We start from the raw sequence: 55,309 nt of genomic DNA, 5'->3' as shown, positions 1-55,309 counted from the left end.
AGAAGACGAAGGTCGTCCTCTTCGTCTCCCCGTCCAACCCGACCGGCGCGGTCTACAGCGAGCAGGAGACCGAGGCCATCGGCCGCTGGGCCGTCGAGCACGGCCTGTGGGTGATGACCGACGAGATCTACGAGCACCTCGTCTACGGCGGCGCCTCCGCCGTGTCGCTGCCGGCGGTGCTGCCCGAGCTGCGCGACAAGTGCGTCGTGGTCAACGGTGTCGCGAAGACGTACGCGATGACCGGCTGGCGTGTCGGGTGGATCATCGGCCCGAAGGACGTCGTCAAGGCCGCGACCAACCTGCAGTCGCACGCGACGTCGAACGTGTCCAACGTCGCCCAGGCCGCCGCGCTGGCCGCCGTCTCCGGCGAGCTGGACGCCGTCGCGAAGATGCGTGAGGCGTTCGACCGGCGCCGCAAGACCATCGTGCGGATGCTGAACGAGATCGACGGCGTGGTGTGCCCGGAGCCGGAGGGCGCGTTCTACGCGTACCCGTCCGTGAAGGCGCTGGTCGGCAAGGAGATCCGGGGACGGCGGCCCAAGGACACGGTCGAGCTGGCCGCGCTGATCCTGGAGGAGTCCGAGGTCGCGGTCGTGCCCGGTGAGGCGTTCGGCACGCCCGGGTACCTGCGGCTGTCGTACGCGCTGGGTGACGAGGACCTGGTCGAGGGCGTGAGCCGGATCCAGAAGCTGCTGGCGGAGGCGCGGGACTGACGTCCGCTGCGCCGGTCCTGGGGCCCGGGGGCACCTGCCGAGTTCGGTGGGTGCCCCCTCTGCTTGCGCCAGTTTGTTTGTGCGAGCAAGACCACGAAAGGGGAAACAGCTACCGGGACGGCTGGGACGTGCGGCAGGATCTTTGGATGGAGCGTGTACGTGATGTCTCTGAGCTGCCGAAAGCCCATCTGCACCTGCACTTCACCGGGTCGATGCGGCCCTCGACCGTGCTGGAACTGGCCGACAAGCACGGGGTGCGGCTGCCCGATGCGCTGACCGAGGCGCTGGTCGGCGGGGAGCCGCCGAGACTGCGGGCCACGGACGAGCGGGGCTGGTTCCGCTTCCAGCGGCTGTACGACGCGGCGCGTTCGTGCCTGCGGGAGCCGGAGGACATCCGGCGGCTGGTGCGGGAGGCCGCGGAGGAGGACGTGCGGGACGGGTCGGGGTGGCTGGAGATCCAGGTCGACCCGACGTCGTACGCGCCGCGGCTTGGCGGGCTGATTCCGGCGCTGGAGATCATCCTGGACGCGGTGGAGACCACGTCGCGGGAGACCGGGCTCGGGATGCGGGTGCTGGTCGCGGCGAACCGGATGAAGCACCCGCTGGACGCGCGGACGCTGGCACGGCTGGCGGTGCGGTACGCGGACCGGGGCGTGGTCGGGTTCGGGCTGTCGAACGACGAGCGGCGAGGGATGGCGCGGGACTTCGACCGGGCGTTCGGGATCGCGCGCGAGGCCGGGTTGCTGTCGGCTCCGCACGGCGGTGAGCTGGCGGGTCCGTCGTCGGTACGGGACTGTCTGGACGACCTCGGGGCGACCCGGGTGGGCCACGGGGTGCGGGCCGCGGAGGACCCGCGGCTGATGAAACGGCTGGCGGACCGGCAGGTGACGTGCGAGGTGTGCCCGGCGTCGAACGTGGCGCTCGGGGTGTACGAGAAGCCGGAGGACGTGCCGCTGCGGACGCTGTTCGAGGCGGGCGTGCCGTTGGCGCTGGGCGCGGACGACCCGTTGCTGTTCGGCTCGCGTCTTGCCGCGCAGTACGAGATCGCGCGGCGGCATCACGGGTTCACGGACGCGGAGCTGGCGGAGGTGGCCCGGCAGTCGGTCCGGGGTTCGGCCGCCCCGGAGGACGTGAAGACGAAGCTGCTGGCGGGCGTGGACGACTGGCTGGCGTCGTAGCGGGCGACGTCACGTGCTTCGGCTGGCGCCGGGTGGTGGGTCGGGGCCGCGCCGGGGGGTGTCCGTCCTCGGAACGGCGCGATGGCCCCTCAGACCGACCGACTGGCGTTGACGCGCCAACCACTGCGGGCGGACACCCCCCGACACGCCAGCTTCTCGCCGTACGCGGCTGCGGGCACGTCGTAGCTGGCGCGGCATGCGCGCAGCTGCGGAGGCCGCCCGTCCCGCGCCCGCCGCGGGTATACGGCCGGGTTGCGTCCCGCTTCGCGCCGCGTGCGCGCGGCTGCGGGGGCCGGCCGATCCGCCCCCGCTGCGGGCATGCGTGCCGCTGGGGGCGGCACGGGTGGGCGCAGCAGCACCCCGCTACGCCGGGCTGCGGACCTCCCGGCCCCGGCACCGACGCAGCAGCACCTCGCGACGCACGGCTGCGGACCCACCCGGCACCAGCACCGGCGCCGGGTGCCTACAGGCTGACTCCGACCGTCACCGGCTCGTTGACCAGGGTGATTCCGAAGGCCTCGTGGACTCCGGCCACGACCTCGCGGGCCAGGGCGAGGAGATCCTCGGTGGTCGCACTCCCCCGGTTCGTGAGCGCCAGCGTGTGCTTCGTGGAGATGCGGGCCGGTCCGTCGCCGTAGCCCTTGGTGAAGCCGGACTTGTCGATCAGCCAGGCCGCGGAGGTCTTGGTGTGGCCCTCACCCGCCGGGTACGCCGGGGGCTCCACCCCGTCGCCGAGCCGCTCACGCACGCGTGCGCGGAACTGCGCGAAGTCCGTGTCCGTGAGGATCGGGTTGGTGAAGAAGGACCCTGCCGACCAGGTGTCGTGGTCCTCCGGATCCAGGACCATGCCCTTGCCCGCGCGCAGCTTGAGCACCGTCTCGCGGGCCCGCGTCAGGGGGACGCGGTCGCCGGGCTCCACTCCGAGGGCTCGGGCCGTCTCGGCGTACCGGAGGGGGGCGGAGAGGCCCTCGGCGTCCTCCAGGGCGAAGCGGACCCGCAGGACAACGTAGCGCTCGGGGTCGGACTTGAAGCGGCTGTGGCGGTAGGAGAAGGCGCAGTCCTCGTTGGCCAGGGTGACCGTCTCGCCGGTGCGGCGGTCGTACGCGACGACCTCGGTGATGGTCGAGGAGACCTCCTGGCCGTACGCCCCGACGTTCTGGATGGGGGTCGCGCCCGCGGAGCCGGGGATGCCGGCCAGGCACTCGATGCCGGCCAGACCCGCCTCGACCGTACGGGCGACCGCGTCGGTCCAGGTCTCGCCGGCCGCGAGCTCCAGGCTCGTGCCGTCGAGGGAGAAGCCCTTCGTGGCGATGACGAGGGCGGTGCCCTCGAAGCCCTTGTCGCCGATGACCAGGTTCGAGCCGCCGCCGATGAGCAGCAGCGGGGTGCCCGCCTCGTCGGCTTCGCGGACGGCGGCCATCACCTCGTCGTCCGTCGTGGCGGTGACCAGCCGGGTCGCGGGGCCGCCCAGCCGGAAGGTCGTCAGCGGGGCGAGGGGGGCGTCGTGGAGTTCCTGCACGGGCTCAAGAGTACGAGACGGCACTGACGGCGCCGGGCACGTGTGGGTGCGGCCCCCTTTCGCGAGGAAAGGGGGCCGCACGCGCGCGTGGTGGCTCTCAGGGCAGACGGCGGAGCGCCTCGGACCAGGAGAGCGGGAGGTCGTCGCTGCTCACCTGCCAGGTGGTGAAGGCCGAGTCCTTCATCTGGGGGGCGAGGCCCCGGGAGGCCGGGCCGTGGGCACCCGCGCGGACGAAGGCGTGCAGCGCGTCCTTGGACTCCCAGGCCGACAGGGTCCAGAAGGTCCGCTTGAAGGGCTTCGCCATCAGGGTCGCTCCGTAGGCGCCGGGGCTCCGGCGGACCTGCCGCCAGACGGCGGGCGTTCCGGCGAGGAATCTCAGGGCTCCCCACAGCGTGCGGGTCTCGAAACGGGAGGCGAAGACGTGCACCTCGGTGTCGCGGGGCGGGGTGTTCGGGACGGTCCAGGGAAGAGTGGGCATGGCCGCTTCTCCTTGTTCGGGTCCTTCGGGGTCAGTGGGCGGCCGTCTCCAGTACCGGTGCCGGTTCGGCCGACTGCGCCTGCCGTTCCGTGTGCCGCCGGGTCGGTATGAGCAGGGCGGCGATGCCCGCGAGGGCGACCACCGCGGAGCCCGTCACCAGGGCCGGCCGCATGCCGTCGACGAAGGTCTGGCCGGTCTCGTAGCCGCCCTGGGCCGCGAAGATCGACCCCATGACGGCGATGCCGAGCGCCCCGCCCACCTCGCGCAGGGCGTTGTTGGCGCCGGAGGCGATGCCCTGCTCCGAGGGCCGCACGCTGGACATGACCAGGTGCGAGGCGGGGGCGAAGAACAGCGCCATGCCGACGCCGCTGACGATCAGGGCGGGCAGCTGGGACACGTAGGAGGCGTCGGCCGTGGCCACCACCGCCATGTAGCCGAGGCCCAGCGCCTGCAGGAAGAGGCCCGCGGCGACGACCGGGCGGCCGCCGATGCGGTCGGCCAGGATGCCGGCGATCGGGGCGACCAGCATCGGCATGCCGGTCCAGGGCAGCATCCTCAGGCCCGCCTCGGTGGGCGAGTAGCCGAGGACGCCCTGCATGTACTGGCTGAGCAGGAAGATCGAGCCGAACATCCCGAGGAACATCAGCAGGCTCGCCGCGTTGATGCCGGAGAAGGCCCGGGAGCGGAACAGCCGCATCGGCAGCATGGGGTTCTTGGCGCGCGTGCTGTAGAGGATGAAGCCGACGAGCAGCGCTCCGCCCGCGAACAGACCGGTCAGGACGAGGGAGGAGGTCCAGCCGTCGGCTGGGCCGCGCACCAGTCCGTAGACGATGCCGAACAGGCCGCCGCTGGCGAGCAGGGTGCCGGGGACGTCGAGCGGCGCTCCGGTGCCGTGGGACTCGGCGAGGCGGAGGCGGGCGAGCGGCAGCAGGGCCAGGCCCAGCGGGACGTTCAGCCAGAAGATCCACTGCCAGGAGATGTGCTCGGTGAGGGTGCCGCCGACGAGCGGTCCGGAGGCGACGGCGAGTCCGTTGACGGCGCCCCAGATGCCGTACGCCATGCCCCGCTTGGCGACGGGCACGGCGGCGGTCAGCAGGGTCAGCGTCAGCGGCATCATCACCGCGGCGCCGGCGCCCTGGACCGCGCGGGCGGCGATGAGGGAGTCGATGCCGGGCGCCATGGCCGCGGCGGCTGAAGCGCCGGTGAAGACGGTGAGGCCCGCGATGAAGAGCCGGCGGCGGCCGAAGCGGTCGCCGAGGGCGGCGCCGAACATCAGCAGGACGGCGAAGGTGAGCGTGTAGGCGCTCACCGTCCATTCCAGGTCGTGCAGCCCTCCGCCGAGGTCCTCCCGGATGGAGGGCAGAGCGGTGGTGACGACGAGGTTGTCGAGGGCCGCCATGAATCCGGCGACGCTGGTGATGACGAGGGCCCAGGCGGCTCCCCCGCGACGTGCGGTCTGCTGTGACATCGCTCCCCCATGGAGTGTGTGCCGTGAACGATTAGTTATTGATTACTAACTTTCGAGGTCATGAAAGGACCTGCCTCCTCGTCCTGATGTCTGCCGTTGATGTCAGCCGTCGGACTCCGACGGACTCAGTCCGGCCCAGACCCTGTGATCGGCCGGGAAGCCCATGGCCACCAGGCAGTTGATGAGCATGCCCTGGGCGAGGAAGGTCGTCGTCTCGTGGGCGTCGGCACCCAGCGGCAGGTGAATGGTGTCCCACAGTCGCATCCAGCCCGCGCGTACGGCTTCGCCGAACTCGCGGTCCCCTTCCTCCTCCGCGGCCGCCACGGCGAGGTACATCTGCATCTGCATCATCAGCCGTTCCGGCTGTTCGGAGATGGTCTCGACGTACGCAGCACCCATGGCGTGGCGGGCATCCTCACCCTCCAGCCCTTCGGCGGCCTCCGCGAACATCCGGATCGTGTCCTCGACGCACCGCTCGGCCGCCGCCAGGAAGATCGCCTTCTTGCCCGGGAAGAGGCGGAAGAGATACGGCTGCGAGACACCGACCCGGCGGGCGATCGCCTCGGTCGAGGTGCCGTGGTAGCCGCCGCGGGCGAACTCGGTCATCGCCGCCCGGATGACGCTCTCACGTCGCTCTTCCGCACTCATCCTTGCCATGCATTCGAAGTTAGTGCTCAATCACTAACCATGTCAAGCGGTCATCCGCCCAGGGGACGCCCAAGGGGCGCTCCCCCTCACGGGAAGCGCCCCTCAGCAGGTAGTTCTCGCGACTCAGGCCAGTCGCACGACCGCCCGGGACATGCCCAGCACCTTCTGCCCGGCGCTGGTCGCGGTCAGGTCCACGCGGACCGTGTTGTCGTCGAGCTTGGCGGCGACCTTGCCTGCGACCTCGATCACGGCGCCCCGGTCGTCGTTCGGGACGACGACCGGCTTGGTGAAGCGGACGCCGTACTCGACGACCGCGCCCGGGTCGCCGGTCCAGTCGGTGACCACACGGATCGCCTCGGCCATGGTGAACATGCCGTGCGCGATGACGTCCGGCAGGCCGACCTCCTTGGCGAACTTCTCGTTCCAGTGGATCGGGTTGAAGTCGCCGGAGGCACCCGCGTAGCGCACGAGGGTCGCGCGGGTCACAGGGAAGGTCTGGGCGGGCAGTTCGGTGCCGACCTCGACGTCGGAGTAGGAGATCTTCGCGGTCATGGGGTCGCTCACGCCTCCTCGGCCGCGCGGGCCACGAGCTTGGTCCAGGCGGTCACGACGTGCTCGCCGGCCTCGTCGTGCACCTCACCGCGGATGTCCACGATGTCGTTGCCCGCGAGGGACTTGACGGCCTCGATGGTCGAGGTGACCGTGAGCCGGTCGCCGGCCCGGACCGGGCGGCGGTAGGCGAACTTCTGGTCCCCGTGCACCACGCGGCTGTAGTCCAGGCCGAGCTGTGGGTCCTGGACGACCTGCCCGGCGGCCTTGAAGGTGATCGCGAAGACGAAGGTCGGCGGGGCGATCACGTCGGGGTGCCCGAGTGCCTTTGCGGCCTCCGCGTCCGTGTACGCCGGGTTGGCGTCCCCGACCGCCTCGGCGAACTCACGGATCTTCTCCCGGCCCACCTCGTAAGGCGCGGTGGGCGGGTACGTCCGCCCCACGAAGGACTGGTCGAGCGCCATGGCTCGGTACCTCCTGGTAGCTCTACTGACCGGTACGGGTCCCTACAACGACGCGAGGCCGCCCCCGATCTCTCGGGAACGGCCTCGCGTACGAGCCTGAATTATCGCGTTTCGCGGTGCGCGGTGTGCGCGTTGCAACGCGGGCAGTGCTTCTTCATCTCAAGACGATCCGGGTTGTTACGCCGGTTCTTCTTGGTGATGTAGTTCCGCTCCTTGCACTCCACGCAGGCCAGCGTGATCTTCGGGCGGACGTCGGTGGCAGCCACGTGAGTGCTCCTAAGACGAACGGATGGACTTGTTCAACGCAAGAAAGAGTAGCCGATCGAAGGACCGACCCCGCAATCGGCTACTGTCAGTAGCGGTGACCGGACTTGAACCGGTGACACAGCGATTATGAGCCGCTTGCTCTACCGACTGAGCTACACCGCTTTGATGTGGTCCGGACCCCGTCTTGCGACGAGAGCCAGTCACACCAGAGCCCCAAAACGGAATCGAACCGTTGACCTTCTCCTTACCATGGAGACGCTCTGCCGACTGAGCTATTGGGGCGAGCGATGAAGACATTACACGCTCCGCCGCCGTTCACCCAAATCCGTTTCGAGGCCCCCGCTCCGGGCGCCCGGACCGTCCTCCCGGCGGCCTCGTGGACCCCTTCCGTTCCGCGAGCGGACCACGCCGGTACGACTTTTACGCTCCTCCCCGCCGCGGGCGGGGGGCCGTCCTAGGCTCGTCTCACTCTGCGTGATCATGCGTCCTCCCGCGCCAGCCCGAGCCCCTGGAGTGCGATGCCCGACAGCCGGCCGCAGCCACCACCGCCCCCGTCGTCCTCGCCGGGTCCGGCCGACCCGTCGTCGCTGCTGCTGTGCGGGGCGCGGCTCACCGACGGCCGGACCGTGGACGTACGGCTGGGCGGCGGGCGTATCGAGGCGGTCGGCACGGCCGGCAGCCTGGGGGCGGGCGGCACGCGCGCGTGCGGGGCACGCGTGGACCTCAGCGGCTATCTGCTGCTGCCGGCTCCCGCCGAGCCGCACGCCCACGCCGACACGGCCCTGTCGGCGGACACCGGGGGGCCGGTCTCGTACGAGCCGCAGGACGTGCAGCGCCGGGCGACGGAGGCCGCACTGCTCCAGCTCGGGCACGGGGCCACGGCGCTGCGGGCCCACGTGCGCGTGGGGGACGTCCAGGGCCTGGGCGCGCTCACGGCCGTGCTGCAGGCGCGGCGCGCGCTGCGCGGGCTGGCGGAGCTGACGACGGTGGCGATGCCCCGGGTGCTGACCGGGGTCGCCGGTGCGGACGGGCTCGCGATGCTGCGGGACGCGGTGAAGATGGGCGCCTCGGTGGTGGGCGGCCGGCCGGACCTCGACCCCGACCCGACCGGGTACGTGGAGGCGGTCCTGGAGATGGCCTCCGAGCACGGCTGCCCCGTCGACCTGCACACGGACGCCGGGGACCCGGCCCGGCTGTCCCGGCTCGCGGCCATGGCGGGCGGTCTGCGCCCCGGGGTGTCCCTCAGCCCCTGCGGCGATCTCGGCCGGCTGCCCTCCGAGGTGGCCTCGCGGACGGCCGACCAACTCGCTGCTGCCGGGGTGGCGGTGGTGTGCCTGCCCCAGGGCGGCTGCGGCGGCGTCGACCGGCGCGGGGCGGCCCCCGTACGGCTGTTGCGCGCGGCCGGGGTGCGGGTGGCCGCCGGGAGCGGGGCGCTGCGGGACGTGTCCAACCCGGTGGGGCGCGGCGACCCGCTGGAGGCGGCCTTCCTGCTGGCCTCGCGCTACGGGCTGGCCCCCGAGGAGGCGTACGACGCGGTGAGCTCCTCGGCGCGGGCGGTGCTGGGGCTGCCCGAAGTGCGGGTGGAGGCGGGTTTCCCGGCCGAGTTGCTAGCGGTGCGCGGAGACCGGCTCGCGGGGGTGCTGTCCTTGGCGTACAGCCGGATCGTCGTGCACCAGGGGCGCGTGGTGGCGCGGACCAGCGCGGTGCGGGAGTACTGCAGTTCGGCGGCCTCGGTGGAGCTGGGGCTGCCGCGGCAGGGGCGGGGGGAGGGGCCGTAGGACTTGCGGCGGCAGGGGCCGTAGAGCTTACGGCGGTAGGGGCGGGTGAGAGGCCGTTGGGCCTGCGGAGGCAGGGGCGGGACGAGGTTCCGTGAGGCCCTGCGGCGGGGTGTGCCGCCGGGCCGGCCGGGCCCGGCCGCTTGGCCCACTCGTGCGTCGGGCGATGTTGCCGAGGCGCACGAAAGCCTGCGGCGGGCGTGGCCCAGCCGAGCGGCGGACGGTGCTGTCCAGGCGCACGAAAGCCTCCGGCGGGCGTAGCCCAGCCGTGCGGCGGACGGTGCTGTCCAGGCGCACGAAAGCCTGCGGCGGGCGTAGCCCAGCCGTGCGGCGGACGGTGCTGTCGAGGCGTACGGTCGAAGGCATGCGCATTGTCATCGCTGGTGGTCATGGTCAGATCGCGTTGCGGCTGGAGCGGCTGCTCGCCGCGCGCGGGGACGAGGTTGCGGGGATCATCCGCAAGGCCGAACAGGCCGACGATCTGCGGGAGGCCGGTGCCGAACCGGTCGTGCTCGACCTGGAGTCGGCGTCCGTGGACGAGGTCGCGGAGCGGCTCAGGGGCGCCGACGCGGCGGTCTTCGCGGCGGGCGCGGGGCCGGGCAGCGGGGTGGCCCGCAAGGACACGGTGGACAAGGCCGCGGCGGTCCTCTTCGCGGACGCGGCGGTGCAGGCGGGCGTACGGCGCTTCGTGATCGTGTCGTCCATGGGCGCCGACCCGCGCCACCAGGGGGACGAGATCTTCGACGTGTATCTGCGCGCCAAGGGCGAGGCGGACGCGTACGTGCGAGGTCTGCACGCCCTGGACTGGACGGTTCTGCGCCCCGGCCAGCTCACCAACGACGCCGGCACCGGTCTCGTCCGCCTGGAGGCGCGTACGGGCCGCGGCCCGATCCCGCGCGACGACGTGGCCGCCGTGCTGGCGGAGCTGGTGGACACCTCCGCGACGGCCGGGCTCACTCTGGAGCTCATCAGCGGGCCGACGCCGGTCTCGGTGGCGGTGAAGTCGGTGGCGGGGAACTGAGGTTCGCGGCCGGCCGCGTGGCCGGGGCCTAGAAGCGGCCGCGTGGCCGGGGCCTAGAACAGGGGCAGTTGGCCAGGGAAGTCCGGGACCGTGTAGCCGTCCAGGGACGGTTGCTCGGGACCCGGGCGGGCCTGGCGGCGGGAGCCCGGACACGAGGTGAGTTCGCCGTGCTCACGGGCGCCGGGCGGGTCGTGGCGCGCGTACCGACCGGCGACGACGGCGATCTCGCGACGGCACTCGGGGCAGACTCTGCGACGTGAGGACATGGGGCCAGTGTGCCGCGATCGTCGCGCGCACATCTGGATCTGATTGCTTAAGTCAATCAATTGGCTTAGCTTGGTCGGGTCGCGCTGTTCCTTGACGCCCCTATGGAGGCCCGGCCATGTCCCATGCCCTTCCCCGACCCGCCGACACCGGGGAGCCCGCGGCACCACGGGCGAACGCCGTCGTCGCGGTCCTGGCCTTCGGCGGGATCGTGGTCTCGCTGGTGCAGACTCTGGTCATCCCGATCGTCCCGGAGCTCCCCCGGCTGCTCAACGCCCCCGCCTCGGACACCGCCTGGGCCGTCACCGCCACCCTGCTCGCCGCCGCCGTCGCCACCCCGATGACGGGCCGGCTCGGCGACATGTACGGCAAACGGCGGATGCTGCTGATCAGCCTCGTGATGCTGGTGGCCGGCTCGGTCACCGCAGCGCTCAGCGACTCGCTCGCCCCGATGATCGCGGGCCGGGCGCTGCAGGGCCTCGCCTCCGGCGTGATCCCGCTCGGCATCAGCATCATGCGGGACGAACTGCCCGCCGAACGGCTCGGCTCGGCGACCGCGCTGATGAGCGCCTCACTCGGCGTGGGCAGCGCCCTCGGACTGCCCGCCGCCGCGCTCATCGCGGACAACTTCGACTGGCACGCCCTGTTCTGGGCCTCCGCCGGGCTGGGCGTCGTCGCCCTCGTGCTGGTGCCGGCCATCGTGCCGGAGTCGAAGGTGCGTACCGGCGGGCGCTTCGACCTGGTCGGCGGCATCGGCATGGCGGCGGGTCTGGTGTCACTGCTGCTGGCCATCTCCAAGGGCGGCGACTGGGGTTGGAGCGGCGGCACCACCCTCGGCCTGTTCGCGGCGGCCGTCGTCGTGCTGCTGGTGTGGGGATGGTGGGAGCTGCGGGTCAGGGAGCCGCTGGTCGACCTGCGGACCACCGCCCGCCGTCAGGTGCTCGTCACCAACCTCGCCTCCATCGCCGTCGGGTTCGCGATGTTCGCGATGTCCCTGGTCATTCCGCAGCTCCTGCAGTTGCCCGAGGCGACCGGTTACGGTCTCGGCAAGTCGCTGCTCGTCGCCGGGCTGACGATGGCTCCGTCCGGACTGGTCATGATGGCCACGGCTCCGGTGTCCGCCGCCCTGTCCAAGGCCAAGGGCCCGAAGATCACCCTGATGGTCGGCGCCCTCATCGTGGCAGCCGGGTACGGGCTGAACATCGTGCTGATGTCGGAGCTCTGGCACTTCGTGCTCGTCACCTGCGTCATCGGCGCCGGCATCGGCTTCACCTACGGCTCGATGCCCGCGCTCATCATGGGCGCCGTCCCGGCCTCGGAAACGGGCGCGGCGAACAGCCTCAACACACTGATGCGGTCCATCGGTACATCGACCGCCAGCGCTGTGGCCGGGGTGATCCTGGCCCAGATGACGACCGACTTCGGGCGGACGCCCCTGCCGTCCCAAGACGGGTTCAAGGTCGTCCTGGCCATCGGGGCCGGGGCCGCGCTGCTCGCCTTCGCGGTCGCCTCGTTCATCCCGCGGCAGCGGGGGACGGAAGCTGCCGAGGCGCCGGCGGCGGACGCGCCGGTGCCGGACGCGCCAGAGCCGGAGATGATGGAGGCGCCGGTGCCGGAGGTGACGGACGCGCCAGAGTCGGAGGTGATGGACGTGCCGGTGCCGGAGGTGACGGACGCGCCGGTGTCGGAAGTGACGGCGGGTGCCTCGGCCGGCGAGCCGGTTGTCGGAACACCGTCCGACGGAGCGCCTGCCGAGGCGACAGTGACCACTGCCCAACGTGCCGGGATCCCTGTGCGGGGCCGCGTGCTGGGGGCCGACCGGGGCGCCGCCGGCGGGGCCGCCGTGACGTTGATCTCTCTGGGCGGCAAGCAGCTCGGGCGGTCGGTCTCGCGGAGCGACGGGTCGTACGGCGTGGACGCTCCGGGCGCCGGATCGTATGTCCTTATCGCCGCGTCGGAGGGCCACCAGCCGCAGGCCTCCACGATCGTCGTCACCGGTGAACCGCGGGCGTACGACGTGCTGCTGAGCGGCACCAGCGGCCTCGACGGCGTGGTGCGCTCCGCGGACGGCGGGACTCCGGTCGCCGACGCCGTGGTCATCATGACGGACGTTCGGGGGGAGGTGCTGGCCACCGAGCGGACGGACGTGCTGGGCGAGTTCACGGTCACCGGCCTGGTGCCGGGGCCGGTGACCCTCGCGGCCAGCTCCCCCAAGCACCGGCCGCTGGCCCAGGTCGTCGAGATCAGCGGAGCCGGGACCACCCGGGTCGAGCTCGAACTGCGGCCCGGCGCGCAGGTGCGGGGCACGGTGTGCGGAGGGGACGCGCCGCTGAGCGACGCGCGGGTGACGCTGGTGGACGCGGCGGGCAACGTGGTCGCCACGACGCGAACCGGCGTCGACGGGGCGTACGCCTTCTCCGACCTGGACGCCGGCGCGTACACGGTCATCGCGACCGGCTACCCGCCCCGGGCGGCACAGTTGACGGTCCCGGGCGCGGGCGCGGATGACCACGACATCGAGCTCAGCCATGCCGGGGATGGGGACGAGGTCCGGTAATCAGGTCATCAGGTGGGGCGTCCGCCACCGCGCCCCCACACCGGCCAGACCACGGGCCTCAGTCGGCTGCCGTTCTGAACCATCTCGGCAGCCGGCTGAGTCCGCTGAAACCGGCAGACCGACAGACCGGCGTCAGCGCACCTCGACGTAGTCGGCCGCGCTGGTGGCCACGCCCGTCGTGGAGTTGCCGTAGTAGACCCAGCGGTAGTAACCGTCGACCGAGGCGGTGACCGTGGTCTTCAGCCCTCCGGTGCTGCTGGTGGTGACCTTCTTGACCGTCTTGTAGGTGTCGGTGCCCTTGGCGCGGAACTGGAGGCTGACCGTGCGGCCGCTGTAGGCGTCGTACCTCTTCGTGCTCCAGTTCGCCCGGGTCAGCTTGCCCGTGACGGTGATCGGCTTGCCCACGGCGACCGGCTCCGGCGTGGCGTTGGTGGTGACCTTGGCCGCGCGCTTGAGCTGGGAGGTCGCGGACCGCGTCTCCAGTTCCCCGGTCTTGAGGCCGCCGTCGGCCTTCCACAGACGCAGCGAGACGCCGACCTTCCAGGTCGTGGCGTCGCTGTTGGAGTCGACGTGCTCCTGGCTCGGGTGCGGGTCGATGTAGAGGTCGCCCTCGCAGCGAGCGTGCTTGGAGTCGGTCTCGTAGCAGGTGTAACTGCCCGGCTGGATGAAGTTCTCTCCCGTGTCGGCCGCCGTCTTGATGGCGCCGCGGTAGAGGAAGGGGTACGCGTCGTAGCGGGAGGGGTCGGAGGTGCTGTACCCGGAAGGCAGCGCGATGTTGAAACTGATGGGCGGCTCCACCGTCTTCGTTGTACCGACGACGATCGGCTTGCCCTTGTTGATGACGATGTCCGACACGGTGATACCGGTGTCCGCCGCCTGAGCCACCGGCGCGTTCAGCACCGAGAGCCCCAGCGCCCCCACGAGCGTGGCCACCGCGACGGTTCGTCTGCCTGTTTTCATTCACACCTCTTCAGGAGAGTGCCGTTACAAGGGCGGCAGCGTATCTGACGAGTTCATGCCCCCCGACGAGTTCCCGGCAGGAGTTGTGACCCCCGCATCTGCGGGCTGCCGTGGGCGTGCTTGCGCACGTGGGTTCGTGGATTGAGCCAGTACGTGCCACCCCACGGCCGCGAGGAAGAGTGATCATGCTCACCCCCCGAGGGAGAGACAGGGGGACAGCCGGGGGGACGGCCGAGGGACACGCACGTGAAAAACGAAAAACCCCCTCTCACTTGCGTCTCCGCAGATGAGAGGGGGTCTTCCCCAGTGTGGCGGCGCCAGGATTCGAACCTGGGAAGGCTGAGCCGGCAGATTTACAGTCTGCTCCCTTTGGCCGCTCGGGCACACCGCCGGGGTTGCTGCCTGGCGAGCCGCTCTTCCGCGGCGCTCCGTGGCAACGACGTAAACAATACCTGATGTGGAGGGGTGCTCCGCCACCCGATTGATCGGCGCCCGGAGGGCCGGGGGTGGCTAGGCTTGTCCGGATGCGGCCCGGGACCTGAACGGGCCCTGCGACCGCCCGCATACGCCGGTACGCACGATACGCACCCCGATACAAGGAGCCACAGGACATGGCCGACTCCAGTTTCGACATCGTCTCGAAGGTCGAGCGGCAGGAGGTCGACAACGCACTCAACCAGGCCGCCAAGGAGATCTCGCAGCGCTACGACTTCAAGGGCGTGGGTGCCTCGATCTCGTGGTCCGGTGAGCAGATCCTCATGGAGGCGAACTCCGAGGACCGGGTAAAGGCCATCCTCGACGTCTTCCAGTCCAAGCTGATCAAGCGGGGCATCTCGCTGAAGGCTCTGGACGCGGGCGAGCCCCAGCTCTCCGGCAAGGAGTACAAGATCTTCTCTTCGATCAAGGAGGGGATCTCCCAGGAGAACGCCAAGAAGGTGGCGAAGACCATCCGCGACGAGGGCCCCAAGGGCGTGAAGGCGCAGGTTCAGGGCGAGGAGCTGCGCGTCAGCTCCAAGAGCCGTGACGACCTGCAGGCCGTCATCACCCTGCTCAAGGGCAAGGACTTCGACTTCGCTCTGCAGTTCGTGAACTACCGGTAGGTCCGGTCGTCCTCGGGCTCCCGCCCGCACGGGTACGAGGAGGGGTGGGTACCACCGGTGCCCACCCCTCCTCGCCCGTCTACGGCCATCGCTTCGCCCGCTGCATCGTCGGCACGTCTGCCGACTGCCATCGGCCGCCCGCCGCCCGCCGCCCGCCGCGATCGTCTCGGCTGCCGGGTATCGGGTGTCGGGTGGCGGCCTGCCATCGGTGGGCGCGGTCAGTCGCGCGAGTTGCCGAACAGCAGACGGTAGGCGATCAGCAGGACGAGCGATCCGCCGATCGCCGCTGCCCAGGTCGCACCGTCGTAGAAGCCCTTGGTGATCGGGTGGTCCATCCAGCGGGCCGATATCCAGCCGCCGATGAACGCTCCCGCGATGCCGATCAGGGTCGTGCCGATGAGGCCCCCCGGGTCACGCCCCGGCAGCAGGAACTTCGCGATGGCTCCGGCCAACAGTCCCAGGATGATCCAGCTGATGATGGTCATGCCGTGAACCTGCCCTTTCACGCTGTGCCCGCACTGTCCCGGCCCTGTGATCTTGCTCCCGGCAGGCCGAGCCCGTGCGTCGTACGTCGGGCGTTCCGCGCGTGGCCTCCTCACCGCGCACGTTCACGCCGTGTCAATGGGGAGGACGTGCTGGCCGCACCCGCTGGTTGCAGTGATCAGTAGGGTGCGACACATGACAGCCTCCGCACCCGGACTGCGCCGCACCCTCGGCGTGAGTGACGCCGTCGTCATCGGGCTCGGCTCGATGGTGGGGGCAGGGATCTTCGCCGCCCTCGCGCCGGCCGCGCACGCGGCCGGCACCGGGCTGCTCATCGGGCTCGCCGTCGCCGCTGTGGTCGCGTACTGCAACGCCATGTCGTCGGCTCGCCTCGCCGCCCTGTATCCGGCCTCAGGCGGCACGTACGTCTACGGCCGGGAGCGGCTCGGGGAGTTCTGGGGATATCTCGCGGGCTGGTCGTTCGTGGTCGGGAAGACGGCCTCCTGTGCGGCGATGGCGCTCACGGTGGGCACGTACGTCTGGCCGGGGCAGGCGCACGCGGTGGCGGTCGGGGCCGTGGTGGCGCTGACCGCGGTGAACTACGGCGGTGTCCAGAAGTCCGCGTGGTTGACGCGGGTGATCGTGGCGCTGGTCCTGGGTGTCCTCGCTTCCGTGGTGGTCGTGTGTCTGGTCTCCGGTGAGGCCGATGCCGGGCGGCTGGACATCGGGGCCTCGGGCGGTGCGGACGGCGTGCTGCAGGCGGCCGGTCTGCTGTTCTTCGCCTTCGCCGGGTACGCCCGGATCGCCACCCTCGGCGAGGAGGTGCGGGATCCGGCGCGCACCATTCCGCGCGCGATCCCGCTGGCGCTGGGCATCGCGCTGGTGGTGTACGCGTGTGTGGCTGTGGCCGTCCTTTCGGTGCTCGGGCCGGGCGGTCTCGGGGACTCGACGGCGCCGCTGACCGACGCGGTTCGGGCGGCGGGAGCGCCCTGGCTCGTGCCGGTCGTACGGATCGGTGCGGCGGTGGCCGCGATGGGCTCACTGCTGGCGCTGATCCTGGGAGTGTCACGGACGACGCTGGCCATGGCCCGGGACCGGCATCTGCCGGGGGTGCTGGCCGCCGTGCATCCGCGGTTCCAGGTGCCGCACCGGGCGGAGCTGGCCGTGGGCGGGGTGGTCGCGGTTCTGGCCGCCACGGTGGACGTCCGGGGCGCGATCGGGTTCTCCTCCTTCGGTGTGCTGGCGTACTACGCCGTGGCCAACGCATCGGCCTGGACGCTGTCTTCGGCCCCGGCGGCGCGGGTGGTGCCGGTGGTGGGGCTGGCCGGGTGTGTGGTGCTGGCGTTCTCGCTGCCCGGGGTGTCGGTGGTCGTCGGCGCGGGGGTGCTGCTGGTGGGGGCGGTTGCGTACGCGGTGCGGCGGCGGGTGGCGGGCGGGACGGCGAGGAAGTAGGGCCGGGCCTACTGTTCACCGCCGATCACGCCCTCAACACCGTCCAAGTCCTCTGCGCCTGCAACGCCGTCCAACCCCATTGGGTCCACCACGCAGTTCGTCAAGGCCCCGGCCTGCGGGGACCTCTCGGCTCGGCTCTGTCAGTGGCTCTCGGCTCAGATCTGTCCGGGCCTCTCGGCTCAGGTATTTCGCCGCTTCTCACGGGCGCGGCGGGCTCGGGGCGCGACGGTCCGGCCCTCAAGTGGCAGTTGTAGGGCTCGGACATCACTCGGGTCGGCAACTGCTCGATCGCGGTCATGGGTTCATGATGCAGACCGCCGCTGACAGCCGGACGGGCCTGTGGACAACCACGGGCCTGTGGACATCGAGGGAGGAGAGGCTCCCTTGCGTCAGCGCACCGCGAACGGCTCGTTCGTCCGCACGATGTCACGGCCGAGCGGGAGCAACGAGACGGGGATGAGCTTGAAGTTGGCGATGCCCAGCGGGATGCCGATGATCGTCACGCAGAGGGCGATGCCGGTGGCGATGTGGCCGAGGGTGAGCCACCAGCCCGCGAGGACGAGCCAGAGTACGTTGCCCACGCAGGAGGGTGCGCCGGCGTCGTGGCGCTCGACCGTCGTGTACCCGAAGGGCCACAGGGCGTAGACGCCGATGCGGAAGGCCGCGATGCCGAACGGGATGCCGATGATGGTGATGCAGAGGAGCAGGCCCGCGAGCATGTAGGCGAGGAACAGCCAGAAGCCGCTCAGCACGAGCCATATGACGTTGAGTACGGTCCTCATTGGTTCCCACCTGCCATCTTCTCGAGCCGGGCGATGCGTTCCGCCATCGGCGGGTGTGTGGAGAACATCTTCGAGAGGCCCTGGCCGGGCCGGAACGGGTTCGCGATCATCATGTGGCTGGCTGTCTCGATGCGCGGCTCGGGCGGCAGCGGGAGCTGTTTCGTGCCGAGTTCGAGCTTGCGCAGGGCGCTGGCCAGGGCGAGCGGGTCGCCCGTGAGCTGGGCGCCGGAGGCGTCCGCCTGGTACTCCCGGGAGCGGCTGATGGCCAGTTGGATGAGCGCGGCGGCGAGCGGGCCCAGAATCATGATCAGCAACATGCCGAGCAGCCCGGGGCCGTCATCGTCGTCCGAGCGCCCGATGGGGATCAGCCAGGCGAAGTTGACCAGGAACATGATGACGGAGGCGAGGGCGCCCGCGACCGACGAGATGAGAATGTCGCGGTTGTAGACGTGGCTCAGTTCGTGTCCGATGACGCCGCGCAGCTCGCGTTCGTCCAGCAGGCGGAGGATGCCGTCGGTGCAGCACACGGCGGCGTTGCGTGGGTTGCGGCCCGTGGCGAAGGCGTTGGGGGCCTCCGTCGGGGAGATGTACAGGCGGGGCATGGGCTGGCGGGCTTGGGTGGAGAGCTCGCGCACCATGCGGTAGAGCGCCGGTGCCTCGAATTCGCTCACCGGGCGGGCACGCATCGCGCGCAGTGCCAGTTTGTCGCTGTTCCAGTACGCGTACGCGTTGGTGGCCAGCGCTACCAGGACGGCGATGACGAGCCCCATGCGGCCGAAGAAGCTGCCGATGACGATGATGAGTGCGGACAGTCCACCCAGGAGGATCGCTGTCCTGAGCCCGTTGTGCCGGCGGTGCACGGTGCGCCCTCCAAGTGGTGCGGCAGGGGGACCCTTGCTTGCTGAATCAGCGGTGCCACTGGTGCCGCGTCCTCACGTCCAGTGGACCTTCCCGTACTGGTCAACGCGAGGCGGGAGGCTCAAGTTCCCTGGTGCGTGCGGCGGCGGGTGTGGGCCGTCCGGGTGACGGCAACGGGCCGCGGCACGCACGCGTGGGAGCGAGTGCCCCACGCGCACGCGGTGTAAGCGGCCGGCTTTCCGGAAAGCCGGGTTCGTTCAGAAGAGCCCGGTGTCGGTGAAGCGCAGGACGAGCTGAGGTGCGCCGGACAGGGCGATGCCGAGGACGCCGGTCAGGGCGATCGCGGCGGTGACGGGGCCAGGGACGCGGTGCTTCTCGGGCTCGCCCTCGGGGGCGCGGAAGAGCAGGGCCGTCCACTGGAGGTAGTAGAACAAGGCGATGACGACGTTGACGGCCATGATCACGGCCAGCCAGCCGAGACCGGCGTCGACGGCCGCCGAGAAGACGGTGACCTTGGCGAAGAGGCCGATGATGCCCGGCGGCAGCCCGGCGAGGCAGAGCAGGAAGAACGCCAGGAGCAGCGCGGACAGGGGGCTGGAGGCGTACAGGCCGCGGTAGTCGGCGAGGCGGTTGAGGGACTTCGTCCGGCCGACCAGGGCGGCCACGGCGAAGGCGCCCAGATTCACGGCGCCGTACATCAGGGCGTAGGCGACGGTGGAGCCGATCGACTTCTCTGCGTCCCCGGAGTACGCGGCGGCGGCGATCGGTACCAGGAGGTAGCCGGCCTGGCCGACGGAGGACCAGGCGAGCAGGCGCACCGCGCTGTACGCGCGCGTGGCGTGCTGGCGGAGGGCTCCGACGTTGCCCACGGTCATGGTCAGCGCGGCGAGGGCTGCCAGGGCGGGACCCCAGACGTCGGCGTAGGAGGGGAGGGCTACGACCGTGATCAGGATCAGGCCGCTGAAGCCGACCGCCTTGCCGATGACCGACAGGTATGCCGCGATCGGCAGGGGCGCTCCCACATAGGTGTCGGGCACCCAGAAGTGGAAGGGCACGGCGGCCGTCTTGAAGGCGAAGCCGACGAGGGTGAGCACGACGCCGGTCTGGGCGAGCGTGTGGAACTGCCCGTCGACGCTCTGGATACGGTCGGCGACCTGGGTGAGGTAGAGGGTGCCCGTGGTGGCGTACACGAAGCTGATGCCCATGAGGCTGACCGCGGTCGCGGTGACCGAGGACAGGAAGAACTTCAGGGCCGCTTCGGAGGACTTCCGGTCGCCGTATCGCAGGCCGACCAGCGCGAAGGCAGGCAGGGAGGCGACCTCCAGGGCGACGATCAGGGTCGCGAGGTCGCGGGAGGCGGGCAGGAGGGCGGCGCCGGCCGCGGAGGACAGCAGCAGGAACCAGTACTCGCCCTCGGGCAGCTCCTTGCGGGCGTCCCTCAGGGCGGTGACCGACAGGAGGGCGGAGAGCAGGGCGCCGCCGAGGACCAGGAACTGGATGACCAGCGTGAAGCGGTCGGCCGTGTAGCTGCACACGGCGGCGTCGCCGGTCAGGCAGAAGGTGCTGCGGTCGCCGTCGAGCAGGGGCAGCAGCATCGCCGTCGCCGCGGCAAGGCCTGCCACCGACGTCCAGCCGAGCAGGGCCTTGCGGTGCTCGGCGAGGAAAAGGTCGGCGACCAGGACCACGAGTCCGACGACCGCCGCGATGGTGGGCGGTGCGATCGCGAGCCAGTCGACGGACTGGACCAGCGAGGCGGCCAGGGGCTGGGCCGGGGAGCTCATCGGGTGCCTCCTGCGAGGAGCTGCTGGACGGCCGGGTCGCTCAGGCCGAGGAGAGCCTTGGGCCACAGGCCCGCGACGACGGTGAGGACGACGAGCGGTGTCCACGCCGCGAACTCGTACGAGCGGACGTCGGTGAGCCGGGGTGCGTCGTGGGGCAGGGCGCCCATGCAGACGCGGCGGACCACGATCAGCAGGTATGCGGCCGTCAGCAGCGTGCCGAACGCGCCGATCGCCATGAAGGTGAGGAAGGCCGCGCGGTTGAGGCCCGCGGCGGGCTGGAACGCGCCGAACAGGGCCAGCATCTCGCCCCAGAAGCCGGCCAGGCCGGGCAGGCCGAGCGAGGCGACGGCGGCGAAGGCGAGCAGGCCGCCGAGGCGCGGTGCCTTGCCGTAGAGGGCGGCTCCGGTCTCCTCGGCGAGGGTGTCGAGGTCGGTGGTGCCGGTGCGGTCCTTCAAGGCGCCGACCAGGAAGAACAGCAGGCCGGTGATGAGGCCGTGGGCGATGTTGGCGAAGAGAGCGCCGTTCACGCCGGTGGGGGTCATCGTCGAGATGCCGAGCAGGACGAAGCCCATATGGCCGACGGAGGAGTAGGCGATGAGGCGCTTGAGGTCGCCCTTCGCGCCCTGTTTGGCGAGGGCCAGGCAGGCCAGGGATCCGTAGATGATGCCCACGACGGCGAGGGCGGCGAGGTAGGGCGCGAAGGTGCGGAAGCCGTCCGGTGCGATGGGGAGCAGGATCCGGACGAACCCGTACGTACCCATCTTCAGCAGGACGCCGGCCAGAAGGACCGAGCCGACGGTCGGCGCGGCAGTGTGGGCGTCGGGCAGCCAGCTGTGCAGCGGCCACATCGGCGTCTTCACCGCGAGCCCGATCCCGATCGCCAGAACGGCGATGACCTGCACGGATGTGGTCAGCGACCGGCCGTTGTCAGTGGCGAGTGCCATCATGTCGAACGTGCCCGCCTTGATCCCGATCAGGAGCAGGCCGAGCAGCATGATCACGGAGCCGAGCAGCGTGTAGAGGATGAACCGCATGGCGGCCTGGCTCCGGCCCTCGCCGCCCCAGCGGGCGATGAGGAAGTACATCGGGATGAGAACCATCTCGAAGGCCAGGAAGAACAGCAGCAGGTCGAGGACGGCGAAGGTCGCGAGAGTGCCGGACTCGAGGACGAGCAGCAGGGCGACGAAGGCCTTGGGAGTCGGCCCCGCAGGCATCTTGAAGTACGAGTAGAGCGCGCAGAGGAAGGTCAGCAGCGCAGTCAGGACGAGAAGGGGGAGGGAGATGCCGTCGATGCCGAGGTGGATGCGCACGTCGAGTGCCGGGATCCAGCTGATGTCGGTGCTGGCCTGCATCTTCGACGGCTGGTCGTGGTCGAAGCCGAGCGCGAGGACGATCGCCGCGATGAGGACCGCGCCGGTCACGGTGACCCCGTGCCGGAGCACGGCCTGCTCGGGTGACTTCCCCTTCAGCCCGGGCGGGGCGGGCAGGAGAGCCGCGGCGGCGCCGAGGAGCGGGCCGACGACGATGAATGCCAGAAGGAACTGCATCACGGACTCGCTGATATCGATCACGCCTGCTCACGCTCCCGTGGCGACGAGGACGACGGCGACCGCGAGGACGACGGTGCCGGCGAGCAGCGCGCTCACATAGGTCTGGACGTTGCCGGTCTGGGCGCGCCGTACGGCCGTGCCGAGCCAGCGGGGCAGCGCACCGGCACCGCGCACGTAGGTCTCGACGACCTCCCTGTCGAGGAACCGGACGAGGCTCGCTCCGGCCCGGACCGGGCGGACGAAGACGGTCGTGTACACGGCGTCCAGGTGGAAGCCCGCGGCCGCGTGCCGGTGCAGCGGGCCGAGCAGCAGCCGTCCGGGGTCGGCAGGGTCCGGCGCGTAGGCGATGTCGCCGTAGGCGGGCTCGTGGCTGGCGATGGCCTCGGCCTCGACCTGGGCCGCGTCGCCCTCGGGGTGGGCCGCGACCGCGCCGAGCGGGACGCGGGCGGTGAGCGCGGTGGTGTGCCGCCAGGCGGCGTAGGTGACGATGCCGCCGACCAGGGCCACGCCCGTGCCGAGCACGGAGGTGGTCAGGGTCGGGCTGAGGTCCCGGCCGTCGAACCAGTCCGGCAGCAGGCGGAACGCGAATGCGCCGAAGGCCAGGGACGGCGCGGCCAGCACCCACAGCACGACGGTCATCGTCAGCGGCTGCCTGCCGTGGTCGGGGGCTTCGGTGCCCCGGCCCCGGAAGGCCAGCAGCCACAGGCGCGTGGCGTATGCGGCGGTGAGCACGGCCGTGACCAGGCCCGCGACGAGGACGATCCAGCCGGCCGCGGCGGGGGCGTGCTCGGTGTGGCCGGTGACGACGTGCTCGGCGACGCCGAGCACGGCCTCCTTGGAGAAGAAGCCGCTGAAGGGCGGGATCGCGGCGAGCGCGAGCAGTGCCACGGTCATCGTCCAGTAGGCGTCGGGGACGCGGTCGCGCAGGTTCCGCATGCGGGACATGGCGGCGAGCGAGTTGGTGCCGGCGGCGTGGATGATCACGCCGGCGGCGAGGAACAGCAGCGCCTTGAAGGCGCCGTGGGACAGGAGGTGGAACACGGCGGCCCCGCGGTCGCCGACGGCGAGGGCGCCGGTCATGTAGCCGAGCTGGCCGATCGTCGAGTAGGCGAGGACGCGCTTGATGTCGTCCTGGGCGAGCGCGGCGAGCGCCGAGCCGGCCATCGTGACGGCGGCCATGACGGCGAGGACGACCATCGCGGCCTGGGAGGCCTCGAAGACCGGGAGGAGACGGGCGATGAAGTAGACACCGGCGGCGACCATCGTCGCGGCGTGGATCAGCGCGGAGACGGGGGTCGGGCCCGCCATCGCGTCGGGGAGCCAGGTGTGCAGCGGGAACTGCGCCGACTTGCCCGCCACGCCCGCGAGGAGGAGCAGGGCGATCAGCGTCGGATGGTCGAGGGAGCCGCTCGCGACGGTGCCGAGGATCCGGGTGATGCGGAACGATCCGGCGTCGGTGGCCAGGGCGAACAGACCGATGAGGAAGGGGACGTCGCCGAGCTTGGTGACCAGGAATGCCTTGAGGGAGGCGGCGCGGGCCTCCGAGGTCTCCCAGTAGTGACCGACGAGGAAGTAGGAGCAGATGCCCATGACTTCCCAGCCGACCAGAAGCACGATCAGGTCGCCGGAGTAGACGACGAGGAGCATCGCGGAGGTGAACAGCGAGACGAGGGCGGCGTAGGAGGGGTAGCGCGGGTCGTCGCGCAAGTAGCCCGTCGAGTAGATCTGCACGCAGGAGGCGACCAGGCCGACCAGGACGGCGACGAGGGCGGCGAAGCCGTCGATGTGCAGGGCCAGCTCGATCGGGACCGAGCCGGTGGGGGTGAGTTCCGTGGCCGAGTCGACGGCCGCGCCGCCGCCCTGGCGCATGGCGACGAGCGCGGCGAGTACGAGGGAGGTGAGCGTCGGCAGGACGGCGAGCGGGCGGACGAAGCCGGGTGCCGTGCGGCCCAGGAGCAGCCCGGCGACGGAGCCGAGGAACGGGAGGAGGGGGACGAGGACGGCGAGGGTGGTCGTGGTCACGCGGTGGCCTCAGCCTTCTGGGCCTCGTCGGACGGCTCGGCCGTGCGGGCGTCGTGGTCGGTGCCGTCGGGGTCGTGCCGTTCGGAGGTGTCGCGGAGCCTGTCGATGTCGGCGGTGCCGCGGTTGCGGTGCACGGCGAGGACGATCGCCAGGCCGATGCCGATCTCGGCGGCGGCGATGGCGATGGTGAACAGGGTCAGCGCCTGTCCGGAGTGCAGGGTTTCCTCAGCGGTCCTGCTGAGCCAGACGTCGAAGGCGACCAGGTTGAGGTTGACGGCGTTGAGCATCAGCTCGACCGACATCAGGACCAGGATCGCGTTGCGGCGGGCGAGGACGCCGTACAGGCCCGTGCAGAAGAGGAGCGCGGAGAGCACGGCGGGATAGGCGAGGTGCATCAGCGGCCACCTTCCTGCTCAGAACTCCCCGGACTTTCTGTGACCGACCGGGAACTCTTGGTGACAGCCGGGGCGTTCATTGAGGGAGAGCTCGACTCCGCCTTCGCCTTGCGGGACAGGACGATCGCGCCGACCAGGGCGGCGAGGAGGAGGACGGAGAGGGCCTCGAAGGGGAGGACCCAGTTCTGGAAGAGGCTCGCGCCGGTGGCCTCGGTGGAGCCGGCGGCGGGGCCGTCCAGGTCGATCCAGGTGGTGCGGAACGCGTCCACGACCACCCAGACCAGGGCGGCTGCGGCGGCGACGGCCACGGTGAGGGCGGCCCAGCGGTTGCCCGAGTCGGCGTCCGGGGAGCGGCCGATGGGAGCCCTGGTGAGCATCAGTCCGAACAGGAGGAGGACGACGACGGAACCGACGTAGATGAGGACCTGCACCCACGCGATGAACTCGGCGGTGAGCAGGAGGTACTCGACGGCGAGGCCGCCGAGGGTGACCACCAGCCACAGGGCGGCGTGCACCAGTTGCCGGGTGGTGACGGTGACGAGCGCGGCGCCGAAGGTGACCAGGCCGACGAGGAGGAAGGCGATCTCGACGCCCGTCGGGGAGAGGAAGCTGTGGGTTCCTGCGGCGGCCGAGGTGGTCGGGCCGGTCGCGAGGTGGGCGGCGGTTGCGGCGAGGGTCATTCCCGTCCCTCCTGCCCCGGGGTCGGCTGGTCCGGCCTCGGCTCATCAGGGCTCGACCCGCCCCGCCTCGGCTGATCCGGCCCGGACTCGTCCGGCTTCGGCCCGTCCCGCCTCGGCTCGACCGGCTGCGGCTTCGGCTCGTCCGGCTTGGGCTCGTCCGGCTTCGGCTGGTCGGTCTGCTGCTTGGAGTCGCCCTGGGGGCGGGTGGGCTGTTCGGCGGCGCGGGCCTGCTCGTCGGCGTGCGGTTCGGTGACCGGCGGGGCCTGCTGGGCGGCCAGCTTGTCGGCGGTCTTGCGGGCAGTGGCCAGTTCCTTCGGTTCCTCCGCGCCGGGGTCGAGGGCGGGCGGGGCCGGGACGGTCCACATCCACTCGCGGAGCTTGTCCCGCTCGTGCGTGAGCTCCCGGATGTCGGTCTCGGCGTACTCGAACTCGGGGGACCAGAACAGCGCGTCGAAAGGACAGACCTCGATGCAGATACCGCAGTACATGCACAGGGAGAAGTCGATGGCGAAGCGGTCGAGGACGTTGCGGCTCCGCTCGCGGCCGCCCGGGGTCGCCGCCGGGACGGTCTCCTTGTGGGAGTCGATGTAGATGCACCAGTCGGGACACTCACGGGCGCACAGCATGCAGACCGTGCAGTTCTCCTCGAACAGGCCGATCACACCGCGGGTGCGGGGCGGGAGATCGGGCTGGGCGTCCGGGTACTGCGCGGTGACGGACTTCTTCGTCATCGTGCGCAGGGTGACGGCCAGGCCTTTGGCGAGCCCAGAGCCGGGGATGGGGGCCATGGTTACTGGATCACCACCTTGACGACGCCGGTGAGGGCGATCTGGGCGAGGGAGAGGGGGACGAGGAGGGTCCAGGAGAGCTTCTGGAGCTGGTCCTCACGCAGACGGGGGTAGGTGACGCGCAGCCAGATCACGAGGAAGGCGAGGACCGCGGTCTTCAGCAGGGTCCAGACCCAGCCGAGGCCGTCGGCGCCCCAGGGGCCGTGCCAGCCGCCCAGGAAGAGGACGGTGGTCAGCCCGCACAGGACGACGATTCCGGCGTACTCGGCGAGGAGGAAGAGAGCGAAACGGAGGCCGGTGTACTCGGTGTAGGCACCGAAGATGATCTCCGAGTCGGCGACCGGCATGTCGAAGGGCGGGCGCTGGAGTTCGGCGAGGCCGGCCACGAAGAAGACGATCGCGCCGACGATCTGCCAGGGCAGCCACCACCACTCGAAGGCGTCGAGGATGCCGGGGAGGGAGACGGTCCCGGCCGCCATCGCCACGGAGGCCGCCGTCAGGAGCATCGGGAGTTCGTAGGCGAGGAGCTGGGCGGCGGTGCGCAGGCCCCCGAGCAGGGAGAACTTGTTCGCGGACGCCCAGCCGGCCATGAGCGAGCCGAGGACGCCGACGCCCATGACGGCCAGGACGAAGAAGACGCCCGCGTCGATGACCTGGCCGACGGCTCCCTCGCCGGGGCCGATGGGGATGGCGAGCAGGACGAGGAGGTAGGGCAGGAGGGCGACGGCGGGGGCCAGTTGGAAGATGCGGCGGTCGGCGCCCGCCGGGACGACGTCCTCCTTCTGCGCGAACTTCACGCCGTCGGCGATCAGCTGGGCCCAGCCGTGGAAGCCGCCGGCGTACATGGGACCGAGGCGGCCCTGCATGTGGGCCATCACCTTGTGCTCGGTCTGGCCGATGACCAGGGGGAAGGTGAGGAAGACGACGAAGACGATCAGGAGTCGCAGGGCGACGTCGAGCACGTCGTTCACTGCTGGCCTCCTGCGGGGTCCTCGGGGGTGTCCAGACTGTCGGAGGCCGCCGGCCTGTCGGGGGTGTCCGACGCCGACTCGGGGCTGTCGGAGGTGTCCGGGCTATCGGGAGCGCCCGAGGCCGTCTCCGGGTCGCCCGCCGACTCCCGGTTGTCCGAGGACTCCCGGTTGTCCGAGGACTTGGAGGTCTCTGACCCGCTCGACGGTTCTTCGCCCGGCAACTGCGCTGCTTCCGGGGACGGTTCGGGAGCCGGTTCGTCGAAGGCCGGACGGGCGTGGTGCCAGGGGGCGTCCGAGCTGTGGGGGGTGGTTGAAGCCCTGCCCGGCCGGCTGTCACCGCGGTCGGACCGGGTCCGCTGGCTCGCGCTGCCCTGCGATGCGCTGCGCGACCGGCGCGGTCCTGCCGACGGAGTCGATGCCTCGGCCGCCGAGGGCTCGGAGACCGGCGCCTCCTGCTCGGGGCCCGACGCCGCAGACTCGGAGCCCGGCGTCGAAGGTGCCTGGTCGCTGGGCTGCTGACTCGCCGGGCCCTCCGAAGCCGCACCTTGCGACACCGAACCCTGTGACACCGCACCCTGCGAAGCCGAACCCTGCGGCACCGCGCCCTCCGAAGCCGCACCTTGCGACACCGAACCCTGTGACGCCGAACCCTGTGACGCCGAGCGGTTGCGCCGCGGTCCCGTCGGGGACGCAGCGGTCGGCTCGCCGGGCGGGGACTGGCTCGCCGACCCCTCCGCCGCGGAACGCGAACGCCGAGCCGCAGCCGGCGCCTCCGCACCACCAGCGGACTGACTCGCGGAGCCCTCCGCCGCCGTACGCGAACGCCGAGCCGCGGCCCGAGCCTCCGCACCAGCGCCTGGAGCCTCCCCTCCGACAGCCGAGGCCCCCGAACCGGCAGTCGACGTCTCCGTACCAGCGGCCGCAGCAGCCGACGTCCCCGAACCACCAGCCGAGGCAGCCGACCCACCAGCCGAGGCACCCGCCCCCGCACCGGACTGGCTCGCGGAGCCTGCCGATGCCGAGCGGGTTCGTCGTGCCGGGCGTTCTCCCGTGGGGCGTGCCGCGCCGCGGGCCGGGCGGGCGGGGGCCGGGGGGAGCTGGCCCTTGAGGGGGCCCCATTCGTTGGGGTCGGGGACGCCGGGCGGGAGCATCTGCCGGCGCTTGGGGCCGCCGTGTTCCGACTCGCCCGGTTCCTTCGCACCGGGCCAGGCCTTGGCGACGCGGGCGGCCAGGACGAAGTCCTTGCGCAGGGGGTGCCCTTCGAAGTTCTCCGGCAGGAGCAGGTGGTCCAGCGCCGGGTGGCCTTCGAAGGTGATGCCGAACATTTCGTACGTCTCGCGTTCGTGCCAGGCGGCACCCGCGTAGACACCGACGGCGGAGGGCAGGGCGGGGGCCTCGTGCGGGACCGTCGTACGGAGGAGGAGACGTCGCAGCGGGGACAGGGCGGCGACGTGGGCCGAGACGCGGAAGCCCGTGCCCGGTTCGTCGACCGCGCTCAGCCAGTCGAAGTAGGTGCAGCCGAGCCGGTCGCGGGCGGTCTCCAGGGCGGTGATCCAGGCGGCCGGGGGTACGTCGACGGTCAGGACCTCGTAGGACTCCTCGGCCGTGGCGTCGGGACCGAAGAGCTCCTCGGCGTCGGAGGGCAGCCAGCCGACGGCGGTCATCGTCCCTCCCCCGGCGTCGGGTCCGAGCCCGGGAGGGGGCCCGGGCCGGGGCCCGCAGCGGGGGCAGGCGGCTGCACCAGTCCGCTCTGCAGTGCCGCCGCCGACGGCCGGCCGGCGCCGGTGCCGTACCGCTCCCCCAGCGACTCGCGGGCGATCTTCTCCTGGAGCTTGAGGATGCCCTGGAGCAGTGCCTCGGGGCGAGGCGGGCATCCGGGCACGTAGACGTCCACCGGAATGATCTGGTCGACGCCCTTGGTGACGGAGTACGAGTCCCAGTAGGGGCCGCCGCAGTTGCTGCACGCGCCGAAGGAGATGACGTACTTCGGCTCGGGCATCTGCTCGTAGAGGCGCTTCACGGCCGGGGCCATCTTGTCCGTGACGGTGCCGGAGACCACCATCAGGTCGGCCTGGCGGGGGCCCGGGGCGAACGGGATGACGCCGAGGCGGATGAAGTCGTGGCGGGCCATCGACGCGGCGATGAACTCGATCGCGCAGCAGGCGAGGCCGAAGTTGAAGACCCAGAGCGAGTAGCGGCGGCCCCAGTTGAGGACGACCTTCATCGGCTCGGGTGCGAGGCGGGCCAGGGCGCCCAGCCGCTTGGGCTCGGGCAGCAGGACGGGCTCGGGCGCCGAGGGGTTCACGTCCATGTCAGGACGCCCTTCTTGTATGCGTAGAGCAGGCCGACGGCCAGGAAGCCGAGGAAGATGAACATCTCGACCAGGGTCGTCGCGCCGTAGCCGGGGGCGGCGAAGACGGTCGCCCAGGGGAACAGGAAGATCGAGTCGACGGCGAAGATCACGTAGAGGAAGGCGTACACGTAGTAGCGGACCTGGGTGTGGGCCCAGCCCTCGCCGACGGGGTCGACGCCGCACTCGTACGTCAGGAGCTTCTCGGGGGTGGGGACCACGGGCCGCAGCAGGCGGCCGGCCCCGAACGCGACGGCGACGAACAGCACGCCGACGACGGCGAGCAGTCCGACGACCGAATAGGACTGGAAGTAGTCCGCCGCGACGACGGTCGTGGTGACGACGGTCGGTTCCGGCACGTCCGTCCCTCGCTCCCTCAGAATTCGGACCTGGATCATGCGACGTTGCTGCGGCTCACTCGCTGCCGCCGTTCGACGATCTGTACGCACGGGAGTCTAGGCCCTGATAAGGGCAGGGTAAGCAGCCCGTCACGGTCCGGCATGCGGGGGTGGGGTTTTCCTCAGTCGATCCTGGCGGTCCACCTCATGGCGCCGTCGCCCGCCGCCGGGCACGCTAACGCATATGACCCAACGCATCCCGTCCCCGGGCACGACGGCGGCCCGGGGGGCCGCCGGGCCGGACGACCGTCCGCCGCCCGCCCGGCTCGCCTATGACCGGCACACCTGGAAAGAGATCGCGCACCTGCTGGCCAACCTGCCGGTCGCGCTGCTCGGTTTCACCTATGTCGTGACGATGATGTCCATCGGTTTCGGGCTGACCGTCACGGTGGTCGGGTTCCCGCTGCTCGCGGCCGGACTCGTGGGTGCGCGGCAGTTGGGCAGGATGGAGCGGGCACGGGCCAGGGCGCTGCTCGGGGTGCGGATCGAGGAGCCGAGCCGGCTGCGGCTGCGCGGCGGGGGCGGCTTCTTCCAGCGGTTGTGGATGCAGCTGAAGGACCCGGTGGGCTGGCGCACGGTGCTGTACGAGTTCATCCGGCTGCCGTGGGGCGTGCTCACCTTCACCGTCACGCTGGCCTCGCTGTTCGTGCTGTGGCCGGTGCTGCCGTTCATCGCGCGGGGGCTGGCCAACGCCGACCGGGCCATGGTGCGGGCGCTGCTGTCGCCCTCCGACGAGCTGGAGCGGCGGATCGCCGAGCTGGAGTCGGACCGGGGGGTCGTGGTGGACACCGCCGCGGCCGACCTGCGGCGCATCGAGCGGGATCTGCACGACGGGGCGCAGGCGCGGCTGGTGAATCTGGCCATGGGTCTTGGTCTGGCCAAGGAGAAGGTGCTGGAGGATCCGGACGCGGCGGCAGCGATGGTCGAGGAGGCGCACGGCGAGGTGAAGCTGGCGCTCCAGGAGTTGCGGGATCTGGCGCGCGGCATCCATCCGGCGGTCCTGACCGACCGCGGTCTGGACGCGGCCCTGTCCTCGGTCGCCTCGCGCTGCACGGTCCCGGTGAAGGTGACGGTCGATCTGCCGGAGCGGCCGGCCGCGGCCATCGAGGGCATCGCCTACTTCACCGTCTCGGAGCTGCTGCAGAACGTCAGCAAGCACAGCGGGGCGAGGTCGGCCTCGGTGGACGTGTGGCGGACGAAGACCCGGCTGCTCATCCAGGTGTGGGACGACGGAGGCGGGGGCGCGAGCCTCGACGGCGGTACGGGGATGAAGGGCCTGGCGGAGCGGCTGGACGCCGTGGACGGGCTGTTCGTCCTGGAGTCGCCCGTGGGCGGCCCGACGACGGTCACGGCGGAACTGCCGTGGCGTGACCGGTCCGGGGCCGCGGGATAGAGGCCACGGGGGCAGGGGCCCGGGATGGGACAGGTCCCCGGGATAGAGGCGACCAGGCAGGTACCCCGGGACGGGACAGGTCCCCGGGATAGAGGCCACGAGACAGGGGCCCCGGGACGGGACAGGGGCCCCGGGACAGAGGCCGCGAGGCAGGACCCCCGGGGACAGGGGCCCGGGGTAGGGAAAACCCCCCGTCCAAGACGCCGACGGACTCCATGGTCCGCCGACCTGCGGCGCAGCAGGGTGGAGGTAGGAGAGCACAGCCGCGGGACGAGGAGAAGGACGGCGCCGATGGCCACGGAGTACGGACAGGGGTACGGGCTCGACAGCGGGCCCGGGTTTCCGGGGAGCACCGAACGGCGGCACCGGATGCCCGCCGCCCTGCGGGCGCCGGTCGAGCTGCGCAGCTGGCTGGAGCTCACCCACGTGCTGCTCAGTCTGCCGATCAGCATCCTGCTGTTCACGTACGCGGTCACGATGGTGTCGCTGGGGGCGGGACTGCTGGTCACGTTCCTCGGCATACCGGTGCTGGCGGCGGGGCTCGCCGGGTGCCGCGGTTTCGGGGCGCTGGAGCGGATGCGGGCGCGGGGGCTGCTGGGCCTGGAGGTGGCTGAGCCGGAGCCGCTGCGGAGGAACAAGCCGGGCGCGATGGCGTGGATGGGGGCCGTCCTCAGGAGCGGCGCCTCGTGGCGGGCCCTGCTGTACGCGGTGCTGCACCTGCCCTGGGCGGTGTTCTCGTTCGTCGTCGCGGTGAACGTGTGGGTGCTGGGCTGGGCGCTGCTGACGTACCCGCTGTGGTTCTGGGTGTTCCCGGTGTACGCCGGGCAGGAGGGGATCCAGCTGTACGGCGACGAGACGCACCGGATCTATCTCGACAACCCCTTCGAGATCACGGTGACCGCGCTGGTGGGTCTGCTGTTCACGATCGCGTCGCCGTGGATCGTGCGGGCGCTGACGATGGTGGACCGGCTGCTGGTGCACGGGCTGCTCGGGCCGTCGCGGCTGGCGTCGCGGGTGGTGGAGCTGGAGTCGGACCGGGGGGTCGTGGTGGACACGGCCGCGGCCGACCTGCGGCGCATCGAGCGGGATCTGCACGACGGGGCGCAGGCCCGGCTGGTGGCGCTGGCGATGGACCTGGGGCTGGCGAAGGAGAAGCTCCAGGAGGACCCGCGGGCGGCCGCGCGGATGGTGGACGAGGCGCACGGCGAGGTGAAGACGGCACTGCAGGAGCTGCGCGACCTGGCCCGGGGGATCCATCCGGCGGTGCTGACGGACCGGGGGCTGGACGCGGCGCTGTCGGCGGTGGCGTCGCGCTGCACGGTGCCGGTGCGGGTCGAGGTGGACCTGGCGGAGCGGCCGGCGCCGGCCATCGAGGGGATCGCGTACTTCACGGTGTCGGAGCTGCTGCAGAACGTCAGCAAGCACGCACGGGCGACCTGGGCGGGCGTCGAGGTGTGGCGGACGGAGAACCGGCTGATGCTGCAGGTCGTGGACAACGGCGTGGGCGGGGCCGACGTCTCCGAGGGGTCGGGGCTCGCGGGGCTGGCGGACCGGCTCGACGCGGTGGACGGGATCCTGGTGGTGGACTCGCCGGCGGGCGGGCCGACCCGGGTGACCGCGGAGTTGCCGTGGCGGGGGGCTCACGTGCGGTGACCGTCGCGAGGGCTCATGGCCCCACGAGCCGTGACAGGGCCAGGGTCAGGGGCCGTCGCCTCTGGCCCCCATCTCTCCCGCACCACCCGATCGGCCAGTCAAGAAGCCGCTCCCGGCCCCATTCACCCCCCGACCCTGAAATGCTGGACCCGTCGCACGGGTGGGCGCGAGCCGTTTCGGGCTGCGGACGGGCGGCATCGGGGCTGTGGGGGGCCGGAGATCGTGGAGGACAGGGTGCGGGTGGTCATCGCCGAGGATTCAGTGCTGCTCAGGGAGGGCCTGACCCGGCTGCTGACGGACCGCGGGCACGACGTCGTCGCCGGGGTGGGTGACGGTGAGGCGCTGATCAAGACCATCACGGAGCTGGACGCGCAGGGCGAGCTGCCGGACGTGGTCGTGGCGGACGTGCGGATGCCGCCGACGCACACCGACGAGGGGGTGCGGGCGGCGGTGCAGCTGCGCAAGGCGCACCCGGGGCTCGGGGTGCTGGTGCTGTCGCAGTACGTGGAGGAGCGCTACGCCACGGAGCTGCTCGCGGGCTCCAGCCGGGGTGTCGGCTATCTGCTGAAGGACCGGGTGGCCGAGGTGCGGGAGTTCGTTGACGCGGTGGTGCGGGTGGCGGAGGGCGGTACGGCGCTCGACCCGGAGGTGGTCGCGCAGCTGCTGGGCCGCAGCCGTAAGCAGGACGTGCTGGCGGGGCTCACCCCGCGGGAGCGTGAGGTGCTGGGGCTGATGGCCGAGGGGCGGACGAACTCGGCGATCGCGCGGCAGCTGGTGGTCAGCGACGGGGCGGTCGAGAAGCACGTCAGCAACATCTTCCTGAAGCTGGGGCTGTCCCCGAGCGATGGGGACCACCGCAGGGTGCTGGCCGTGCTCACGTACCTCAAGTCATGACGTTTCACCCGCCGACGTGGGAGACCCGGACATAACCGGACGCATGATCATCCCAAAGTCGTGTCCAAGATGCGAATGACACGAAGAAGGCGACCCCTGCGGTCGTAGGGTTGATCCTGGGAGGGCCTGCGGGAAGGCCTGTCCCGGACAGCGTCCTCGAGGGAGGTCCAGTTCAGTGACCAGCCAGGTCAGTAGCCCAGCGGAGCAGGCCGACGGAGCAGTCGTAGGAGAGCAGCGCAAAGCGGCGGGCGCGAAGGATGTCCGTCGCCTCGACCGGGTGATCATCAGGTTCGCGGGGGACTCGGGTGACGGCATGCAGCTCACCGGTGACCGTTTCACCTCGGAGACCGCGTCGTTCGGCAACGACCTGTCGACGCTGCCGAACTTCCCGGCCGAGATCAGGGCGCCCGCCGGGACCCTGCCGGGTGTGTCGTCCTTCCAGTTGCACTTCGCCGACCACGACATCCTCACGCCCGGTGACGCGCCGAACGTGCTGGTGGCGATGAACCCGGCGGCGCTGAAGGCGAACATCGGAGACCTGCCGCGCGGCGCCGAGGTGATCGTCAACACGGACGAGTTCACCAAGCGGGCGATGCAGAAGGTCGGCTACGAGACGTCCCCGCTGGAGGACGGGTCGCTGGACGGCTACCACCTGCACCCCGTGCCGCTGACCACGCTCACGGTCGAGGCGCTGAAGGAGTTCGACCTCAGCCGCAAGGAGGCCGAGCGCAGCAAGAACATGTTCGCGCTGGGCCTGCTGAGCTGGATGTACCACCGGCCCACGGAGGGCACCGAGAGGTTCCTGAAGTCGAAGTTCGCGAAGAAGCCCGACATCGCGGCGGCCAACATCGCGGCGTTCCGGGCCGGCTGGAACTTCGGCGAGACGACGGAGGACTTCGCCGTCTCCTACGAGGTCGCCCCGGCGGCCACGGCGTTCCCGCCGGGCGTCTACCGCAACATCTCCGGCAACCTCGCCCTGTCGTACGGGCTGGTCGCGGCGAGCCGGCAGGCGGATCTGCCGCTGTACCTGGGGTCGTACCCGATCACTCCGGCCTCGGACATCCTGCACGAGCTGAGCAAACACAAGAACTTCGGCGTGCGGACCTTCCAGGCGGAGGACGAGATCGCAGGCATCGGGGCCGCGCTGGGCGCGGCCTTCGGTGGTTCGCTGGCCGTGACCACGACGAGCGGTCCCGGTGTGGCGCTGAAGTCGGAGACGATCGGTCTCGCGGTCTCGCTGGAGCTGCCGCTGCTGGTCGTGGACATCCAGCGCGGCGGCCCGTCGACGGGTCTGCCGACCAAGACCGAGCAGGCGGACCTGCTCCAGGCGATGTACGGGCGCAACGGCGAGGCTCCGGTACCGGTGGTCGCGCCGCGCACCCCGGCGGACTGTTTCGACGCCGCGCTGGAGGCGGCGCGGATCGCGCTGACGTACCGCACGCCGGTGTTCCTGCTGTCCGACGGCTACCTGGCCAACGGCTCCGAGCCCTGGCGGATCCCGGACGTCGAGGAGCTGCCGGACCTGCGGGTGCAGTTCGCGCAGGGGCCGAACCACACGCTCGACGACGGCTCCGAGGTGTTCTGGCCGTACAAGCGGGACCCGCAGACGCTGGCCCGCCCGTGGGCGATCCCGGGCACGCCGGGTCTGGAGCACCGGATCGGCGGCATCGAGAAGCAGGACGGCACAGGCAACATCTCGTACGACCCGGCCAACCACGACTTCATGGTGCGCACCCGGCAGGCGAAGATCGACGGCATCGACGTCCCGGACGTCGAGGTGGACGATCCCCACGGGGCGAAGACGCTGGTCCTGGGGTGGGGCTCGACGTACGGGCCGATCACGGCCGCGGTGCGGCGGCTGCGCAGAGCCGGGGAGTCCGTCGCGCAGGCGCATCTGCGCCATCTCAACCCCTTCCCGCGGAATCTGGGCTCCGTGCTGGAGCGTTACGACAAGGTGGTGATCCCCGAGATGAACCTCGGGCAGCTCGCCATGCTCATCCGGGCGAAGTACCTGGTCGACGCCCACTCGTACACCCAGGTCAACGGCATGCCGTTCAAGGCGGAGCAGCTCGCCGCGGCTCTGAAGGAGGCCATCGATGGCTGAGACGTCCACGCACGGAACGGGCACCATCGAGGCGCTTTCCCTCGTCCCCAAGGCCGAGGGCAGGCAGTCGATGAAGGACTTCAAGTCCGATCAGGAAGTGCGCTGGTGCCCCGGCTGCGGCGACTACGCCATCCTCGCCGCGGTGCAGGGCTTCATGCCCGAACTGGGGCTGGCGAAGGAGAACATCGTCTTCGTCTCGGGCATCGGCTGCTCCTCCCGCTTCCCGTACTACATGAACACCTACGGGATGCACTCCATCCACGGCCGCGCCCCCGCCATCGCCACGGGGCTCGCCAGTTCCCGCCGGGATCTGTCGGTGTGGGTCGTCACCGGTGACGGCGACGCGCTGTCCATCGGCGGCAACCACCTGATCCACGCGCTGCGCCGCAACGTCAACCTCAAGATCCTGCTGTTCAACAACCGGATCTACGGTCTGACCAAGGGCCAGTATTCGCCGACCTCCGAGGTCGGGAAGATCACGAAGTCGACGCCGATGGGCTCGCTGGACGCGCCGTTCAACCCGGTGTCGCTGGCGCTCGGCGCGGAGGCGTCGTTCGTGGCGCGCACGGTCGACTCCGACCGCAAGCACCTCACCGAGGTGCTGCGCCAGGCCTCCGCCCACCAGGGCACGGCGCTGATCGAGATCTACCAGAACTGCAACATCTTCAACGACGGCGCCTTCGACGCCCTGAAGGACAAGCAGCAGGCCGAGGAGGCCGTGATCCGGCTGGAGCACGGCCGGCCGATCCGGTTCGGCGCCGACCAGGCCAAGGGCGTGGTCCGGGATGCGCTGACCGGTGATCTGAAGGTGGTCGCGGTGACGCCGGACAACGAGGACCAGGTGCTCGTCCACGACGCGCACTCCCCCTCCCCGACCACGGCGTTCGCGCTGTCGCGCCTCGCCGACCCGGACACGCTGCACCACACGCCGATCGGTGTCCTGCGCTCCGTGGAGCGGCCCGTCTACGACACGCAGATGGCCGACCAGCTGGACACCGCGATCGAGCAGCACGGCAAGGGCGACCTGGGCGCGCTGCTGGCGGGCGGCGACACCTGGACGGTCGTCGGCTGACCTGCCGGACACCCAACGAGGCCCGGGACGCTAGGAGGCGGCCCGGGTCTCGTCGTAGGTCCGCCGCGCCTTCTCCACGTCGTCCATGCGGTCGCGCGTCCACTGCGACAGGGCCCGCACCTGCTCGGCGGCCTCGCGGCCCAGGCCGGTGAGGGAGTAGTCGACGCGCGGCGGGATGACGGGCTTGGCGTCGCGGTGGACGAGTCCGTCCCGCTCCAGGGTCTGGAGGGTCTGCGTGAGCATCTTCTCGCTGACGCCCCGGCCGCCGTAGGCGCCGATCGCGCGGCGCAGCTCGCTGAACCGGTACGGGCGGTCCAGGAGCTCGATCAGGACGAGCACGCCCCAGCGGCTCGTCACGTGCTCCAGGACCAGCCTGTACGGGCAGAGGGCTTCGCTATCACTTACCGCCATGCCAGTACCTTACTTCAAAGTGGGTACTTTCCAAGAGTTAGCGCACCTCCTAGGGTTAGTGCCAACGCACCCCACAAGGAGAGTCCTCACCATGAGCATCGTCGTCACCGGAGCCACCGGACACCTCGGCCGCCACGTCGTGGAGCAGCTGCTGGAGAAGGTCCCCGCCGAGCAGATCACCGCCGTGGTGCGCAACGCGGAGAAGGCCGCCGACTTCGCGGACCGCGGTGTGAAGATCGCCCTCGCCGACTACAACAACCCCGCCTCGTACGACAACCTCTTCTCCGCGGGCGACAAGGTGCTGCTGATCTCCGGCAACGAGTTCGACAAGGGCCGCGTGCAGCAGCACAAGGTCGTCATCGACGCCGCCAAGGCCGCCGGTGTCGCCCTGCTCGCCTACACCAGCGCCCCCGGCACCCTGACCGCCGCACTGGCCGACGACCACCGCGGCACCGAGGAGATCCTCCTGGACTCCGGCGTGCCCTACGCGCTGCTGCGCAACGGCTGGTACCACGAGAACTACACCGAGAACCTCGCCCCCGTGCTGGAGCACAACGCGGTCGTCGCCGCCGCCGGCGAGGGCAAGGTCTCCTCCGCCTCGCGCGCCGACTACGCCGCTGCCGCCGTCGCCGTGCTGACCGGTGAGGGGCACGAGAACACGACGTACGAGCTGGGCGGCGACACTCCCTGGAGCTTCGCCGAGTACGCGGCCGAGCTGAGCCGGCAGACCGGCAAGGACATCGCCTACAACGCCGTCTCCCCCGAAGCGCTCGCCGGCATCCTGACCGGCGCGGGCCTGCCCGAGCCGTTCGCGCAGATCCTCGCGGGCGTCGACGCCTCCATCGAGAAGGGCGAACTGGTCGTCTCCACCGGTGACCTCTCCCGCCTGACCGGCCGCCCGACCACCCCGTTCGCCGAGGCCATCGCCGCAGCCCTCAAGGGCTGACCCCCGCTTCACCGCGCCACCCCCGGACTGTCATGACCGTATGCCGATACGGGCATGACAGCCGGGGGCGCCCGGCGTTACCGTCGTGAACGCGGACGCACGCCAGGCGCGAAGGAGGGGCACGTGACCGGCAAGCCGAGGGGTGAGCGGCACATAGGACTGCTGAACGGCTTCGCGGCCTACGGGATGTGGGGGCTGGTCCCCCTGTTCTGGCCCCTGCTGAAACCGGCCGGCGCGATGGAGATCCTGGCCCACCGGATGGTGTGGTCGCTGGTCTTCGTGGGCGCCGCGCTGCTCGTGCTGCGCCGCTGGGCCTGGGCCGGCGAGCTGCTGCGGCAGCCGCGCAAGCTGGCACTGATCACGGTCGCCGCGGCGGTCATCACCGTCAACTGGGGCCTGTACATCTGGTCCGTGAACTCCGGGCACGTGGTCGAGGCCTCACTCGGGTACTTCATCAACCCGCTGGTCACCATCGCGATGGGCGTGCTGCTCCTCAAGGAGCGGCTGCGGCCGGTGCAGTGGGCGGCGGTCGGGACCGGCGGCCTCGCCGTCGTCGTGCTGACCATCGGTTACGGGCAGCCGCCGTGGATCTCGCTCTGCCTGGCGTTCTCCTTCGCCACGTACGGGCTGGTGAAGAAGAAGGTGGGCCTCGGCGGCATCGAGTCGCTGGCCGCGGAGACGGCGATCCAGTTCCTGCCCGCCCTCGGCTTCCTGGTGTGGCTCTCCGCACGCGGCGACTCCACCTTCGCGGCCGAGGGCGCGGGGCACGCGGCGCTGCTCGCCTCGGCAGGCATCGTCACCGCGCTCCCCCTGGTCTGCTTCGGAGCCGCAGCCATCCGCGTGCCCCTGTCCACCATCGGCCTGCTGCAGTACCTCACGCCGGTCTTCCAGTTCCTGCTCGGCGTCCTCTACTTCCACGAGGAGATGCCGCCGGAGCGCTGGGCCGGATTCGCACTGGTGTGGCTGGCGTTGACGCTGCTCACCTGGGACGCCTTGCGCACCGCCCGCCGGGCCTCCCGCACGCTCACCAACGAGATCAGCGTGCCCAGCACGACCAGGGCGACCGGCACGGTCAGTGCCGCGCGGAACGCCGAGAGCGTGGCCTCCGGGCCGGACCCGGTGGACGCCAGGCCGTAGACCGCGGTCACCGCCGAGATGCCGATCGCGGAGCCGAACTGGATGGCGGTGGTCAGCAGCCCGCCGGCCAGCCCCTGCTCCGACTCGGCCACCCCGTCCGTCGCCGCGATCGTCAGTGGCCCGAAGGCCAGGGCGAACGCGAGACCGCTCAGGAGCAGGGTCGGGAACATCATGGCGTAGGACCAGTCCATGCCGACCGGCAGGAACAGCGCGTAGGAGGCCACGGCCAGGAGGAAGCCGCCGGCGATCACCCGGGCGTTGCCGAAGCGGGTGACCAGTCTGGGCGTGAGCGTCGGCGCGAGGACGGCGTCGATACCCGTGACGACCAGGGCCAGCGCCGTCTGCAGGGACGACCAGCCGCGCAGTTCCTGCAGGTAGAGCGTGACGACGAACTGGAAGCCGAAGAAGGCGCCGAGGAAGAGCAGCGCCCCCAGGTCGGCGCGCACGACCGGGCCCTTGCGCAGCAGGCCGAGCCGGACGAGCGGATCGGGGCAGCGGCGTTCGACCGCGACGAAGACGGCGGCCAGCAACACGGCCGCGAGGCCCGAGGTCAGAGTGACCGGCCACTGGTGCAGGCCGTGCTCCAGACGTACGACGGTGTAGGCGGCCAGCAGCATGGCGCCGGCGGCGGTGATCGCACCGGGCAGGTCGAAGGTACGCCCGCGCCTGGCGGGGGCGTCGCGCCGGGGGATCACGCGTACGGCGGCGACGAGCAGGGCGGCGGCCAGCAGCACGGGGGCGAAGAACACCCAGCGCCAGCCGATCTCGGTGAGCAGGCCCCCGATCACCAGCCCGAGGGAGAAGCCGGCCGCGCCCGTCCCGGCGAAGACCAGCACGGCCTTGTTGCGCTGCGGGCCCTCCTCGTAGGAGGTGGTGATCAGGGAGAGCGCGGCCGGGGTCATGAAGGCGGCGGCGACGCCCGTGACGAACCGGGCGACGATCAGCATCCAGCCGCCCGTCGCGAAGCCGCCGAGCCCCGAGAAGGCGAGGAAGACGGTCAGCCAGAGCAGGAACATCCGCCGCCGCCCGAGCAGGTCGGCGGCCCGGCCGCCCAGCAGCGTGAAACCCGCGTAGCCGAGTACGTAGGCGCTCATCACCCAGGCCGCGGTGCCGGTGGTCAGTCCGAGATCGGCACGGACGGCCGGTATCGCCACCGCCATCATCGCGACGTCGATGCCTTCGAGGAAGATCGTTCCGCACAGAACGAGCAGTAGCGCCCAGGCACGGGTGCCCATGAGTCAACACTCCTCCGGTATGGGACGGTTACGCAAGTGAGGGTCAGTTCCATCTTGTAACCACGCCCCACCCTGCGGCAGCATCGATGGACATGGAAGAAGGCACTTCGAAGTCACCGAGTAACTGCGCGAGCACCGTGGACCACGGCGACGCCGACCCCTTCCAGTGGGACACCCGCGAGGACTGTCAGGTCCGGCAGATCCTCGACCGGATCGCCGACAAGTGGTCGCTGCTGGTCATCGCGCTGCTGGAGAACCGGCGGCTGCGCTTCACGGAGCTGCGCCGGGAGATCGACGGGGTCAGCCAGCGGATGCTGACGGTGACCCTGCGCTCGCTGGAGCGGGACGGCCTGGTGAAGCGGACGGTGCACCCGGTCGTGCCGCCGCGCGTCGAGTACGAACTGACCTCGCTCGGCAGGACGCTGCACACCACGATCCAGTCCCTGGTGACCTGGACGGAGGAGCACCAGGAGGAGATCGCACAGGCCCGGACCGCGTACGACACCCGTGCGGCCGAGGCCGCGGAGACTACGGCTTCGTAGGGGCGTGGCGGGCGCGGTGCGCCCGGACCTTCTCGCGGTTCCCGCAGTGCTCCATCGCGCACCAGCGGCGGCGGCCCGGCCGGGAGGTGTCGACGAACAGCAGGTGGCAGTTGTGGGCGCCGCACTCGCGGATCCGGTCGGCGAAGGGCCCGGTGAACAGGTCGACCGCGTCGCGGGCGACGGTCGCGAGGAGCTGGGTGCCGGTGGCGCCGGGGGCCCAGGAGCGGGTGCCGTCGGGCCCGATGCGGGCGACCAGGGGCGGCGCGGCCGCGGCCGCGTTGACGACGTCCAGGTGGGGAGCCCGCAGTGGGCGGCCGTGGGCGCGGTCGGCCGCCAGGAGGAGCACGGCGTCGCGCAGGGTGCGCGCCCGCTCCAGTTCCCCGGGGGAGACGGTGAGGTCCAGCCCGTCCGGCAGCCGGCTCAGCCCGGCCCAGGTGACCAGGTCGGACGGTTCGTGCAGCACTTCCCAGCGGGCGAAGGCTCCGGGGCCGCCCGTCGTCGTCAGCTCCAGGCACAGGGCGCCGGGGTCGAAGCGGTAGGGCTTGCCCTCGCCCGAGACCAGCGTCAGGCCGGGTGTCCGGTCCGGCGTTTCCCCTGCGCGTTCACTCACCTAACCAGTATAAGTGGTTACATGACGCAGACACCCGCATCACCCGCTCCCGTGCACTGGAAACTCGTCATCGACGCCGGCGACCCGCACGCCCAGGCCGACTTCTGGGCCGCCGCCCTGCGCTACGAGGTCGAGGACAACAGCGCCCTCATCGGGAAGCTGCTCGGTTTCGGCGCCCTGCCGGAGGAGGCCACGGTCGACTTCCACGGCCGCCGCGCCTTCCGGGACCTGGTCGCCGTACGGCACCCCGAGGACCCCTTCGAGGAGGAGAGCGGGACCGGGCTGGGGCGCCGGCTGCTGTTCCAGCGGGTGCCGGAGGCGAAGACGGTCAAGAACCGGCTGCATCTCGATCTGCACCCGGGCAAGGGGCGGCGCGACGAGGAGGTCGCCCGGCTGGAGGGGCTCGGTGCGAGCGCGCTGCGGCGGGTGAAGGAGCAGGGCGGCGAGTGGGTCGTGATGGCGGACCCGGAGGGGAACGAGTTCTGCGTCCAGTGACGGGCGCCCCGGAGGCCTGCGCTCCGTAACTCCCTGGCCGGATCAGCACCTTGACGGAGAGTCAGTACCAGCTTCACCATCCAGGCACCCCATTCACTGTGGGCGGCCCGTGGACATCCCACGGGCTTCCCCACGGAATCCGGAGCCCCCACATGAAGCTCTCCGTTTCCGCGCGCGCCGTTGCCGCGGGCGGCATGGCGACCGCCATGCTCCTGACCGGCGGCGCCGTGGCCGACGCCGCGTCCTCCGCTCCCTCCAGAGCGGCCGCCGCGCCGGACATACCCGTGGCGAACGTCAAGGCCCACCTGTCCCAGCTGCAGTCCATAGCCACCGCCAACGGCGGCAACCGGGCGCACGGCCGGGCCGGCTACAAGGCCTCCCTCGACTACGTGAAGGCCAAGCTGGACGCGGCCGGATACACCACCACGATCCAGCAGTTCACCGCCTCCGGCCGCACCGGCTACAACCTGATAGCCGACTGGCCGGGCGGCGACGCGAACCAGGTCGTGATGGCCGGCTCGCACCTCGACAGCGTCTCCTCCGGGGCCGGCATCAACGACAACGGCTCCGGCTCGGCCGCCGTCCTGGAGGCCGCTCTCGCCGTGTCCCGGGCGCAGTACAAGCCCACCAAGCACCTGCGGTTCGCCTGGTGGGGCGCGGAGGAGCTCGGCCTGGTCGGCTCCCGCTACTACGTCAACCGGCTGGCCACCGGCGACCGTTCGCGGATCAGCGCCTATCTGAACTTCGACATGATCGGCTCCCCGAACCCCGGCTACTTCGTCTACGACGACGACCCGGCGATCGAGAAGACCTTCAAGGACTACTTCGGCGGCATCGGCGTCCCGACCGAGATCGAGACCGAGGGCGACGGCCGCTCCGACCACGCGCCCTTCAAGAGCGCCGGCGTGCCGGTGGGCGGTCTGTTCACCGGGGCGAGCCGGACGATGACGGCGGCGCAGGCGGCCAAGTGGGGCGGTACGGCCGGGCGGGCCTTCGACCGCTGCTACCACTCCTCCTGCGACACCACCGCCAACATCAACGACACAGCTCTGAACCGCAACAGCGACGCCCTCGCGCACGCGGTGTGGGAGCTGTCGGATTGACATGCTCCTCGCCCTGAAGGGCGAGGATTCTGGCCTTCTCTACCGGTTGCTGTGCCGCTACGGCACGGTTTCCGGTGGGGAATCCATGGCTTCCTGTTTCTTCGCGCTGTGCCAGAACGGGTTCTGGTCTTACCGGCGCTCCGCAGGCTGATACCGCCAGTCCGGCGGCCTGTTGGACGTTGAGTGCGGCATTGTGGTCCCGGTCGTGGACCGTGCCGCAGGCGGTACAGGTCCATTCCCGGACGGACAGGGGTTGGGGACCGTCCTTGACGCCGCAGGTGGAGCAGGTCTGGGAGGTCGGCTCGAACCGGCCGATCTTGATCAGGGTGCGCCCGTACCGTTGCGCCTTGTATTCCAGCATGTTCACGAACGCCGTCCAGCCCGCGTCGTGGACGGACTTGGCCAGCCGGGTGCGCGCCAGTCCCGCCACCGACAGGCTCTCCACTCCGATCCCTTGGTTCTCGGAGATCAGCCGGGTGGAAAGCTGGTGGTGGAACTCCTTGCGGGCGTCGGTGACCTGAGCGTGGGCACGGGCGGCCTTGAGGCGGGCCTTCTCGCGGTTCTTCGACCCCTTCCGCTTGCGGGACAGGTCCCTCTGGGCCTTCTTCAGCTTCCTCTCCGCCCGGCGCAGGAACCGGGGTGAGTCGATCTTCTCGCCGGTGGACAGCACGGCGAAGTGGCTCAGGCCGAGGTCGATGCCGATGCTCTGGTCGGTGTCGGGCATCCTGTTCGCGTCTGCGGCGGGGTCGGTGTCGATGACGAACGAGGCGAAGAATCTGCCCGCGCTGTCCTTGATCACGGTGACGGAACTGGGGGTGGCGGGCAGGGTACGGGACCACTTCACCTTCACCGCCCCGATCTTCGGCAGGTTCAGCCGGCCGCTGTCGGTGATGTTCCAGCGGGCGTTGGCGGTGAACCGGATCGACTGCCGGGTGTCTTTGCGGGACTTGAACCGGGGCGCACCCAGTTTCGGGCCCTTGCGGGTGCCCTTGAGGGAGGCGAAGAAGTTCTTGTAAGCCGCCTCGGCGTCGCGCAGCGACTGCTGCAGGACGACCGCGAACACCTCACCCAGCCAGGACCGCTCCACGGTCCGTTTCGCCTCGGTGATCAGACGCGTGGACAGCTCACCGGCCTTGGGGAAGGGCTTGCCCGCCTTGCGGGCGTCCTCCCGGGCGCGCACTACGTCATTGAACACGACGCGGGCGCACCCGAACGCCTTTGCCAGCGCGATCCGCTGACCGGCATCCGGATACACGCGGAAGGCGTACCGGAGCTGCACGACGATCACACTAGGCAGGTCGAACGAGTACCGTCACCGGGAACATTCGAGCGACCCCTCACCGTCACCGCACACAGTCCGGCTCCACCGGAACGACACCGCGACGCAGGCATGAGATTCGCTTCACCCCCGGGCTGAAGCCCGGAGCACTGCGAATGAATCCCGGTAGCCCCCGGCACAGCGTCTACTGGTTGCGGGCGGCGCGTTCGGTGAGGCGGCCCATGCGGGCGCGGGCCGACTCCAGTTGCTCGACCTCCTCGGCGGCCGGGCCGTCCTCGGCGGCGAGCTCCGTCCACAGGCCGATCAGGTCCCGTCCCAGCTCCAGCCCGAGCGCCGGGTCGCGCACCGCGCGCCAGGCGGTGGCCGCGCTCTCCACGTTGCCGTAGGCGGCCTCCGGGTCGCCGGCCCGGCGGCGGGCACCGGCCAGGTCGAGCGACAGCCGGAAGGCGCGGAGCGGGTCGCCCGCCAAGTAGGCGATGTATGCCGTGAGTTCGCACAGCCGGAGCACCTCGGGGTGCTCCGGCCCGAGCGTCGCGGACGCCTGCACGACGGTCTGCTCCGCCAGGGCGGACGCCGCTTCGATCCTGCCCTCCTTCACCGCCTCGTTGATGCGCCCGATCGGCTCCGCGAGCAACGCGGGGGCGGCGGGATCGCCCGGGGCGGTGAGGGGTTCGTCCCCGAGCACGGCCTCCGCGACGGCGTCGAAGCCGCGCGGGGGCGTGGGCTTGGGGTCGGGGTCGGCGGCGATCAGGGCGTCCTCGGGGACCGGCGCGGGCCGCGGAGCCGGCCGGGCCTCGGGAACCGGGAGCGGCCTGGCGTCCATGGGCGGGGGCGGGCCGAACTCGCCGGTGGGCGGGGCGACGGTGCCGGGCGGCGTCGCCGCGCCCGGGGCCGGCGGCGCGTCTTCCGGCGCGGACTCCGTCTGCTCCGGCACGGCGCGCAGCTCGAACGTCGGTACGGGTTCGTCGGCCGGCTGCGGCTCGGGCACGGCCCGCAGCGGAAAGGTCGGGGTCGCGCCGCGGCCGGACTCCGGCGCGGGACGCAGCACGTGCGTGGCACTGTCGCCGTGCGGGTGCCGCGGCTCGGGCGGGGCCGCGGCCTCGCCTCGGGCGTGCTGCGGCACGGGTGGCGTACGGGTGGCGTCGGCTCGGGCGGGCTGCGGCACCGGTGGCGTACGCGTGGTTTCGCCTCGCGCGTGCTGCGGCACCGGTGACGTACGCGTGGCCTCACCTCGCGCGTGCTGCGGCACCGGCGGGTCCGTGGCGACCGGCTCGGCCGTGAAGTGGCTGGAGCCGTCCGGGTCGACCTGGAGCGGGACGACGTAGCCGATGCGCTCGTCGCGGATCGTGGCGAGGACGGGGTGGCCGGTGGCGAGGGCGATGTGGTGGAGGCGGTTCAGGACGGCCCGCTGGACCTCCTCACCGGGAGCGGCGAAGACCGGGACGCCACCGACCAGGGCGCCGTCGGACACCCCGCCGGTGCCCCCTCCCACGTCCGTGCCGGGCCCGGGGACATGGACGTCGATCGGCGCCGCCGGGGTCGCCGCGTGTGCGGCCTGCTTCTGTTCCCGCTTCTTCTCGCGGCTGAGTCGCGACATCGTCCCCTCACTGGGCGTCGTACACCTACTGTCGAGTGTGTCCGCTCGCCCCCGTTTCTCACGTCACCACGGTGTCACAGGCTCGTCCCAAGGGACGCCCGCCCCGGCACGGTCGTCACCGAGGGCATGAAGACCGGGCGTACGAGGGAGGAGAGGGGCATGCACACAGGCATGCGACAGGGGCCGGAGATCTGGCTGCGCGGCCCGGTGACGACCCCGGAGCCGGGGCCGCCGGAGCCCGCGCACGCCCATGCCGCGGCGCGGCGTTTCTCCTGGGTCGGCCTGCACGGCGGCGCGGGCGTCTCCACGCTCGCCGCGGTCTACGGCGGCCATGACAGCGGCCGGTCCTGGCCCGGGCCCGGCGATCCCCCGTCGGTGCTGCTGGTCGCGCGGACGCATGCGGCCGGGCTGGACACGGCCGCCGGGGCGGTGGAGATCTTCCGGCGCGGCCAGGCTCCGCCGGGGCTCGACCTGGACGCGATCGTCCTCGTGGCGGACGCCCCGGGCCGGCTGCCGCGTCCGCTCGCCCAGCGGGTCAGATCGCTGGAGTCGGTCATCGACGTGTACCGCGTGCCGTGGGTGCCGTCCTGGCGGCTCGGTGAACCGGGGCGTCCGCCGCGCGGGACGGAGGCCCTGGCCCGGCTGACGGGAGCGGCACGCTGACCGCCCTGCCGCTGACGGCCGTCCCCCTGTCGGCCGGGGAGATCGCGGCGGGGGTACGGGCCCGGGAGCTGCGCGCGGCGGATGTCGCCGCGGCGGCCCTGGACCGGATCGAGCGGACCGATCCGCAGCTGTGCGCGTTCGCCGAGGTGTGGCACGACGAGGCGTTGCGGCGGGCGCGCGAGGTGGACGCGCGACTCGACCGGCGGGGCGCGGACGTCTTCCTGCCGCTGGCCGGCGTGCCGGTCGCCGTGAAGGGGCGGCACGGGCTGCGTGCGGCGGGTCCGCTGCTCGCGGCCGGTTGCGTGCCCGTGGGGGCGACCTCCGTGCCCGGGCCGGGGACGCCCTGGCAGACGTGGGGGCTCGGGGCTCAGGGCCGGACCGTCAATCCGTGGCGGGCCGACCGGACGCCGGGCGGCTCGTCGGCCGGGGCCGCGGCGGCCGTGGCGGCCGGGCTGGTGCCGCTGGCGACGGGCGGCGACGGGGCCGGGTCGGTGCGCATCCCGGCGGCGTGGTGCGGGGTGGTCGGCCTGAAGACGACGAGCGGCCGGCTGCCGTCGGGCGACCGAACGGGACTCGCGGTTCCCGGGGTGCTCGCCCGCTCGGCGTCGGACGCCGGGCTGTGGTGGACGGTGGTGTCCGGGGAGCGGGCACCTGCCGGGGCGGCCCTCCCCGTCCCGGCGGTCTGGTCCCCCGACCTGGGCTTCGCCGACCCCGACCCGGAGCCCGTCGCGCTCGCGAGGGCCGCGGTGGAGCGGCTCGTGGCGGCAGGGGTCCTACGGCTGGTGCGTCCGCGGGTGCCGTTGCGGCTGACGGATCCCGGCCCGGCCTGGCTTGCCCTGCGCACCCCCGGTTCCGACCTGGCCGGGGCCGGGCGGGTCCGGGCGGAGAACGACCGGCGGCTGGCCGGGCTGTTCGCCGATGCCGAGCTGCTGCTGACCCCGACGGCCCCCACCGCCCCGCACGGCCACGAGGGGCCCGGGGACCGCTACTCCACCTCTCTCACCTGGGGGTTCAACCTGAGCGGTCACCCCGCCCTGAGCCTGCCCGCGGGCTTCGACGGCGACGGCTGCCCGGCCGGTCTCCAGCTGGTGGCGCCGCCGGGGCGGGAGGCGCTGCTGCTGGCGGTGGCGCGGGAGGCGTGAGGGCACCCCTGGCGGATTTACTTGCGTACGCATATGATGCACACGCATGCAGTCGCCGTACGCCGAGTTTCCAGAGGGGCACCCATGACCCGCCGTTTCCTTTTCGTCCTGGGCAGCGCTCGCGCCGAGGGCAACTCCGAGCTGCTCGCCCGCCGAGCCGCCGAGCAACTGCCCCCGGACGTCGAGCAGGAGTGGATCGACCTCACCGAGCATCCGGTGCCGGACTTCGAGGACCTGCGGCACGACAGCGACCACGTCCGCCCGACCGAGGGCAACGTGGCCCGGCTGCTGAACGCCACACTCGCCGCGACGGACATCGTGATCGTCTCGCCCCTGTACTGGTACTCGGTCTCCGCGCAGACCAAGCGCTACCTCGACTACTGGTCGGGCTGGCTGCGCACGCCCGGCCTCGACTTCAAGGCGACCCTGGCCGGCCGCACCCTGTGGGGCGTCACCGCCCTCGCGCACACCCAGGAGGTGGTCGCCGACCCGCTCGTCGGGACGCTCCACAACTCCGCGGCGTACATGGGGATGCGCTTCGGCGGGGTGCTGCTCGGCAACGGCAGCAAGCCCGGTGACGTACTGACCGACGACGCGGCGCTGACCCGCGCCAAGACCTTCTTCGAGCAGGAAGCGCCCTTGGCCAGGTTCCTCTACGAGGACTGAGCGCTACGCGGTGATGTCCTTCGTCGTGAACCGCGCCCACGCCGCCGACCCGAACACGGCCGCGTACAGGGCCTGGAGGCCGAGGTTCTTCGCCAGTTCGTCCCAGTAGACCGGCTCGCGCATGAGGTCGGCGAAGGACAGCCAGTAGTGGGAGAAGAAGTACGGCTGCAGGGCGTTCAGTTGCGGGATCTGGTCGAGGATCTGGACCGTGATCAGCAGGCCGACCGTCGTCGCCATCGCCGCGATGCCGCTGCCCGTGAGGGTCGAGACGAACAGGCCGAGCGCGGCGACGCCGATCAGTGACGCGGCGACTGCCAGGGCGATCAGCAGGGCTCTGCCCAGGCCCTCGGCGAAGCTGATCTGCGTGCCGGAGATGGTCGTCAGGTCACCGAGCGGGAAGAGCAGCGCCCCGGCCGTCAGCGCCGAGACGGCGACCACGAGCGTGGCGGCCAGGCAGAAGATGACCACCGTCGCGTACTTGGTGAGCAGCAGGCGGCTGCGGCCGGCCGGGGCGACCAGCAGATAGCGCAGCGTGCCGGAGTTGGCCTCGCCGGCGATCGCGTCACCCGCGACGACACCGACCGCCATCGGCAGGAAGAACGGGAGCGTCGCGGCCAGGGCGGTGAAGACGAGGAAGAGGCCGTTGTTGGTGATCTGCGAGATGAAGGCCGGTCCTCCGCCGCCCCCGCCGCCGGGCGACGAGCCGTCGCCCGTCTCGATCTTGACGGCGATGCCGACGAGGATCGGCACGCCCGCCAGCACGGCCAGCAGCGCGAGCGTGCGCCACCGCCGGAACGTGGTGACGAGCTCGTTGCGCAGCAGCCCGAAGGTCCACAACGGACTGACGGGCCGTACCGGCTGTACGGCTTCCGCGACTTCAGCCCGCGACATCGAAGCCCTCCCCCGTCAGCGCCACGAACGCGTCCTCCAGCGAGGCCCGTTCGACCGTGAAGCCGCGCACCCGGACCCCGGCCGTCACCAGCGCGGCGTTCACCTCGGCGAGGTCGCGGTCCGGTGGTTCGCCGGTCACCCGGTCGTCGGTGACGACGACGTCGGCGACGCCCTGCTCCTTCAGGATCCGGGCCGCCTCCGCCGGGTCCGGCGTGGTCACGACCAGCCGGCCGCGCGCCCCGGCGGACAGCTCGGCGACCGGTCCCTGCGTGATCAGCCGGCCCTGGGCCATCACGGCCGCGTGCGTGCAGACCTGCTCGATCTCGTCGAGGAGGTGGGAGGAGAGGAAGACCGTCGTGCCGTCCGAGGCCAGCTCCCTCACCAGGGCGCGGATCTCGCGCATGCCCTGCGGGTCGAGGCCGTTGGTGGGCTCGTCCAGGACGAGCAGCCGGCGCGGCTGGAGCAGCGCGGCCGCGAGACCCAGGCGCTGTTTCATGCCCAGGGAGTACGCCTTGGCCTTCTTGCCCGCGGCGGCCGTCAGGCCCACCCGGTCCAGGGCCGAGGCGACCCGGATGCGCCGGGTGCGCGGGTCGGCGGCCGGGTCGGCGCTGTCGTAGCGGAGCAGGTTGTCGCGGCCGGAGAGGAAGCCGTAGAGGGCCGGGCCCTCGATGAGGGCGCCGACGTGCGGGAGCACGGCGCGGGTGGCCCGGGGCATGGGCTGCCCGAGCACCCGGGCCGTGCCGGAGGTGGGCTCGATGAGGCCCATCAGCATGCGGATGGTGGTGGTCTTGCCGGAGCCGTTGGGGCCGAGGAAGCCGAAGACGCTGCCCGCCGGGACGGTCAGGTCGAGACCGTCGACGGCGAGCTGTCCGCCGCGGTAGCGCTTGGTGAGCGCGCGGGTGGCGATGACCGGTTCCCCGGTCTCGGCCCGCGCCTCACGCTGCTCCGGTTCCCCGGCGGACACCTCGCCCATCGGCTTCCTCGTTCTCTCGACGTCCCGTGCGGCTGCGGGACCTACTTCCCGGCGTCGGCCGCCTTCACGAGCGCGTCCTTGGTGACCAGGCCCGCGTAGACCTTGCCGTCGTCGGTGACGAGGGCGTTGACCAGGCGGGTCGAGAACACCGTGCCCGAGCCGAACGTGCCGTGGACCTTGTCGCCGAGGGAGTCCATGAAGCCGCCGAGTTCGCCGCCGGCCTTGCCCGAGGGCACGCCCTCGCCGCCGGTGTCGAAGGTGGCTATGGCGGTCCAGCCCTCGCCGATGGTCTTCATCCCGTCGAGGCCGTCGGCGCCCTTGCCGGAGTCCTTCCCGGCCTTGGGCGCCGCACCCAGGTCGAAGGGCTTGCCGGGGGCCTTGCGCGGGGTTTCGCCCGAGGCCTCGTCGCGTGCCTTGCCCGCGTCCTTCTCCTCGGTGACCTTCGCGCCCTTGGGCGGGGTGAAGTCGAAGGTGGAGGCGGCCGGCTTGGCGAAGCTCACCTTCGTGAAGCCCGCGTCGACGACGGCCGGGCCGCCGCCCGCCGGGGTCAGCGTGAACTTCAGCGGCATGCCGGTCTGCGCGTCCACGGCGACGGTGATCGCGCCGACCGTCGAACCGGACTGCTTCGGCTCGACGACCAGCTTGTAGGCGTCCCGGCCGGCGACCTGGGCGGTGCCGTCCACGGTCACGGACGTGGTGTCGTCGACCGCCTTCAGGGCCTCCTCGGCGAAGTCCTTCGGCATGGCCGGCGGCTGCTGGTCCTTGCCGTGCTCCGGGCTCTTCGAGGAGGTGCCGTGGTAGACCTCGTTGGACTTGCTGTCGTAGCCCCAGACGTCCTTGCCGTTGTGGATGACGCTGTATTCGGCGGCGTTCTCCAGCAGCGACAGCTTCTGCTTGTCCGGGCCGTCGGCGGCGACGCGCAGGGTGTGCGTGCCGGAGGCCAGTTCGGTGAGTTTGGCCGTCGGGTCGGCGGAGGAGCCGCCCTCGCCCTGGCCGGCGGCGCCGGACAGCAGGCCCGACTCCAGGCCGCCGAGGTTCGGCAGGCCGAGGTCCGTGCTGATCCTCACCGTGCCGGACAGCTGCTGGACGTCCGACTTGGCGATCTTCTCGATGAGTTGCTGTGCGGTGATCTTCGGGAGGTCGGGGTCCCCGGAGTCGGCGAGCGCGGGGACCAGCCCGATCGTCGCGGCGGCCACCCCCACCACGGTGACCGGGACGATGTACCGCGCGGCCTTGCGCCGCCCGGAGCGCTGCTCGTCGACCTCTCCGGCGGTCGTGCTGTCGTCGGATGCGTACGGTGCCATGTGTGCCCTACCTCCGTGGTCGGCGGCGGCTGTCCGTGTCGTCCACGCACTCGTCCCTGAGCCGCCATTCTCACCCGAACAGGTGAGGAGTGGTGTCTTTCCCTGGTGTCCATCTGACCAAATCGGCCAGGGAGATACGTCAGACCCCGGGCTCAACTCCGTGTACTGCTGGGGTATGACACGGAAGGGCGGCTTCTCCCCCGACCCGTAGGGGTCGTGCGGGGAGGGAGGGCTAGGGCCTGTCGTTTGGATCAGGCCGCAGGAAATCGACGGTGCTGATCAGCGCCCGTGAGCGGGGCCTGGTGCGTGCAGCTGCAAGGCGGAGGAGGGCGTCGACGCGATGGGGGCCCCTCCCGCGCGAGCGCAGCCGAGCGTGGGGGAGTCGGCAACCGACGACAACGCGGCAGATGTGCGTGCCAGGCCCCGCGTCTGCGGCCTGATCCAAACGACAGGCCCCTAGCCGGCCCGGTGCACCACCGCGTCGCACAGTTCCAGGAGCGCCGCCTTCGCGGTGCACTCCGGGAGGGGCGCGAGCGCCGAACGGGCGTCCTGGGTGTAGCGGACGGTGTCCTGCCGGGCCTGCTCCAGCGCCGGGTGGGCCCGCAGCAGGCGCAGGGCCTCGGCGTGCCGGGCGTCGTCGGTGAGGTCGGAGTCGAGCAGCTCGCACAGGGCGATGTCCTCGGCGAGTCCGAGCCGGGCCGCCCGCTCGCGCAGCCGCAGCACCGGCAGCGTGGGGATGCCCTCGCGCAGGTCGGTGCCGGGGGTCTTGCCGGACTCGTGGGAGTCGGAGGCGATGTCCAGGACGTCGTCCGCGAGCTGGAAGGCGACGCCGAGCCGCTCGCCGTACTGGGTCAGGACGTCCACGACCGTGTCGTCGGCGCCGGACATCATCGCGCCGAACCGGCACGACACGGCGACCAGCGAGCCGGTCTTGCCGCCCAGCACGTCGAGGTAGTGCTCGACGGGGTCCCGGCCGTCCTGCGGTCCGGCCGTCTCCAGGATCTGGCCGGTCACCAGACGCTCGAACGCCTCGGCCTGCACCCGCACGGCCTCCGGGCCGAGGTCGGCCAGGATGTGCGAGGCGCGGGCGAAGAGGAAGTCGCCGGTGAGGACCGCGACGGAGTTGCCCCAGCGCGTGTTCGCGCTCTCGACACCGCGGCGCACGGCGGCCTCGTCCATCACGTCGTCGTGGTACAGCGTGGCGAGGTGGGTCAGCTCCACGACGACGGCCGACGGCACGATCCCGGGTGCGTACCGGTCGCCGAACTGGGCGGAGAGCATCACCAGCAGCGGGCGGAACCGCTTGCCCCCGGCCCGCACCAGGTGCTGGGCGGCCTCCGTGATGAAGGGCACCTCACTCTTGGTGGCCTCGAGCAAGCCTTCCTCGACAGCCGCCAGTCCGGCCTGGACGTCGGCTTCCAGAGCCTGGTCCCGCACGCTCAGCCCGAACGGCCCGACGTCGGTCACGAGGGGTCTCCTGTCTGCTGTGTCTGCCGGTGATTACGCGGATTGTCGATAGGTCGCTGCCCTCACTCCGGCCAGCGTATCCGGTCACGTTTCGATCACCGCCAGCACCCAGGGTTACAGGCCGGGTGGTATCCGATCACGACCGTTATGTTTTCGATCAACCTATAAGAACAGATATAAATCGACTTACCCAGGGGTAGTGAACTATGCACGATTTGCCGTGATGAGTAGGTGAATTCCCCTTGGTGGAAATTGCCCTGCGAACTCGTGATCAGTGAGTTGAATCACTTGTCCCCCTTTTCCGCCCCGCCTCGGCATCGGCCCGTACCACCTTCCCCCGAACGCCAGTTGAACCTTGGCTCCCGCAAAGGATCAAGCGCCCCAAACACCCCCGACCAAGGTCAACCGCGCGATATGTGACTGAGGTGCTTGTTCCCGACATGTGCTCTCGCATACGTTCCCGGCCTGTCCGGCGGACGCCCAATCCTGCCGCCGCCCGGACTCCCCACAGGAACCGACTCACTCACGCAGGGCAGGAGCGGGGGACCCAGGTAAGTCGCCGGTCCGCACAGCGGCACGGCTCGGGGTGAAGCCGCGCACGGCACACAGCGCCGTACGCGGCCGGGCACCTCCCGGCCCGAACCCGACAGCTCACCTCGCAGGCGCCGGAGAGGAATATCGCCATGGCCGGACGAGGCAAGCACCGTCGCCCCAGAACCAACCCGCTGACCCGAGGCTTCATCGCCGCCGGTACCGGCGGAGCAGCACTCACCCTTCCGCTCCTCGGCGCCACGCACGCGAGCGCCGCCGAGCCCCAGAGCGCACCGGCCGCCGCACAGTCCGTGCCGCAGGCGGTTCAGCCCGCCAAGTCCCTCACGTACACCGTGGTCAAGGGCGACTCGCTCGCCCGCATCGCGGACAAATACGACGTCTCGGGCGGCTGGAAGCAGCTCTACAAGGACAACCGCGCCGCCGTCGGCAGCGACCCGAAGCTGATCCACCCGGGTCTGAAGCTGACGGTGAAGACCACCAAGACGGACGCCGCGAAGAAGACGGCGACCAAGTCGTCCGCCCCCGCCAAGCCGGCCGCGAAGCCCGCCGGCGGTGTCGCCCAGGCCACCCAGGCGTCCGCCAAGACCTACGCGGACAACCTCGACGGGTGGATCCGGGAGGCGCTGGACATCATGGCGCAGAAGGGGATCCCCGGGTCCTACGACGGCATCTACCGCAACGTCATGCGCGAGTCGTCCGGCAACCCCCTGGCGATCAACAACTGGGACTCCAACGCCGCCAAGGGCACCCCGTCCAAGGGCCTGCTCCAGACCATCGACCCGACCTTCCAGGCCTACCACGTCGACGGCACCTCGTGGGACCCGTACGACCCGGTCGCCAACATCACCGCGGCCTGCAACTACGCGGCCGACCGCTACGGCTCGATCGACAACGTCAACGGCCCGTACTGAGCAGCCCCGCCCAGCAGTCGTTCGAGGACGACGGCGATGCCGTCGTCCTCGTTCGACAGGGTGACCTCGTCGGCCACGGACTTGAGTTCGGGGTGGGCGTTGGCCATCGCCACCCCGTGAGCGGCCCAGTCGAACATCGGGATGTCATTGGGCATGTCACCGAAGGCGATGGTGTCCGCCGGGCGCAGCCCCAGATGCTCGGCGGCGAGCGCGAGGCCCGTGGCCTTGGTGATACCGCACGGCTGGAGTTCCACCGTGCCGGGCCCCGACATCGTCACCGTCGCCAGTGAGCCGACCACCGAGCGGGCCGTCGTCGCCAACTCGTCGTCGGAGAGATGGGGGTGGCGCAGCAGCACCTTGCTGATGGGCTCGCCCCACAGTTCGTCGCGCCGGTCGACCCGTACGGCGGGCAGGGTCGGGTGCGGCATCAGATAGCCCGGCTCGATCAGCGTGAGCCCGTCGACCCCGTCCTGGTCGACCGCCGCGTACACCTGCCCCACCTCGGCCTCGATCTTGCCCAGGGCGGTCTCGGCCAGTTCCCGGTCCAGGGTGATGGACCACAGCAGCCGGTCCGCGCCGGCGTCGTACACCTGCGCGCCCTGCCCGCACACCGCGAGCCCCGTGGCGCCGAGGTCGTCCAGGAGCGGCCGCACTCTGGGCGCCGGCCTGCCCGTCACCACGAGGTGCTGGGCACCGGCGTCCGCCACCCGCGCGAGCGCGGCGAGGGACCGGTCGGAGAGGGTGTCGTCGCCGCGCAGCAGCGTCCCGTCCAGATCGGTGGCGATGAGTGAATATGCG

Annotated in this window: 52 protein-coding genes, 3 tRNA genes, 1 pseudogene and 1 riboswitch (2 of these 57 only partly in view); of the genes and pseudogenes, 21 read left to right on the top strand and 35 right to left on the bottom strand. The window is 71.4% G+C overall.

Translation table 11 applies throughout. The features are described 5' to 3' along the window. Positions 1–713, top strand: partial view of a pyridoxal phosphate-dependent aminotransferase gene (locus RFN52_RS24175; protein WP_184848970.1) — the 3' portion only. Its footprint begins 514 nt before the window's first position; 713 of the gene's 1,227 nt are visible here — the last part of the coding sequence; its start codon lies off the left edge, out of view; the stop codon is at positions 711–713. Between the two features lie 146 nt (positions 714–859). Further along, positions 860–1,891 (top strand): adenosine deaminase, encoded by a 1,032-nt coding sequence (locus RFN52_RS24170; RefSeq protein WP_184848968.1) that lies wholly within the window; start codon positions 860–862, stop codon positions 1,889–1,891. Positions 1,892–2,354: 463 nt separating this feature from the next. Here the strand turns inward: RFN52_RS24170 and RFN52_RS24165 are convergent, their stop codons facing one another. From RFN52_RS24165 to RFN52_RS24125, 9 genes are all read right to left on the bottom strand, one after another. Next, positions 2,355–3,410, bottom strand: a complete 1,056-nt coding sequence (locus RFN52_RS24165; RefSeq protein ID WP_184848966.1) for a UDP-N-acetylmuramate dehydrogenase — start codon at positions 3,408–3,410, stop codon at positions 2,355–2,357. A 97-nt stretch (positions 3,411–3,507) separates the two neighbouring features. Next, entirely contained in the window at positions 3,508–3,888 is a 381-nt protein-coding gene (locus tag RFN52_RS24160; RefSeq protein WP_184848964.1) for a DUF3291 domain-containing protein, read from the bottom strand. A gap of 31 nt (positions 3,889–3,919) precedes the next feature. Then, positions 3,920–5,356: an MFS transporter gene (locus RFN52_RS24155; protein ID WP_184848962.1), complete on the bottom strand. Its 1,437-nt coding sequence runs from the start codon at positions 5,354–5,356 to the stop codon at positions 3,920–3,922. Positions 5,357–5,458: 102 nt separating this feature from the next. After that, positions 5,459–6,013: a TetR/AcrR family transcriptional regulator gene (locus RFN52_RS24150; RefSeq protein WP_184848960.1), complete on the bottom strand. Its 555-nt coding sequence runs from the start codon at positions 6,011–6,013 to the stop codon at positions 5,459–5,461. A gap of 114 nt (positions 6,014–6,127) precedes the next feature. After that, positions 6,128–6,556 carry a MaoC family dehydratase gene (locus RFN52_RS24145; protein ID WP_184854014.1) on the bottom strand — a complete coding sequence of 143 codons (429 nt, stop codon included), beginning with the start codon at positions 6,554–6,556 and terminating at the stop codon, positions 6,128–6,130. An 8-nt stretch (positions 6,557–6,564) separates the two neighbouring features. Next, a complete protein-coding gene (locus RFN52_RS24140; RefSeq protein ID WP_184848958.1) occupies positions 6,565–7,017 on the bottom strand; it encodes a MaoC family dehydratase N-terminal domain-containing protein in 453 nt (150 codons plus the stop codon). A gap of 101 nt (positions 7,018–7,118) precedes the next feature. Beyond that, entirely contained in the window at positions 7,119–7,283 is a 165-nt protein-coding gene (rpmG, locus tag RFN52_RS24135) for a 50S ribosomal protein L33 (protein ID WP_003948671.1), read from the bottom strand. 90 nt (positions 7,284–7,373) lie between these two features. Then, positions 7,374–7,446, bottom strand: a tRNA-Met gene (locus tag RFN52_RS24130). A 47-nt stretch (positions 7,447–7,493) separates the two neighbouring features. Further along, positions 7,494–7,566: transfer RNA gene (locus RFN52_RS24125), tRNA-Thr, on the bottom strand. 236 nt (positions 7,567–7,802) lie between these two features. Here RFN52_RS24125 and RFN52_RS24120 point away from each other — a divergent pair. Then, on the top strand, positions 7,803–9,062 hold the full coding sequence (locus RFN52_RS24120) for an amidohydrolase family protein (protein ID WP_184848956.1): 1,260 nt from the start codon (positions 7,803–7,805) through the stop codon (positions 9,060–9,062). 361 nt (positions 9,063–9,423) lie between these two features. Continuing rightward, positions 9,424–10,080: an NAD(P)H-binding protein gene (locus RFN52_RS24115; protein ID WP_184848954.1), complete on the top strand. Its 657-nt coding sequence runs from the start codon at positions 9,424–9,426 to the stop codon at positions 10,078–10,080. A gap of 53 nt (positions 10,081–10,133) precedes the next feature. Here the strand turns inward: RFN52_RS24115 and RFN52_RS24110 are convergent, their stop codons facing one another. Continuing rightward, the gene (locus RFN52_RS24110; protein ID WP_030839769.1) at positions 10,134–10,346 is read right to left on the bottom strand and encodes a hypothetical protein; all 213 of its coding nucleotides are present in this window, start codon (positions 10,344–10,346) and stop codon (positions 10,134–10,136) included. Between the two features lie 116 nt (positions 10,347–10,462). Between RFN52_RS24110 and RFN52_RS24105 the strand changes: the two genes are divergently transcribed. Continuing rightward, complete coding sequence (locus RFN52_RS24105; RefSeq protein ID WP_184848952.1) at positions 10,463–12,901, top strand: MFS transporter; 2,439 nt, start codon at positions 10,463–10,465, stop codon at positions 12,899–12,901. Between the two features lie 132 nt (positions 12,902–13,033). Here RFN52_RS24105 and RFN52_RS24100 read toward each other — a convergent pair whose 3' ends face one another. Beyond that, positions 13,034–13,861: a hypothetical protein gene (locus RFN52_RS24100; RefSeq protein ID WP_184848950.1), complete on the bottom strand. Its 828-nt coding sequence runs from the start codon at positions 13,859–13,861 to the stop codon at positions 13,034–13,036. Positions 13,862–14,170: 309 nt separating this feature from the next. After that, positions 14,171–14,252 (bottom strand) — tRNA-Tyr (locus RFN52_RS24095). A 220-nt stretch (positions 14,253–14,472) separates the two neighbouring features. Here RFN52_RS24095 and RFN52_RS24090 point away from each other — a divergent pair. After that, positions 14,473–14,961, top strand: a complete 489-nt coding sequence (locus tag RFN52_RS24090) for a YajQ family cyclic di-GMP-binding protein (RefSeq protein WP_184848948.1) — start codon at positions 14,473–14,475, stop codon at positions 14,959–14,961. A 218-nt stretch (positions 14,962–15,179) separates the two neighbouring features. Here RFN52_RS24090 and RFN52_RS24085 read toward each other — a convergent pair whose 3' ends face one another. Further along, positions 15,180–15,446: a GlsB/YeaQ/YmgE family stress response membrane protein gene (locus RFN52_RS24085; RefSeq protein WP_030839776.1), complete on the bottom strand. Its 267-nt coding sequence runs from the start codon at positions 15,444–15,446 to the stop codon at positions 15,180–15,182. A gap of 193 nt (positions 15,447–15,639) precedes the next feature. Here RFN52_RS24085 and RFN52_RS24080 point away from each other — a divergent pair, with 193 nt between their 5' ends. Next, the gene (locus RFN52_RS24080; protein ID WP_184848946.1) at positions 15,640–16,896 is read left to right on the top strand and encodes an APC family permease; all 1,257 of its coding nucleotides are present in this window, start codon (positions 15,640–15,642) and stop codon (positions 16,894–16,896) included. A gap of 389 nt (positions 16,897–17,285) precedes the next feature. On the opposite strand, the gene RFN52_RS24075 is transcribed toward RFN52_RS24080, so the two are convergent. The 12 genes from RFN52_RS24075 to RFN52_RS24020 all read right to left on the bottom strand — a co-directional run bounded on the left by RFN52_RS24075 (position 17,286) and on the right by RFN52_RS24020 (position 29,432). Then, positions 17,286–17,678 carry a YccF domain-containing protein gene (locus RFN52_RS24075; protein WP_033309006.1) on the bottom strand — a complete coding sequence of 131 codons (393 nt, stop codon included), beginning with the start codon at positions 17,676–17,678 and terminating at the stop codon, positions 17,286–17,288. After that, entirely contained in the window at positions 17,675–18,538 is an 864-nt protein-coding gene (htpX, locus tag RFN52_RS24070; RefSeq protein WP_184848943.1) for a zinc metalloprotease HtpX, read from the bottom strand. The genes RFN52_RS24075 and htpX overlap by 4 nt, the downstream gene beginning before the upstream one ends. A gap of 255 nt (positions 18,539–18,793) precedes the next feature. Beyond that, positions 18,794–20,317: an NADH-quinone oxidoreductase subunit N gene (locus tag RFN52_RS24065; RefSeq protein ID WP_184848941.1), complete on the bottom strand. Its 1,524-nt coding sequence runs from the start codon at positions 20,315–20,317 to the stop codon at positions 18,794–18,796. Then, entirely contained in the window at positions 20,314–21,888 is a 1,575-nt protein-coding gene (locus RFN52_RS24060) for a complex I subunit 4 family protein (RefSeq protein ID WP_184848939.1), read from the bottom strand. The genes RFN52_RS24065 and RFN52_RS24060 overlap by 4 nt, the downstream gene beginning before the upstream one ends. A 6-nt stretch (positions 21,889–21,894) precedes the next feature. Then, positions 21,895–23,889, bottom strand: a complete 1,995-nt coding sequence (locus RFN52_RS24055; protein WP_184848937.1) for an NADH-quinone oxidoreductase subunit 5 family protein — start codon at positions 23,887–23,889, stop codon at positions 21,895–21,897. Further along, entirely contained in the window at positions 23,886–24,284 is a 399-nt protein-coding gene (gene nuoK / locus RFN52_RS24050; RefSeq protein ID WP_184848935.1) for an NADH-quinone oxidoreductase subunit NuoK, read from the bottom strand. Before nuoK ends, RFN52_RS24055 begins: the two co-directional genes overlap by 4 nt. Then, positions 24,284–24,964, bottom strand: coding sequence for an NADH-quinone oxidoreductase subunit J family protein (locus tag RFN52_RS24045; protein ID WP_311241043.1), 681 nt, complete (start codon positions 24,962–24,964; stop codon positions 24,284–24,286). The genes nuoK and RFN52_RS24045 overlap by 1 nt, the downstream gene beginning before the upstream one ends. Next, positions 24,961–25,752: a NuoI/complex I 23 kDa subunit family protein gene (locus tag RFN52_RS24040; protein ID WP_184848933.1), complete on the bottom strand. Its 792-nt coding sequence runs from the start codon at positions 25,750–25,752 to the stop codon at positions 24,961–24,963. The genes RFN52_RS24045 and RFN52_RS24040 overlap by 4 nt, the downstream gene beginning before the upstream one ends. 2 nt (positions 25,753–25,754) lie before the next feature. Beyond that, positions 25,755–26,723, bottom strand: a complete 969-nt coding sequence (locus RFN52_RS24035; protein ID WP_184848932.1) for a complex I subunit 1/NuoH family protein — start codon at positions 26,721–26,723, stop codon at positions 25,755–25,757. Next, complete coding sequence (locus tag RFN52_RS24030; protein ID WP_184848930.1) at positions 26,720–28,387, bottom strand: NADH-quinone oxidoreductase subunit C; 1,668 nt, start codon at positions 28,385–28,387, stop codon at positions 26,720–26,722. The genes RFN52_RS24035 and RFN52_RS24030 overlap by 4 nt, the downstream gene beginning before the upstream one ends. After that, on the bottom strand, positions 28,384–29,034 hold the full coding sequence (locus RFN52_RS24025) for an NADH-quinone oxidoreductase subunit B (RefSeq protein WP_184848928.1): 651 nt from the start codon (positions 29,032–29,034) through the stop codon (positions 28,384–28,386). Before RFN52_RS24025 ends, RFN52_RS24030 begins: the two co-directional genes overlap by 4 nt. Continuing rightward, positions 29,025–29,432, bottom strand: coding sequence for an NADH-quinone oxidoreductase subunit A (locus RFN52_RS24020; protein WP_031116983.1), 408 nt, complete (start codon positions 29,430–29,432; stop codon positions 29,025–29,027). The genes RFN52_RS24025 and RFN52_RS24020 overlap by 10 nt, the downstream gene beginning before the upstream one ends. Positions 29,433–29,655: 223 nt before the next feature. Here RFN52_RS24020 and RFN52_RS24015 point away from each other — a divergent pair, with 223 nt between their 5' ends. The 5 genes from RFN52_RS24015 to RFN52_RS23995 all read left to right on the top strand — a co-directional run bounded on the left by RFN52_RS24015 (position 29,656) and on the right by RFN52_RS23995 (position 36,587). Then, the gene (locus RFN52_RS24015; RefSeq protein WP_184848924.1) at positions 29,656–30,864 is read left to right on the top strand and encodes a sensor histidine kinase; all 1,209 of its coding nucleotides are present in this window, start codon (positions 29,656–29,658) and stop codon (positions 30,862–30,864) included. 291 nt (positions 30,865–31,155) lie between these two features. Next, positions 31,156–32,517: a sensor histidine kinase gene (locus tag RFN52_RS24010; RefSeq protein WP_184848922.1), complete on the top strand. Its 1,362-nt coding sequence runs from the start codon at positions 31,156–31,158 to the stop codon at positions 32,515–32,517. Between the two features lie 234 nt (positions 32,518–32,751). After that, positions 32,752–33,411 carry a response regulator transcription factor gene (locus RFN52_RS24005; protein WP_308431987.1) on the top strand — a complete coding sequence of 220 codons (660 nt, stop codon included), beginning with the start codon at positions 32,752–32,754 and terminating at the stop codon, positions 33,409–33,411. Between the two features lie 175 nt (positions 33,412–33,586). Further along, complete coding sequence (locus tag RFN52_RS24000) at positions 33,587–35,515, top strand: 2-oxoacid:acceptor oxidoreductase subunit alpha (RefSeq protein ID WP_184848918.1); 1,929 nt, start codon at positions 33,587–33,589, stop codon at positions 35,513–35,515. Next, positions 35,508–36,587, top strand: a complete 1,080-nt coding sequence (locus RFN52_RS23995) for a 2-oxoacid:ferredoxin oxidoreductase subunit beta (protein WP_184848916.1) — start codon at positions 35,508–35,510, stop codon at positions 36,585–36,587. Before RFN52_RS24000 ends, RFN52_RS23995 begins: the two co-directional genes overlap by 8 nt. Before the next feature lie 30 nt (positions 36,588–36,617). On the opposite strand, the gene RFN52_RS23990 is transcribed toward RFN52_RS23995, so the two are convergent. Further along, positions 36,618–36,998: a winged helix-turn-helix transcriptional regulator gene (locus RFN52_RS23990; protein ID WP_184848914.1), complete on the bottom strand. Its 381-nt coding sequence runs from the start codon at positions 36,996–36,998 to the stop codon at positions 36,618–36,620. Positions 36,999–37,089: 91 nt separating this feature from the next. Here RFN52_RS23990 and RFN52_RS23985 point away from each other — a divergent pair, with 91 nt between their 5' ends. Together RFN52_RS23985 and rarD are read left to right on the top strand one after the other, a co-directional pair. Then, the gene (locus tag RFN52_RS23985) at positions 37,090–37,944 is read left to right on the top strand and encodes an SDR family oxidoreductase (RefSeq protein ID WP_184848912.1); all 855 of its coding nucleotides are present in this window, start codon (positions 37,090–37,092) and stop codon (positions 37,942–37,944) included. A 123-nt stretch (positions 37,945–38,067) separates the two neighbouring features. Further along, a complete protein-coding gene (gene rarD / locus RFN52_RS23980) occupies positions 38,068–39,081 on the top strand; it encodes an EamA family transporter RarD (protein WP_308431973.1) in 1,014 nt (337 codons plus the stop codon). Between the two features lie 32 nt (positions 39,082–39,113). Here the strand turns inward: rarD and RFN52_RS23975 are convergent. Further along, a pseudogene (locus tag RFN52_RS23975) lies at positions 39,114–40,316 on the bottom strand (MFS transporter); the annotation flags it as partial. 92 nt (positions 40,317–40,408) lie between these two features. Here RFN52_RS23975 and RFN52_RS23970 point away from each other — a divergent pair. Continuing rightward, a complete protein-coding gene (locus RFN52_RS23970) occupies positions 40,409–40,858 on the top strand; it encodes a winged helix-turn-helix transcriptional regulator (RefSeq protein ID WP_184848908.1) in 450 nt (149 codons plus the stop codon). Here RFN52_RS23970 and RFN52_RS23965 read toward each other — a convergent pair. After that, entirely contained in the window at positions 40,845–41,468 is a 624-nt protein-coding gene (locus RFN52_RS23965; RefSeq protein ID WP_184848906.1) for a CGNR zinc finger domain-containing protein, read from the bottom strand. The two genes, RFN52_RS23970 and RFN52_RS23965, sit on opposite strands and share 14 nt — an antisense overlap. 21 nt (positions 41,469–41,489) lie before the next feature. Here RFN52_RS23965 and RFN52_RS23960 point away from each other — a divergent pair, with 21 nt between their 5' ends. Together RFN52_RS23960 and RFN52_RS23955 are read left to right on the top strand one after the other, a co-directional pair. Further along, on the top strand, positions 41,490–41,963 hold the full coding sequence (locus RFN52_RS23960) for a VOC family protein (protein WP_184848904.1): 474 nt from the start codon (positions 41,490–41,492) through the stop codon (positions 41,961–41,963). Between the two features lie 152 nt (positions 41,964–42,115). Next, positions 42,116–43,066 carry a M28 family metallopeptidase gene (locus tag RFN52_RS23955; RefSeq protein ID WP_184848902.1) on the top strand — a complete coding sequence of 317 codons (951 nt, stop codon included), beginning with the start codon at positions 42,116–42,118 and terminating at the stop codon, positions 43,064–43,066. Here the strand turns inward: RFN52_RS23955 and RFN52_RS23950 are convergent. Then, on the bottom strand, positions 42,999–44,345 hold the full coding sequence (locus RFN52_RS23950) for an RNA-guided endonuclease InsQ/TnpB family protein (RefSeq protein ID WP_311241042.1): 1,347 nt from the start codon (positions 44,343–44,345) through the stop codon (positions 42,999–43,001). The two genes, RFN52_RS23955 and RFN52_RS23950, sit on opposite strands and share 68 nt — an antisense overlap. A 184-nt stretch (positions 44,346–44,529) precedes the next feature. Beyond that, complete coding sequence (locus RFN52_RS23945) at positions 44,530–45,942, bottom strand: tetratricopeptide repeat protein (RefSeq protein ID WP_184848900.1); 1,413 nt, start codon at positions 45,940–45,942, stop codon at positions 44,530–44,532. A gap of 159 nt (positions 45,943–46,101) precedes the next feature. On the opposite strand from RFN52_RS23945, the gene RFN52_RS23940 reads away from it, so the two are divergent. The 3 genes from RFN52_RS23940 (at position 46,102) to RFN52_RS23930 (ending at position 48,413) form a co-directional block, all read left to right on the top strand. After that, the gene (locus tag RFN52_RS23940) at positions 46,102–46,605 is read left to right on the top strand and encodes a DUF6668 family protein (protein WP_184848899.1); all 504 of its coding nucleotides are present in this window, start codon (positions 46,102–46,104) and stop codon (positions 46,603–46,605) included. A 68-nt stretch (positions 46,606–46,673) separates the two neighbouring features. Then, positions 46,674–47,747 carry an amidase gene (locus RFN52_RS23935; RefSeq protein WP_311241232.1) on the top strand — a complete coding sequence of 358 codons (1,074 nt, stop codon included), beginning with the start codon at positions 46,674–46,676 and terminating at the stop codon, positions 47,745–47,747. 84 nt (positions 47,748–47,831) lie between these two features. Continuing rightward, complete coding sequence (locus RFN52_RS23930; RefSeq protein WP_184848898.1) at positions 47,832–48,413, top strand: flavodoxin family protein; 582 nt, start codon at positions 47,832–47,834, stop codon at positions 48,411–48,413. 3 nt (positions 48,414–48,416) lie between these two features. On the opposite strand, the gene RFN52_RS23925 is transcribed toward RFN52_RS23930, so the two are convergent. From RFN52_RS23925 to RFN52_RS23910, 4 genes are all read right to left on the bottom strand, one after another. Further along, complete coding sequence (locus RFN52_RS23925; protein WP_184848897.1) at positions 48,417–49,304, bottom strand: ABC transporter permease; 888 nt, start codon at positions 49,302–49,304, stop codon at positions 48,417–48,419. Then, positions 49,291–50,277 carry an ABC transporter ATP-binding protein gene (locus RFN52_RS23920; protein ID WP_184848896.1) on the bottom strand — a complete coding sequence of 329 codons (987 nt, stop codon included), beginning with the start codon at positions 50,275–50,277 and terminating at the stop codon, positions 49,291–49,293. The genes RFN52_RS23925 and RFN52_RS23920 overlap by 14 nt, the downstream gene beginning before the upstream one ends. A 41-nt stretch (positions 50,278–50,318) precedes the next feature. Beyond that, positions 50,319–51,581, bottom strand: a complete 1,263-nt coding sequence (locus RFN52_RS23915; RefSeq protein WP_184848895.1) for a LolA family protein — start codon at positions 51,579–51,581, stop codon at positions 50,319–50,321. 456 nt (positions 51,582–52,037) lie between these two features. Beyond that, positions 52,038–53,048: a polyprenyl synthetase family protein gene (locus tag RFN52_RS23910; RefSeq protein WP_184848894.1), complete on the bottom strand. Its 1,011-nt coding sequence runs from the start codon at positions 53,046–53,048 to the stop codon at positions 52,038–52,040. Between the two features lie 502 nt (positions 53,049–53,550). Continuing rightward, a riboswitch (cyclic di-AMP (ydaO/yuaA leader) is annotated at positions 53,551–53,728 on the top strand. Between the two features lie 3 nt (positions 53,729–53,731). Here RFN52_RS23910 and RFN52_RS23905 point away from each other — a divergent pair. Continuing rightward, the gene (locus RFN52_RS23905; protein WP_184848893.1) at positions 53,732–54,511 is read left to right on the top strand and encodes a transglycosylase SLT domain-containing protein; all 780 of its coding nucleotides are present in this window, start codon (positions 53,732–53,734) and stop codon (positions 54,509–54,511) included. On the opposite strand, the gene RFN52_RS23900 is transcribed toward RFN52_RS23905, so the two are convergent. Next, on the bottom strand, positions 54,475–55,309 hold the 3' portion of the coding sequence (locus RFN52_RS23900) for an HAD family hydrolase (RefSeq protein ID WP_184848892.1). Its footprint extends 14 nt past the window's final position; the window shows 835 of its 849 coding nt (coding positions 15–849); its start codon lies beyond the right edge, outside the window; its stop codon occupies positions 54,475–54,477. The two genes, RFN52_RS23905 and RFN52_RS23900, sit on opposite strands and share 37 nt — an antisense overlap.

This window comes from Streptomyces collinus (assembly GCF_031348265.1).
In the GTDB taxonomy this organism is placed as follows: domain Bacteria; phylum Actinomycetota; class Actinomycetes; order Streptomycetales; family Streptomycetaceae; genus Streptomyces; species Streptomyces collinus.
Note: the sequence above shows the minus strand (reverse complement) of the source record. Positions and strands in the feature narration are given on the sequence as shown.

Excerpts from the sequence above, each read along its gene's own strand:
- RFN52_RS24170 (WP_184848968.1), top strand. The coding sequence starts at position 860 with ATGGAGCGTGTACGTGATGTCTCTGAGCTGCCGAAAGCCCATCTGCAC.
- RFN52_RS24160 (WP_184848964.1), bottom strand. The coding sequence starts at position 3,888 with ATGCCCACTCTTCCCTGGACCGTCCCGAACACCCCGCCCCGCGACACC.
- RFN52_RS24155 (WP_184848962.1), bottom strand. The coding sequence starts at position 5,356 with ATGTCACAGCAGACCGCACGTCGCGGGGGAGCCGCCTGGGCCCTCGTC.
- RFN52_RS24150 (WP_184848960.1), bottom strand. The coding sequence starts at position 6,013 with ATGGCAAGGATGAGTGCGGAAGAGCGACGTGAGAGCGTCATCCGGGCG.
- RFN52_RS24145 (WP_184854014.1), bottom strand. The coding sequence starts at position 6,556 with ATGACCGCGAAGATCTCCTACTCCGACGTCGAGGTCGGCACCGAACTG.
- RFN52_RS24140 (WP_184848958.1), bottom strand. The coding sequence starts at position 7,017 with ATGGCGCTCGACCAGTCCTTCGTGGGGCGGACGTACCCGCCCACCGCG.
- RFN52_RS24120 (WP_184848956.1), top strand. The coding sequence starts at position 7,803 with ATGCCCGACAGCCGGCCGCAGCCACCACCGCCCCCGTCGTCCTCGCCG.
- RFN52_RS24115 (WP_184848954.1), top strand. The coding sequence starts at position 9,424 with ATGCGCATTGTCATCGCTGGTGGTCATGGTCAGATCGCGTTGCGGCTG.
- RFN52_RS24110 (WP_030839769.1), bottom strand. The coding sequence starts at position 10,346 with ATGTCCTCACGTCGCAGAGTCTGCCCCGAGTGCCGTCGCGAGATCGCC.
- RFN52_RS24105 (WP_184848952.1), top strand. The coding sequence starts at position 10,463 with ATGTCCCATGCCCTTCCCCGACCCGCCGACACCGGGGAGCCCGCGGCA.
- RFN52_RS24100 (WP_184848950.1), bottom strand. The coding sequence starts at position 13,861 with ATGAAAACAGGCAGACGAACCGTCGCGGTGGCCACGCTCGTGGGGGCG.
- RFN52_RS24090 (WP_184848948.1), top strand. The coding sequence starts at position 14,473 with ATGGCCGACTCCAGTTTCGACATCGTCTCGAAGGTCGAGCGGCAGGAG.
- RFN52_RS24085 (WP_030839776.1), bottom strand. The coding sequence starts at position 15,446 with ATGACCATCATCAGCTGGATCATCCTGGGACTGTTGGCCGGAGCCATC.
- RFN52_RS24080 (WP_184848946.1), top strand. The coding sequence starts at position 15,640 with ATGACAGCCTCCGCACCCGGACTGCGCCGCACCCTCGGCGTGAGTGAC.
- RFN52_RS24075 (WP_033309006.1), bottom strand. The coding sequence starts at position 17,678 with ATGAGGACCGTACTCAACGTCATATGGCTCGTGCTGAGCGGCTTCTGG.
- RFN52_RS24065 (WP_184848941.1), bottom strand. The coding sequence starts at position 20,317 with ATGAGCTCCCCGGCCCAGCCCCTGGCCGCCTCGCTGGTCCAGTCCGTC.
- nuoK (WP_184848935.1), bottom strand. The coding sequence starts at position 24,284 with ATGCACCTCGCCTATCCCGCCGTGCTCTCCGCGCTCCTCTTCTGCACG.
- RFN52_RS24045 (WP_311241043.1), bottom strand. The coding sequence starts at position 24,964 with ATGACCCTCGCCGCAACCGCCGCCCACCTCGCGACCGGCCCGACCACC.
- RFN52_RS24040 (WP_184848933.1), bottom strand. The coding sequence starts at position 25,752 with ATGGCCCCCATCCCCGGCTCTGGGCTCGCCAAAGGCCTGGCCGTCACC.
- RFN52_RS24030 (WP_184848930.1), bottom strand. The coding sequence starts at position 28,387 with ATGACCGCCGTCGGCTGGCTGCCCTCCGACGCCGAGGAGCTCTTCGGT.
- RFN52_RS24025 (WP_184848928.1), bottom strand. The coding sequence starts at position 29,034 with ATGGACGTGAACCCCTCGGCGCCCGAGCCCGTCCTGCTGCCCGAGCCC.
- RFN52_RS24015 (WP_184848924.1), top strand. The coding sequence starts at position 29,656 with ATGACCCAACGCATCCCGTCCCCGGGCACGACGGCGGCCCGGGGGGCC.
- RFN52_RS24010 (WP_184848922.1), top strand. The coding sequence starts at position 31,156 with ATGGCCACGGAGTACGGACAGGGGTACGGGCTCGACAGCGGGCCCGGG.
- RFN52_RS23995 (WP_184848916.1), top strand. The coding sequence starts at position 35,508 with ATGGCTGAGACGTCCACGCACGGAACGGGCACCATCGAGGCGCTTTCC.
- RFN52_RS23990 (WP_184848914.1), bottom strand. The coding sequence starts at position 36,998 with ATGGCGGTAAGTGATAGCGAAGCCCTCTGCCCGTACAGGCTGGTCCTG.
- RFN52_RS23985 (WP_184848912.1), top strand. The coding sequence starts at position 37,090 with ATGAGCATCGTCGTCACCGGAGCCACCGGACACCTCGGCCGCCACGTC.
- RFN52_RS23970 (WP_184848908.1), top strand. The coding sequence starts at position 40,409 with ATGGAAGAAGGCACTTCGAAGTCACCGAGTAACTGCGCGAGCACCGTG.
- RFN52_RS23960 (WP_184848904.1), top strand. The coding sequence starts at position 41,490 with ATGACGCAGACACCCGCATCACCCGCTCCCGTGCACTGGAAACTCGTC.
- RFN52_RS23955 (WP_184848902.1), top strand. The coding sequence starts at position 42,116 with ATGAAGCTCTCCGTTTCCGCGCGCGCCGTTGCCGCGGGCGGCATGGCG.
- RFN52_RS23945 (WP_184848900.1), bottom strand. The coding sequence starts at position 45,942 with ATGTCGCGACTCAGCCGCGAGAAGAAGCGGGAACAGAAGCAGGCCGCA.
- RFN52_RS23940 (WP_184848899.1), top strand. The coding sequence starts at position 46,102 with ATGCACACAGGCATGCGACAGGGGCCGGAGATCTGGCTGCGCGGCCCG.
- RFN52_RS23930 (WP_184848898.1), top strand. The coding sequence starts at position 47,832 with ATGACCCGCCGTTTCCTTTTCGTCCTGGGCAGCGCTCGCGCCGAGGGC.
- RFN52_RS23925 (WP_184848897.1), bottom strand. The coding sequence starts at position 49,304 with ATGTCGCGGGCTGAAGTCGCGGAAGCCGTACAGCCGGTACGGCCCGTC.
- RFN52_RS23920 (WP_184848896.1), bottom strand. The coding sequence starts at position 50,277 with ATGGGCGAGGTGTCCGCCGGGGAACCGGAGCAGCGTGAGGCGCGGGCC.
- RFN52_RS23915 (WP_184848895.1), bottom strand. The coding sequence starts at position 51,581 with ATGGCACCGTACGCATCCGACGACAGCACGACCGCCGGAGAGGTCGAC.
- RFN52_RS23905 (WP_184848893.1), top strand. The coding sequence starts at position 53,732 with ATGGCCGGACGAGGCAAGCACCGTCGCCCCAGAACCAACCCGCTGACC.